This window comes from Ralstonia sp. AU12-08, from assembly GCF_000442475.1.
Lineage (GTDB): Bacteria > Pseudomonadota > Gammaproteobacteria > Burkholderiales > Burkholderiaceae > Ralstonia > Ralstonia insidiosa.
In genome coordinates, this window is record NZ_ASZV01000046.1 from 113,445 (window position 1) to 170,709 (window position 57,265).

The 57,265-nt window shown below is 65.7% G+C and carries 51 protein-coding genes (2 of these 51 only partly in view); 6 read left to right on the forward strand and 45 right to left on the reverse strand.

The genetic code is table 11. The features are described 5' to 3' along the window. From C404_RS50855 to C404_RS50905, 11 genes are all read right to left on the reverse strand, one after another. Positions 1–133, reverse strand: partial view of a queuosine precursor transporter gene (locus C404_RS50855; protein ID WP_021196524.1) — the 5' portion only. 578 nt of this gene lie to the left of the window's left edge; only the first 133 of its 711 coding nucleotides appear in the window; its start codon is at positions 131–133; its stop codon lies beyond the left edge, outside the window. Positions 134–153: 20 nt separating this feature from the next. Continuing rightward, positions 154–1,215 (reverse strand): Holliday junction branch migration DNA helicase RuvB, encoded by a 1,062-nt coding sequence (gene ruvB, locus C404_RS50860; protein WP_021196525.1) that lies wholly within the window; start codon positions 1,213–1,215, stop codon positions 154–156. 51 nt (positions 1,216–1,266) lie between these two features. Beyond that, on the reverse strand, positions 1,267–1,848 hold the full coding sequence (ruvA, locus tag C404_RS50865) for a Holliday junction branch migration protein RuvA (protein ID WP_021196526.1): 582 nt from the start codon (positions 1,846–1,848) through the stop codon (positions 1,267–1,269). Positions 1,849–1,903: 55 nt separating this feature from the next. Next, entirely contained in the window at positions 1,904–3,052 is a 1,149-nt protein-coding gene (locus C404_RS50870) for a glycerophosphodiester phosphodiesterase (protein ID WP_021196527.1), read from the reverse strand. A 79-nt stretch (positions 3,053–3,131) separates the two neighbouring features. Next, positions 3,132–3,677 (reverse strand): crossover junction endodeoxyribonuclease RuvC, encoded by a 546-nt coding sequence (gene ruvC, locus C404_RS50875; protein WP_021196528.1) that lies wholly within the window; start codon positions 3,675–3,677, stop codon positions 3,132–3,134. A 95-nt stretch (positions 3,678–3,772) separates the two neighbouring features. After that, positions 3,773–5,347 (reverse strand): bifunctional phosphoribosylaminoimidazolecarboxamide formyltransferase/IMP cyclohydrolase, encoded by a 1,575-nt coding sequence (gene purH, locus C404_RS50880; protein WP_021196529.1) that lies wholly within the window; start codon positions 5,345–5,347, stop codon positions 3,773–3,775. A gap of 95 nt (positions 5,348–5,442) precedes the next feature. Further along, positions 5,443–5,676, reverse strand: coding sequence for a Fis family transcriptional regulator (locus tag C404_RS50885; protein ID WP_021196530.1), 234 nt, complete (start codon positions 5,674–5,676; stop codon positions 5,443–5,445). After that, positions 5,673–6,743, reverse strand: coding sequence for a tRNA dihydrouridine synthase DusB (gene dusB / locus C404_RS50890; RefSeq protein ID WP_021196531.1), 1,071 nt, complete (start codon positions 6,741–6,743; stop codon positions 5,673–5,675). The genes C404_RS50885 and dusB overlap by 4 nt, the downstream gene beginning before the upstream one ends. Before the next feature lie 197 nt (positions 6,744–6,940). Next, positions 6,941–8,206: an NAD(P)/FAD-dependent oxidoreductase gene (locus C404_RS50895; protein ID WP_021196532.1), complete on the reverse strand. Its 1,266-nt coding sequence runs from the start codon at positions 8,204–8,206 to the stop codon at positions 6,941–6,943. A gap of 3 nt (positions 8,207–8,209) precedes the next feature. Next, positions 8,210–9,448 (reverse strand): UbiH/UbiF/VisC/COQ6 family ubiquinone biosynthesis hydroxylase, encoded by a 1,239-nt coding sequence (locus C404_RS50900; RefSeq protein ID WP_021196533.1) that lies wholly within the window; start codon positions 9,446–9,448, stop codon positions 8,210–8,212. After that, complete coding sequence (locus tag C404_RS50905) at positions 9,445–10,824, reverse strand: aminopeptidase P N-terminal domain-containing protein (protein ID WP_021196534.1); 1,380 nt, start codon at positions 10,822–10,824, stop codon at positions 9,445–9,447. Before C404_RS50905 ends, C404_RS50900 begins: the two co-directional genes overlap by 4 nt. A 230-nt stretch (positions 10,825–11,054) precedes the next feature. On the opposite strand from C404_RS50905, the gene C404_RS50910 reads away from it, so the two are divergent. After that, a complete protein-coding gene (locus C404_RS50910; RefSeq protein ID WP_021196535.1) occupies positions 11,055–13,121 on the forward strand; it encodes a putative bifunctional diguanylate cyclase/phosphodiesterase in 2,067 nt (688 codons plus the stop codon). Here the strand turns inward: C404_RS50910 and murU are convergent, their stop codons facing one another. The 4 genes from murU to C404_RS50930 are packed head-to-tail and all read right to left on the reverse strand — an operon-like array spanning position 13,122 to position 16,002. Further along, complete coding sequence (gene murU, locus C404_RS50915) at positions 13,122–13,829, reverse strand: N-acetylmuramate alpha-1-phosphate uridylyltransferase MurU (RefSeq protein WP_037012341.1); 708 nt, start codon at positions 13,827–13,829, stop codon at positions 13,122–13,124. It lies immediately after the preceding gene. 20 nt (positions 13,830–13,849) lie between these two features. After that, the gene (locus C404_RS50920; RefSeq protein WP_021196537.1) at positions 13,850–14,176 is read right to left on the reverse strand and encodes an AzlD domain-containing protein; all 327 of its coding nucleotides are present in this window, start codon (positions 14,174–14,176) and stop codon (positions 13,850–13,852) included. Then, positions 14,173–14,910, reverse strand: a complete 738-nt coding sequence (locus C404_RS50925; RefSeq protein ID WP_031329857.1) for an AzlC family ABC transporter permease — start codon at positions 14,908–14,910, stop codon at positions 14,173–14,175. The genes C404_RS50920 and C404_RS50925 overlap by 4 nt, the downstream gene beginning before the upstream one ends. Positions 14,911–14,916: 6 nt before the next feature. Then, positions 14,917–16,002, reverse strand: coding sequence for an aminoglycoside phosphotransferase family protein (locus C404_RS50930; RefSeq protein WP_021196539.1), 1,086 nt, complete (start codon positions 16,000–16,002; stop codon positions 14,917–14,919). A gap of 175 nt (positions 16,003–16,177) precedes the next feature. Here C404_RS50930 and C404_RS50935 point away from each other — a divergent pair, with 175 nt between their 5' ends. The 4 genes from C404_RS50935 to rsmA all read left to right on the forward strand — a co-directional run bounded on the left by C404_RS50935 (position 16,178) and on the right by rsmA (position 22,133). Continuing rightward, entirely contained in the window at positions 16,178–18,619 is a 2,442-nt protein-coding gene (locus C404_RS50935; protein ID WP_021196540.1) for an LPS-assembly protein LptD, read from the forward strand. A 7-nt stretch (positions 18,620–18,626) separates the two neighbouring features. Next, on the forward strand, positions 18,627–20,117 hold the full coding sequence (locus tag C404_RS50940) for a peptidylprolyl isomerase (protein ID WP_031329858.1): 1,491 nt from the start codon (positions 18,627–18,629) through the stop codon (positions 20,115–20,117). 97 nt (positions 20,118–20,214) lie between these two features. Continuing rightward, positions 20,215–21,240 (forward strand): 4-hydroxythreonine-4-phosphate dehydrogenase PdxA, encoded by a 1,026-nt coding sequence (gene pdxA, locus C404_RS50945; RefSeq protein ID WP_021196542.1) that lies wholly within the window; start codon positions 20,215–20,217, stop codon positions 21,238–21,240. Between the two features lie 35 nt (positions 21,241–21,275). Then, positions 21,276–22,133: a 16S rRNA (adenine(1518)-N(6)/adenine(1519)-N(6))-dimethyltransferase RsmA gene (gene rsmA, locus C404_RS50950; RefSeq protein WP_021196543.1), complete on the forward strand. Its 858-nt coding sequence runs from the start codon at positions 21,276–21,278 to the stop codon at positions 22,131–22,133. Here rsmA and C404_RS50955 read toward each other — a convergent pair. The 30 genes from C404_RS50955 to C404_RS51095 form a co-directional block, all read right to left on the reverse strand. Then, positions 22,120–23,025 carry a DMT family transporter gene (locus C404_RS50955; protein ID WP_021196544.1) on the reverse strand — a complete coding sequence of 302 codons (906 nt, stop codon included), beginning with the start codon at positions 23,023–23,025 and terminating at the stop codon, positions 22,120–22,122. The genes rsmA and C404_RS50955 overlap by 14 nt on opposite strands. Continuing rightward, positions 23,009–23,416, reverse strand: a complete 408-nt coding sequence (gene gloA / locus C404_RS50960) for a lactoylglutathione lyase (RefSeq protein ID WP_031329860.1) — start codon at positions 23,414–23,416, stop codon at positions 23,009–23,011. The genes C404_RS50955 and gloA overlap by 17 nt, the downstream gene beginning before the upstream one ends. A 114-nt stretch (positions 23,417–23,530) precedes the next feature. After that, complete coding sequence (locus C404_RS50965) at positions 23,531–24,127, reverse strand: dual specificity protein phosphatase family protein (RefSeq protein WP_031329862.1); 597 nt, start codon at positions 24,125–24,127, stop codon at positions 23,531–23,533. Between the two features lie 10 nt (positions 24,128–24,137). Beyond that, complete coding sequence (locus C404_RS50970; RefSeq protein ID WP_021196547.1) at positions 24,138–24,629, reverse strand: hypothetical protein; 492 nt, start codon at positions 24,627–24,629, stop codon at positions 24,138–24,140. Continuing rightward, on the reverse strand, positions 24,626–25,765 hold the full coding sequence (locus C404_RS50975) for an MGDG synthase family glycosyltransferase (protein WP_021196548.1): 1,140 nt from the start codon (positions 25,763–25,765) through the stop codon (positions 24,626–24,628). The genes C404_RS50970 and C404_RS50975 overlap by 4 nt, the downstream gene beginning before the upstream one ends. Positions 25,766–25,870: 105 nt before the next feature. Then, positions 25,871–26,617 (reverse strand): hypothetical protein, encoded by a 747-nt coding sequence (locus tag C404_RS0130305; protein ID WP_152524481.1) that lies wholly within the window; start codon positions 26,615–26,617, stop codon positions 25,871–25,873. A 51-nt stretch (positions 26,618–26,668) separates the two neighbouring features. Further along, positions 26,669–27,556 carry a M48 family metallopeptidase gene (locus tag C404_RS50980; protein WP_021196550.1) on the reverse strand — a complete coding sequence of 296 codons (888 nt, stop codon included), beginning with the start codon at positions 27,554–27,556 and terminating at the stop codon, positions 26,669–26,671. Then, the gene (locus C404_RS50985; protein ID WP_021196551.1) at positions 27,553–28,305 is read right to left on the reverse strand and encodes a lysophospholipid acyltransferase family protein; all 753 of its coding nucleotides are present in this window, start codon (positions 28,303–28,305) and stop codon (positions 27,553–27,555) included. The genes C404_RS50980 and C404_RS50985 overlap by 4 nt, the downstream gene beginning before the upstream one ends. A 10-nt stretch (positions 28,306–28,315) precedes the next feature. Then, positions 28,316–28,894, reverse strand: coding sequence for a D-glycero-beta-D-manno-heptose 1,7-bisphosphate 7-phosphatase (gmhB, locus tag C404_RS50990; protein WP_021196552.1), 579 nt, complete (start codon positions 28,892–28,894; stop codon positions 28,316–28,318). 31 nt (positions 28,895–28,925) lie between these two features. Next, positions 28,926–31,028, reverse strand: coding sequence for a glycine--tRNA ligase subunit beta (gene glyS, locus C404_RS50995; RefSeq protein ID WP_021196553.1), 2,103 nt, complete (start codon positions 31,026–31,028; stop codon positions 28,926–28,928). Between the two features lie 74 nt (positions 31,029–31,102). After that, positions 31,103–31,771 (reverse strand): hypothetical protein, encoded by a 669-nt coding sequence (locus C404_RS51000; RefSeq protein WP_021196554.1) that lies wholly within the window; start codon positions 31,769–31,771, stop codon positions 31,103–31,105. Continuing rightward, positions 31,768–32,748, reverse strand: coding sequence for a glycine--tRNA ligase subunit alpha (glyQ, locus tag C404_RS51005; RefSeq protein WP_031329865.1), 981 nt, complete (start codon positions 32,746–32,748; stop codon positions 31,768–31,770). Before glyQ ends, C404_RS51000 begins: the two co-directional genes overlap by 4 nt. A 195-nt stretch (positions 32,749–32,943) precedes the next feature. Further along, entirely contained in the window at positions 32,944–34,428 is a 1,485-nt protein-coding gene (gene lnt, locus C404_RS51010) for an apolipoprotein N-acyltransferase (protein ID WP_021196556.1), read from the reverse strand. Positions 34,429–34,547: 119 nt separating this feature from the next. Beyond that, the gene (locus tag C404_RS51015) at positions 34,548–35,441 is read right to left on the reverse strand and encodes an HlyC/CorC family transporter (RefSeq protein WP_021196557.1); all 894 of its coding nucleotides are present in this window, start codon (positions 35,439–35,441) and stop codon (positions 34,548–34,550) included. A 195-nt stretch (positions 35,442–35,636) separates the two neighbouring features. Then, positions 35,637–36,917, reverse strand: coding sequence for a hypothetical protein (locus tag C404_RS51020; protein WP_021196558.1), 1,281 nt, complete (start codon positions 36,915–36,917; stop codon positions 35,637–35,639). A gap of 369 nt (positions 36,918–37,286) precedes the next feature. Next, a complete protein-coding gene (ybeY, locus tag C404_RS51025; protein ID WP_021196559.1) occupies positions 37,287–38,117 on the reverse strand; it encodes an rRNA maturation RNase YbeY in 831 nt (276 codons plus the stop codon). A gap of 2 nt (positions 38,118–38,119) precedes the next feature. Then, on the reverse strand, positions 38,120–39,112 hold the full coding sequence (locus C404_RS51030) for a PhoH family protein (protein WP_021196560.1): 993 nt from the start codon (positions 39,110–39,112) through the stop codon (positions 38,120–38,122). A 21-nt stretch (positions 39,113–39,133) separates the two neighbouring features. After that, positions 39,134–40,501 carry a tRNA (N6-isopentenyl adenosine(37)-C2)-methylthiotransferase MiaB gene (miaB, locus tag C404_RS51035; RefSeq protein ID WP_021196561.1) on the reverse strand — a complete coding sequence of 456 codons (1,368 nt, stop codon included), beginning with the start codon at positions 40,499–40,501 and terminating at the stop codon, positions 39,134–39,136. 60 nt (positions 40,502–40,561) lie between these two features. Beyond that, on the reverse strand, positions 40,562–40,969 hold the full coding sequence (locus C404_RS51040) for a hypothetical protein (RefSeq protein ID WP_021196562.1): 408 nt from the start codon (positions 40,967–40,969) through the stop codon (positions 40,562–40,564). Positions 40,970–41,059: 90 nt separating this feature from the next. Continuing rightward, on the reverse strand, positions 41,060–42,058 hold the full coding sequence (locus tag C404_RS51045; protein WP_021196563.1) for an NAD(P)/FAD-dependent oxidoreductase: 999 nt from the start codon (positions 42,056–42,058) through the stop codon (positions 41,060–41,062). Between the two features lie 148 nt (positions 42,059–42,206). Further along, a complete protein-coding gene (locus C404_RS51050; protein ID WP_021196564.1) occupies positions 42,207–43,127 on the reverse strand; it encodes an OmpW/AlkL family protein in 921 nt (306 codons plus the stop codon). A 201-nt stretch (positions 43,128–43,328) separates the two neighbouring features. After that, positions 43,329–44,234, reverse strand: coding sequence for a DUF1571 domain-containing protein (locus tag C404_RS51055; protein ID WP_031329867.1), 906 nt, complete (start codon positions 44,232–44,234; stop codon positions 43,329–43,331). Positions 44,235–44,269: 35 nt separating this feature from the next. Further along, complete coding sequence (locus C404_RS51060) at positions 44,270–46,009, reverse strand: AMP-binding protein (RefSeq protein ID WP_021196566.1); 1,740 nt, start codon at positions 46,007–46,009, stop codon at positions 44,270–44,272. 85 nt (positions 46,010–46,094) lie between these two features. Next, the gene (locus C404_RS51065) at positions 46,095–47,426 is read right to left on the reverse strand and encodes an acetyl-CoA C-acetyltransferase (RefSeq protein ID WP_021196567.1); all 1,332 of its coding nucleotides are present in this window, start codon (positions 47,424–47,426) and stop codon (positions 46,095–46,097) included. Positions 47,427–47,430: 4 nt separating this feature from the next. Beyond that, entirely contained in the window at positions 47,431–48,369 is a 939-nt protein-coding gene (locus C404_RS51070) for a MaoC/PaaZ C-terminal domain-containing protein (RefSeq protein ID WP_021196568.1), read from the reverse strand. 7 nt (positions 48,370–48,376) lie between these two features. Continuing rightward, positions 48,377–49,789 (reverse strand): 3-oxoacyl-ACP reductase, encoded by a 1,413-nt coding sequence (locus C404_RS51075; protein ID WP_021196569.1) that lies wholly within the window; start codon positions 49,787–49,789, stop codon positions 48,377–48,379. A gap of 31 nt (positions 49,790–49,820) precedes the next feature. Further along, positions 49,821–52,328, reverse strand: a complete 2,508-nt coding sequence (locus tag C404_RS51080) for an acyl-CoA dehydrogenase (protein ID WP_021196570.1) — start codon at positions 52,326–52,328, stop codon at positions 49,821–49,823. A gap of 130 nt (positions 52,329–52,458) precedes the next feature. After that, entirely contained in the window at positions 52,459–53,541 is a 1,083-nt protein-coding gene (locus tag C404_RS51085; RefSeq protein WP_021196571.1) for a TetR/AcrR family transcriptional regulator, read from the reverse strand. Between the two features lie 258 nt (positions 53,542–53,799). Beyond that, positions 53,800–54,846 carry a histone deacetylase family protein gene (locus C404_RS51090; protein WP_021196572.1) on the reverse strand — a complete coding sequence of 349 codons (1,047 nt, stop codon included), beginning with the start codon at positions 54,844–54,846 and terminating at the stop codon, positions 53,800–53,802. Positions 54,847–54,871: 25 nt separating this feature from the next. After that, entirely contained in the window at positions 54,872–56,179 is a 1,308-nt protein-coding gene (locus C404_RS51095; protein WP_021196573.1) for an MFS transporter, read from the reverse strand. A 132-nt stretch (positions 56,180–56,311) separates the two neighbouring features. Between C404_RS51095 and C404_RS51100 the strand changes: the two genes are divergently transcribed. Next, a protein-coding gene (locus C404_RS51100; protein ID WP_021196574.1) for a LysR family transcriptional regulator crosses the window boundary here: on the forward strand, positions 56,312–57,265 show its 5' portion. It continues 51 nt past the right edge of the window; the window shows 954 of its 1,005 coding nt (coding positions 1–954); it begins with the start codon at positions 56,312–56,314; the stop codon falls past the right edge of the window.

Here is a 57,265-nt window from a genome sequence, read left to right on the forward strand (position 1 = left end):
GCCCGATGATCGGCAATGTCACCTGCGCCGCCTTGGCCGCGCCGATCAGGTTCGAGCACAGCAGCACCGTGACGAAGGCGGCCATGACGAAGTCGTAGTAGCGGAAGTTGCGCTGAGGACTCGGGGTAGTCATGGCAGGCGTCAGGCAGAGCGTTAGTTGTTGCCGTCCCAGAGGTCGCCCTTGGGGGCACCCAGGCCAAAGTGCTGGTACGCCGAGGCGGTAGCCACACGCCCGCGCGGCGTGCGCTGCAGGTAGCCCTGCTGGATCAGGTACGGCTCGAGCACGTCTTCAATCGTGTCGCGCTCTTCGCCGATGGCAGCGGCCAGGTTATCGATGCCGACCGGCCCGCCGTTGAACTTGTGCAGGATCGCTTCGAGCAGCTTGCGGTCCATCAGGTCGAAGCCGACGCCATCCACATCAAGCATCGCCAGTGCGGCGTCAGCCACTTCACGGGTGATCACGCCGTCGGCCTTGACCTCCGCATAGTCGCGCACGCGGCGCAGCAGGCGGTTGGCGATACGGGGCGTGCCGCGCGAGCGCTTGGCGATTTCCAGTGCGCCTTCGTCGACGATGTGCGCATTCAGCAGGCCCGCCGAACGCTTGACGATCTTTGCCAGCTCGGCGGGCGTATAGAACTCCAGCCGCGCCACGATGCCGAAGCGATCACGCAGCGGGTTGGTCAGCATGCCGGCGCGCGTGGTGGCGCCCACCAGCGTGAACGGCTGCAGATCGAGCTTGACCGAGCGTGCCGCCGGGCCCTCGCCGATCATGATGTCGATCTGGTAGTCCTCCAGCGCCGGGTACAGGATTTCCTCCACCACGGGCGAGAGCCGGTGGATCTCGTCGATGAAGAGGACGTCGTTGGCTTCGAGGTTGGTGAGCAGCGCGGCCAGATCACCCGGGCGCTCCAGCACGGGGCCGGAGGTCTGGCGCAGGTTGACGCCCATCTCGCGCGCGATGATGTGCGCCAGCGTCGTCTTGCCCAGGCCCGGCGGGCCGAACAGCAGCACGTGGTCCAGCGCTTCGCTGCGGTTCTTGGCCGCCGTCATGAAGATGTCGAGCTGGCCACGCACCTTTTCCTGGCCGACGTATTCGTCGAGCAGCTTGGGGCGCAGCGCGCGCTCGAAGGCCTCCTCGTTGGGGGAGGCGGGGGAGGCTGAAATCAGGCGTTCAGCAGAGACAGCCTTGGCGGCGAGCTTGTCGGTTTCGATCATGACGGGCAGACGGATTGGCGGTCATTCTACCGTCTGCACGCCACGCCGGCGTCAGCCCTTGGAGAGCGCCTTGAGCGCCAGCTTGATGCCCTCCGACACGCCCGTGCCGGCCGGCACCTGCTTGATGGCGAGCGCCGCTTCCTTGTCGGAATACCCCAGTGCCAGCAGGGCGTTGAGCACGTCCACCGCGTCGTCCGACACGGCCGGGCCGCCGGGCACTGCACCCAGGTCCGCACCAAGCTTGCCCTTGAGCTCCAGCAGCAGGCGTTCAGCCGTCTTTTTGCCGATACCCGGGATGCGTGTGAGCCGCCCGGCTTCCTGCAGGGTGACGGCCTGTGCGAGCTCGGCCACCGACATGCCCGACAGCACCGCCAGCGCAATCCGCGCGCCGATGCCCGAAATCTTGATGAGCTGACGGAAGGTCTCGCGTTCCGCCGCGGTGCCGAAGCCGTAGAGCAGGTGCGCATCCTCGCGCACGACCTGCTGGATGAGCAGCACGATTGGCGCGCCGGTGGCAGGCAGGTTGTAGAACGTGCTCATCGGCACGTCGATCTCGTAGCCGACGCCGTGGCAATCGACCAGCAGGTGCGGCGGGTTCTTTTCGATCAGCGTCCCGGCGATGCGTCCGATCATGGGTGGGGTTCCTCTCTCCAAAACGGGACGCAGTGTAGCCGATGCGGGGCGCGCCTCAGCGCTTGAAGGTCGACACGGCTTGCCGCCCCACGGCGGGGTCGTCGGTGAAGAAGCCATCCACACCGGCGCGCAGGAACGCCTGGATTTCCGTGATCGAGCCGCTCACGTTGCGCGTGTTGTCCGCGCCGCTGCGCAGCGATGGCGGCAGGAACGTGTTCTCAGGGCGGAAGGTGTACGGGTGGACGATCAGCCCGGCGTTGTGCGCGTTGCGGATCAGGTCGGTCGGGTCGGTCAGCTTGCCGTTGGCATCCAGCCCCATGATGCTGCTCTTGTCCGGGCCGACGCCGTTGGCATAGGCGGCGATGTCGCGCATGCCGCGGCTGGTCATCATGTCGCCGAAGGTGCGGTTGTCCTTGGCGACGACAAAGTCGTAAGGCTGTCGGCTGGACGTCCCCATCAGTTGCACCAGTCGCCAGTTGGGCTGGCTGCCGCCGATCTTGTTGCGGATGGCCTTGAGATTGGCGACTTCGAACGACTGGATATACACCGTGGTCCGGCTGGCCGTGAAGGCATCGCGGCGCAGGCCGTCAATCAGCCTGTCTTCCAGCGGCAGGCCGATCGACTGGAAGTACGTCGGGTGCTTGGTTTCCGGATAGATGGCGATGTTGCGGCCAAGGCGGGTGGATTGGTCCCGCGCCAGCGCAACGATCTCGTCGAGCGTGGGGATGGTGAACTGGTCGTTGTAGACCGTGTTGCTCGGGCGGATGCTGGGAATGCGTTCCCGCGCGCGCAGTGTCTTGAGTTCAACGAGGGTGAAGTCTTCCGTGAACCAGCCGGTCACGCTCTGGCCGTCGATCGTCTTGGTGGTCTTGCGGCCGGCGAAGGCGGACACGTCAGCCACGTTGGTGGTGCCGGAGATTTCGTTTTCATGCCGCGCCACCAGCACACCGTCCTTGGTGGAAACGAGATCCGGTTCGATGACATCGGCGCCATCGTCGATGGCCTTTTGATACGACGCCAGCGTGTGCTCGGGCCGCAATGCCGAGGCGCCCCGATGGCCGATCACCTGGATGGTGGTGATGGGTGTGGCGCCACCACCGCCACCGCCGTTGTTGCCGCCGTGGTTGTATTCCATCCGGCAGGCAGACAGTGCGACAACTGCAGTCAGGGCAAGCGGGCTCAGCAGGGCAAGGCGGCGCGACATCGGGGGCTCCCGGAAACGGACTCACCGCATGGTAGTCGCGGTGCCGTGTGGGAGCTACCTGCAGGCTTTGAGAATCCTGTCAGCCGACCAGACGGCCGCGGCGCACGCGCAGGCCCTTTTGCGCAAGCTGCGGTGCGAGACCAGCCATCGCGGCCAGCGTCTCACCGCCATGTGCGTGGCAGATCGCCACGCCCAGGGCGTCAGACGCATCCGAGCCGGGTTTGCCTTCGAGGTTGAGCAGGCGCACGACCATCTCCTGCACCTGATCCTTGTTGGCGCGGCCGTAACCGACCACGGCCTGCTTCAGTTGCAGCGCGGTGTATTCAAACACCGGCAGGTTGCCGCTCATCAGCCCGCAGATCACCGCACCGCGCGCCTGTCCTAGCAGCAGCGTTGATTGCGGGTTGACGTTGACGAACACCTTTTCGATGGAAGCGCAGTCGGGCCGGTACGTGCTCACCAGTTCAGCAACGCCGTCGTACAGCGTCTTCAGTCGGCTGGGCAGGTCGGCATTGCCGTTGCTCTTGATCGTGCCCGAGGCCACGTAGACGAGCTTGTGACCGTGCCGTTCGAGCACGCCGAAACCCGTGGTGCGGAGGCCGGGGTCGATGCCGAGGATGCGCATGAAAAGGTGAACCGAGGATGAGCTGAGAAAAGAAAAACGGGGCAAGGCGCCAGTTTACGCCTTGCCCCGTTGGTCCGTAGTCCGGACGGTATGGCTTAGTGACGGAAGTGGCGCGTGCCCGTGAAGATCATCGCCACGTTGCGCTCGTCGGCGGCGGCGATCACTTCATCGTCGCGCACCGAGCCGCCCGGCTGGATCACGCACGAGGCGCCGGCGTCGACCACCACGTCCAGGCCGTCGCGGAACGGGAAGAACGCATCCGACGCCACGGCCGAGCCGACCAGCGACAGCCCGGCGTTCTGTGCCTTGATGCTGGCTATGCGGGCGGAGTCCACGCGGCTCATCTGGCCGGCGCCCACGCCCAGCGTCATGCCGCCGCCGCAGAACACGATGGCGTTCGACTTGACGAACTTGGCGACGCGCCAGGCGAACATCAGGTCGTCCATTTCCTTCGGGGTCGGGTGGCGCTTGGTGACCACGCGCAGCTCGCTCGGCTGCACGTTCTTGGCATCCGGGCTTTGCACCAGCAGGCCACCGCCGACACGCTTGAAGTCATAGTTGTTGAGACCCTTGCCGAGCGGAATTTCCAGCAGGCGCACATTTTGGCGGGCGGCGAAGATGGCACGAGCACCTTCCGAGAACGACGGGGCGATCAGCACTTCCACGAACTGCTTAACCACCTCCTGTGCAGCCGCTTCATCCAGCGGCACGTTAAAGGCGATGATGCCACCGAAGGCCGAGGTCGAATCGGTCTTGAAGGCCTTTTCGTACGCTTCCTGCGCGGTGCCGCCGATGGCCACGCCGCACGGGTTGGCGTGCTTGATGATGACGCACGCTGCGCCCTTGGCCGGGTCGAACGACTTCACGCATTCCCACGCAGCGTCGGCGTCGGCGATGTTGTTGTACGACAGCTCCTTGCCCTGCAGTTGCTTGTAGGCAGCCAGCGCGCCGTCCGTGGCCTTGAGGTCGCGGTAGAAGGCGGCGGACTGGTGCGGGTTCTCGCCGTAGCGCATTTCCTGCACCTTGTCGAAGGCCAGGTTCAGCGTTTGCGGGTAGGCGCTGCGCGTGCTGTGCGACTTGTCGGCGCCCAGGCTGGTCAGGTAGTTGGTGATGGCGCCGTCGTACTGCGCGGTGTGCGCGAACACCTTCTTGGCCAGCATGAAGTTCGTCTCATAGCCGACGGTGTTGTTGTTGGCCTGCATCTCGGCCAGCACGGTGGCGTAGTCGGCCGGGTCGACGATGACCGTCACGTCGCGGTGGTTCTTGGCCGCCGAGCGCAGCATCGTCGGGCCGCCGATGTCGATGTTCTCGATGGCGTCGGCCAGCGAGCATTCGTCCTTGGCCACCGTCTGCTGGAACGGGTACAGGTTCACCACCAGCAGGTCGATGGTCGGGATGCTGTGTTCAGCCAGCGCAGCCATGTGCTCGGGCAGGTCGCGGCGGGCCAGGATGCCGCCGTGCACCTTCGGGTGCAGCGTCTTGACGCGGCCGTCGAGCATTTCCGGGAAGCCGGTGTAGTCCGCCACTTCCGTCACGGGCAGGCCCGATTCGGCGAGCAGCTTGGCGGTGCCGCCGGTGGAGAGGAGCTTGACGCCACGCTCGTGCAGGGCACGGGCAAAGTCGACGATGCCGGTCTTGTCGGAAACGGAAAGCAGGGCTTGCTGGATCATGGTGAAAATACCGGTAGGCCGGTGGGCGAAAGTGGCACCTTGCGATGCCGTCAGAAAGGAAATCGGTTCGAAGCCTGAACGCTATCTCAGCCAGGTCACAGCAACCCGTGCTGTTGCAACTTTTTGCGCAGCGTGTTGCGGTTGATGCCGAGGTAATCGGCGGCCTGCGACTGGTTGTTGGAGGCCCATTCCATCACGGTTTCCAACAGCGGCCGTTCAATGGCCTGCAGCACCATGTCGTAGACATTGGACGGGTTTTCGCCATCCAGGTCGCGGTAGTACGTATCCAGGCTGTCGCGGATGCAGCGTTCGATCGGGTTGCGGCTCATGCGGCAAGCAGTTCCTTGTTGTTGTCGTTGTTGCCCGTCGTGGGGCGCTCGCTGTCGGCAGTGCGCTGGTCTTCGTAGACCAAGCGGTCGGACAGTGCGCGCTGTTCGTCGAAGAACGCGTTGACGGCAGCAAGTTGCGCCGCGGTGTCTTCGATCGTGTTCATGCGGTGGCGGAACAGGTTGGCCCCCGCCAACCCGCGCGTGTACCAGGCGATGTGCTTGCGTGCGGTGCGTACGCCCGTGAATTCGCCGTAGAACGCGTAGTGCTCTTCCAGGTGCGCATTCATGATCCCGCGAATCTCCTCCACTTCGGGCGCCGGCAGCAGCGTGCCGGTTTGCAGGAAATGTTCGATTTCGCGGAACAGCCACGGGCGCCCCTGCGCCGCGCGGCCGATCATGATGGCATCAGCACCGGTCACCGCCAGTACATGCTTGGCCTTGGCCGGCGTGGTGATATCGCCGTTGGCGACCACCGGAATCCGCACCGACGCCTTGACCGCGGCGATGGTGTCGTACTCCGCATCGCCGTGGTACAGGTCCGCACGGGTGCGGCCGTGCACGGTCAGCATGCTGATGCCGGCATCCTGCGCGATGCGCGCCACGCGCAATGCATTGCGGTGTTCGCGGTCCCAGCCGGTGCGGATCTTGAGCGTGACCGGCACGCGGTCACCCACGGCACCCACGACTGCCTCAACGATGCGCTGGACCAGCGGCTCGTTCTGCAGCAGGGCGGAGCCGGCGGCCACATTGCACACCTTCTTGGCCGGGCAGCCCATGTTGATGTCGATGATCTGCGCGCCACGATCGACGTTGTAGCGCGCGGCCTCGGCCATCATCATCGGCTCGGCGCCGGCGATCTGCACGGAGATCGGCTCGACTTCGCCTTCGTGATTGGCACGCCGCATGGTCTTCTCGCTCTTCCAGAGCTGCGCGTTGGACGCGACCATCTCCGACACCGCATAGCCCGCGCCCAACCGCTTGCAGAGCTGGCGGAACGGGCGATCCGTCACACCCGCCATGGGGGCGACGAACAGGTTGTTGCGGAGGGTATGCGGTCCGATCTGCACGGTGTGCGATGCGTGGCTAGCGATGGAGAAACGAAAAAACAGCCCCTTCCGCCCGGATCAGTGGACACATTGGGCGGAGCGACGGGGGTGAAAAATGCGAGGACGGGATTTTACCGCCAAACGGCCGAATTGCCTAAATGTTGTGCACAAACGATGCGGCAGTGCGGTCGGCGCGGACGTCGCTGTCGTGGCAATCGTTACCGGAACCGCTGCAGGCTGTAGGGGCCCGCGTCGATGAATGGTGGGCGTCCGGCCACCAGATCAGCGATCAGCCGGGCCGTGCCAGGGGCGCCGGTCATGCCCAGGTGGCCATGGCCAAAGGCGAAGAACACGTTGCGGTAGCGCTCCGAGCGATCAATCACGGGCAGGCTGTCCGGCAGGGACGGCCGATGGCCCATCCAGGCGCTGTCCTCAGCAAACGCCAGGCCGGGGAAGAGCTGCTGGCCCTGCCGCTGCAGGATGCTGGCGCGCCGGTAATCTGGCGGGGCATCCAGCCCGCCGATCTCCACTGTGCCCGCAATCCGCAGGCCGCCCTCCATGGGCGTGGCGATGAATTTGCGTTCGCAATCCATGATCGGCCGCGATGGCTGCACGGTGGGCGCAGACAGCGTGGTGTGGTAACCGCGCTCGGTATCCAGCGGGACGCGGATGCCCGTGAGCCTGGCGCCCAGCCGCATCGACCAGGCCCCCGCACAGAGGACGAGGGTGGAGACGGGCAGCGTGCCGCAATCCGTATGCAGCCGCGTGGGGCCGTGCTCGCCAAACTCGAAATCCAGCACCTTGCGCCGCAGGACTGTGCCGCCCGCCGCCACAAAGTTGGCCGCCAGCGTTTTGACCAGCCGTTCCGGATTGGACGTGAAGCCGTTGTCGGGCAGCAGCAGGCCCGATTGAATGTCGGGCGCGAGCATGGGCTCCAGTTCGCGCGTCTCGCCCGCGCTCAGCGCTTGCGAGCGCACGCCCGTCGTGTCGCGAATCGACTGCGCCAGCCGGTCGCCCGACGAGCGCGCCAGCGTGCGCCACACATACAGATGGCCGGACTGGCGGATCAGCCCGCCATATTGCGCGGCGTCCAGCAGGCTGCGATAGCCGGGAAAGGTCGCGCCAAAGAGGTTCGCCAGTGGCGGTGCTGTCGCGCGGGCCTGGGCCTCGTTGCCGGCGCGCACCCATTGCAATAGCCAGGGCAGCGCACGCGGCAAATAGGGCCAGCGCACCGTCAACGGCCCCATTGGATCGGCCAGCCATTTCGGTACCTGCTTCAGCATGCCCGGTAGCGCCATCGGCACAACCGAGGCCACGCTCAGGCAGCCGGCGTTGCCAAACGAGCAGCCTTCGCCAACACCGGCCTGATCCAGCAGGGTGACCTGATAGCCGTCGCGCTGTAGTTGCAACGCGCATGCAGTACCGACAATGCCGGCGCCCACCACGGTGATGTGTGGGCGATCGCCGGCATCGGGTTGGATCACGCGTTAGCCCCGCTGCCCGAACATCATTTGCCGTGCCAGCCCGTGCTTGAGCGGCGGCAGGCATTCCAGCAGCGTGAGCGCCGCGCCGCGCAGGTGGCCGAACGGCCGGCCCGGCACCGCAAACGCGCGCGGCAGCAGGTCGGTCAGGCCGATGGTGACGGCGCGGTCGAATGCGCGTTCACGCGCAAAGCGGGCGAGGGCGGCTGGTGTTGCACCATCGCGCAGCGTGCGTGCCATTTCGAACGCATCGCGCAGGCCCAGGTTGAAGCCTTGACCGGCGACGGGGTGAATGGTCTGCGCGGCGTTGCCGATGGCAGCGACACGCCGGTCGACCGGGATGCGCTGGGCATGCAGCCCGAGCGCGAAGGTGTGGCGCGGGCCCACCTGCGTGAAGTGCCCCATGCGGTCGCCAAAGGCGGTGCTCAATTCCGCGAGGAAGGTGTCTTCCGGCAAGCCCGCGCGGCGGCGTGCCTCGTCGGGCGAGCAGCACCAGACCAGCGCGTAGCCTGGGCCCTGCGCGTCGTCTTGCGGCAGCAGCGCGAGCGGGCCTTCATTGGTGAAGCGCTCCCACGCCCAGCCTGCCAGCGGCGCCGAGCAGCGGACGTGCGCGACGATGGCGGTCTGGCCGTAGTCACGGCGGCGTGCATGCGAGAGCCCGCCCGCCTGCCTGCGCGCATCGTCAAACAGGCCGCCTTCGGCTTGCACGACGACTTCGGTTTCGATGGCGAGTGGATGGCGTCCCTCATGTGGCCCCCCCTGCAATGCCCGCACACGTGCCGGAGCGACGGTGCCATCGGCGCGCGGCAGTTGCTCGATGCGCTCGACCGGCGTGTGGTCGTAGCGCGTGAGGCGGTTCGGGTAACGCTGCATCTGCGTGGCCAGCGCGGCGTTGAGCGCGGCGCTCAGGTCGCCGTATTGCACGACATGGCCGAGCGCGGGGACGTCGTAGTCTTCGCGGCGGATGTGCGCCTGCCCGAAGTGGCCGCGCTGCGAGACGTGGATGTGCGTGATGGGCGTGGCGCGCGCGGGCCAGCCGCCAATCTCCTGCAGCAGCACGCGTGAGCCGTGCGACAGCGCCAACGCTCGCGGGTCACGTGCGGCGGCTTCAGCGTCGCGGGCGTCGAACAGGGCGATGCGCCAGTCGGTATCGCGCAGCAACCAGTTGGCCAGCGCCAGTCCCACTGGCCCCGCGCCGACGATGGCAACGTCGAAGTCCGGGGCTGTGGCGGTCGTGTCCGTCATTGCTGGCCCCGCATGACCGCTTCGATGTCGGCAACGGCCACGGGCACATCGCGCGTGATGATTTCGCAGCCGTTGGGTGTGACGATGGCATCGTCTTCGATGCGGATGCCGATGTGCCAGTACTGCCCGGGCACGCCCGCTGCGGGGCGCACGTAGATACCGGGCTCGACGGTCAGCACCATGCCGGCTTGCAGTGGGCGCCACGGGCGCTCTCCACCGGCTGGCGCGGCGGCACCCGGTGTGCGGTATTCGCCCACGTCGTGCACGTCCATGCCGAGCCAGTGCCCGGTGCGGTGCATATAGAACTGGCGGTACTGGCCGCCGGCGAGTACATCGTCGAGCGTACCGACCTGGTTGGCGTCGAGCAGGCCCGTATCGAGCATGCCTTGCGCCAGTACGCGCGTGGCGGCGTCGTGCGGCACGTTGTACGGCACGCCGGGGCGCGTTTGCGCAATGGCGGCTTCCTGCGCAGCGACCACGAGTTCATACAGTTCGCGCTGCGGGCCGGTAAAGCGGCCGTTCACGGGGAAGGTGCGGGTGATGTCTGACGCGTAACCGTCCAGCTCGCAACCGGCATCGATCAGGCAGAGATCGCCGTCGCGCAGTTCGGCGTTGCCGGCGCGGTAGTGCAGCACGCACGCGTTCGGGCCGGTGGCGACGATGGAGTTGTAGGCGACGCTCTGCGCGCCGTGACGGCGGAATTCGTACAGCAGCTCCGCTTCGAGGTGGTATTCACGCAGCCCGGCGCGGGAGGCCTGCATGGCGCGCACGTGTGCGCCGGCCGAGATGCGCCCAGCGCGACGCATGATGTCGAGTTCGCCCGCGTCCTTGAACAGGCGCAGTTCATCGAGGATGGCGCGCACGTCCAGCGCTTGGTGCGGCGACGACACGCCCGCGCGGCCTTGCATGCGCACCGCGTCGAGCCAGCGGCGCATGCGGCGGTCGAACGTGCCGCTCTCGGCCAGCGGGTAGGCCACGGCTGCCGCATTGGCGAGCAGCTCAGGCAAGGTCGCGTCGATGTCTTCCACCGAATGTGCCGCGTCCAGGCCGAAGGCTTCCTTCGCGGCCTCGGGGCCGAAGCGGAAGCCGTCCCAGATTTCACGTTCTTCATGCTTGGGGCGGCAGAACAGCACGCTGCGCGCGGGTTCTCCACCGGCCGGCACGACGATGGCGAGCACCGCTTCGGGCTCGGTAAAGCCGGTCAGGTAGTAGAAATAGCTGTCGTGCCGGTAGGGGTAATCGCTGTCGCGGTTGCGCATGGCTTCCGGCGCGGTCGGCACGATGGCCACACCGCCACCTGCCGCGCGCAGCCACTGCGCGACGCGCTCACGGCGCTGGCGATAGGTCTGGAGGAAGGCGAGTTCAGTGGCGGACATGGCGTCGGTTCCAGGCTGCAAATAGATGCGCCGATTGTAACGCCGCCCCATTCGCGACACGTTGCGCGGGGTGGGGGCACACCCAAAAGGAGACTTGTGGCGTGGGCGCCGTCTCTCCTAAAGTCTCGGGCGGACTTGGTCGATACAAACTGGATTGTCACGAATCCTTCGGATGCGACTTTCGCCCGCGTGTGGCATGCCGCATTGGATCGGCCTGTCCTGGAGAACCGATGCTTGTCAGCAGCTACAACCCCCTTCTTGTCCTTCTTTCCCTCTTTGTGGCCATCCTGGCGTCGTATACGGCGCTGGATATGGCCGGCCGGGTCGTCACCGCGCAGGGCCGTGCCGCGTTCTGGTGGCTGATCGGCGGCGCATCCGCCATGGGGCTGGGCATCTGGTCGATGCACTTTGTCGGCATGTTGGCCTTCAGCCTGCCGATTCCACTTGGTTATGACGTATCAATCACGCTGGGCTCGCTCGCCATTGCCATTGCTTCGTCAGCATTTGCGCTGTGGCTGGTAAGCCGGCGCGAGCTGCCATGGCCGCGGCTGGTGGGCGGCGCGCTGCTGATGGGCTCGGGCGTGGCCGGCATGCACTATGCCGGCATGGCTGCACTGCGCATGACACCCGGCATCCATTACGACCCGGCGATCTTCGGATTGTCCGTGGGGGTGGCGGTGCTGGCCTCAGGCGTGGCACTGTGGATTGCCTTCCGCCTGCGGCGACAGTCCCAGCGTGTGCGTGCGCTGCGCGCCGGATCAGCCGTGGTGATGGGCGTGGCGATTGTCGGCATGCACTACACGGGCATGGCGGCTGCCGCGTTTCCGTTCGGCAGCGTGTGCGGCGCGGCGCATACTGGCGCGAGCGCGGAATGGCTGGCGCTGGTCATCATCATCGTCACGCTGGCGGTGCTGGCGATTGCGCTGATCATCTCCGTGCTCGACTTGCGCATGGAGGCGCGCACCGCCGTGCTGGCGCACTCGCTGGCCGAAGCCAACCAGGAGCTGGCTTACCTGGCGCTGCACGACAACCTGACCAAGCTGTCCAATCGCCTGCTGCTGGAAGACCGCCTGAACCAGGCGATCCGCACGGCAGACCGCGAGAAGCGCCACTTCGCGCTGATGTTCATGGACCTGGACGGCTTCAAGGCCATCAATGACGTCTATGGCCACCACGTGGGCGATCTGCTGCTGATTGACGTGGCCCAGCGCATCGTTGCGCGTGTGCGCCAGCAGGACACCGTGGCGCGCGTGGGCGGCGACGAATTTGTCGTACTCGCCTACGTGGATGATCCGCAAGACGCCGGCACGCTGGCCGATGCGCTGTTGGAGGTGGTGCGCGAGCCGTTTTTTGCCGGCGGGCACGAGCTGCGTGTATCGACCAGCATCGGCATCTCCATGTACCCCGGCGACGGCGGCAATCAGCACGACCTGCTCACCAATGCCGACGCGGCCATGTACCACGCCAAGGGTCTGGGCCGGAACGCATACTGCTTCTTCGAGCCGTCGATGAACGCCAACGTGCACAAGCAATTGCAGCTTGTGCAGGACCTGCGCCAGGCGATCGATCGGAATGAACTCGTACTGCACTATCAGCCGAAGTTCCACGCGCCCAATGGCCCAATCCTCGGCGTAGAGGCGCTCGTGCGCTGGCAGCATCCGGTGCGCGGGCTGGTCTCGGCGGACGAGTTCATCCCGCTGGCCGAGAAGACCGGCCTGATCGTGCCGCTCGGTGCCTGGGTGCTGAACGAAGCCTGTCGCCAGATGGCGCAGTGGCGCAGCGAGGGGCACACCACGTGGAGCGTCGCCGTGAATCTCTCCGCGCTGCAGTTTGCCCACGCGGCGCTCATCGAAACGGTACGTGACGTGCTGGCACGCCACGCGCTCGACCCGCATTGCCTGATGCTGGAGATTACCGAGTCGACCGCCATGCGCGATGCCGATGCCAGCCTGCAGATCCTGCAGCAGCTCGATGCCATGGGCGTGCGCATCTCTATCGACGATTTCGGCACGGGCTATTCGAGCCTGCTGTATCTCAAGCGCCTGCCGGCCAGTGAACTGAAGATAGACCGTGGCTTTGTGCGTGACCTGGCGCACGACACGGAGGATGCGGCCATCGTCTCAGCCATCGTGGCGCTGGGTCAGACGCTGAACCTGCGCATCGTTGCCGAGGGGGTGGAGACGGCCGAGCAGCAGGCGTTCCTCACGCGGCTCGGGTGCGATTCTTTGCAGGGCTATCTGCTGGGCCGCCCGATGACGGCCGAATCACTGAGTACCACGACGTTGCCGTTGCCCTAATCAGGCCGGCTGCGACCCCAGCTCGGCGTCCAATGCGGCCAGTTGGGCGGGGGTGCCGACGTTTTCCCAGCGGCCATCGAAACGCTCGCCGGTGGCGCGGCCTTCGGCGATGGCCTGGTGGTACAGCGGCGTCATCGCCAGGCGCGTGCCGGGCGCGATGCCGGCAAACAGGCGTGTGTCGTACAGGCCAATGTTGCCGAACGTGAGCCGTTGCGCGCCATCGGCGTGCAGCACGCCGTCATCAGCCAGGGCAAAGTCGCCACGCGGGTGGTAAGGCGGATTAGGCACCATCACGAGGTGCATGCCCGGTTCGGATTGCACAGCCATGGCGGGCGCGCGGTCACGCAGGGCAGCGTAGTCGTAATCGCAGAACACATCGCCGCTGATGGCGATGAATACGCTGTGGCCGTCACCGGCATGCAACAGCGGCATGGCCTGGGCGACGCCGCCTGCTGTCTCCAGCGCGTCGCCCTCCGGCGAGTAGGCAAGGCGTACGCCCCAAGTGCTGCCGTCGCCGAGCGCGTCCTCAATCTGCGCACCCAGCCAGGCATGGTTGATGACGATGTCGCGCACACCGGCTGCGGCCAGGCGCTCGATCTGCCAGACGATGAGCGGTTTGCCGCCCACGCAGAGCAGGGGTTTGGGCGTGTGGTCGGTCAGCGGGCGCATGCGGTCGCCGCGGCCTGCCGCAAAAATCATGGCCCGCATTGTGGAGTGCAGCGTGGAACTCAAGCCATCACCTTCATGAGAATCAGCAGAGCAGCCATGCCGCCAACGATGGTCCACATTGCGCTCTTCGTGAAACGCGCGATGACGATGGCGACAATGCCGGCGATCAGGCGCGGGTTGTCGGCCGACACCGCCAGGGCGCCATCGCGCATCAGCAGGTCGGGCGCGATGAGCGCGGTCAGCATGGCGGCCGGTACATAGGGCAGGGCGCTGCGGAACCACATCGGCAGGTTCATGCGTCCTTCAAGCGCGATGAACGAGAGGCGGATGAAGTAAGTGGCCGCGCCGGAAATCAGCAGCACGCCGAAGAGGATGAGCGCTTTCATGCTGCGGCCTCCGTCTTCGTCCGGTTCAGCAACCGTTCGACGATCGCCCCAATGGCAATGCCGACGCATGCCGCGCTCATCAGCCCCAGCTTGTGCGGCCAGCCCGTCCACGCCACGGCCAGTGCGGCACCGGTGAGCGCCGCTGCTAGTTGGGCACGCGTGCGCAGCGACGGCACCACGATGGCGATGAACGTGAGCGGCAGGAAGAAATCGAGCGGCCAGGTGGTCGGCACCTGCGCGCCCAGCACCACGCCGACGATGGTCGATGCCTGCCAACTCGTCCACAACGCCACGCCGGCGCCGAGGAAGTACCAGTGGCGGTAGGTCGCCTCTTCCGTTCCAGGGCGCGCATTTACCACGCGGCGGTTCATGGCGGCAAAGGCTTCGTCCGTCAGCAGATAGGCGATCAGCCATTTCCAGCGGCGCGGCAGATGCGCCAGCGCCGGGGCAATGCTGGCCGAATAGAGCGCATGCCGCAGGTTCACCATCGACACCGTCGCCGCAATGACCAGCGCGGGCGCGCCGCCGGCCCACAGCTGCACCAGGATCATCTGCGAGGCGCCGCCAAAGACGATGGCACTCATCGCCACGGCCAGCCACGCAGGCATGCCGGCCGACGTGGCCAGCACGCCGTAGATCAGGCCGAACGGCACCACGCCCAGCAGCATCGGGGCGAGTGCGAGAGCGCCGGCGCGGAACTCAGCAGCGCGTTGGGGGTGTCCAGTTCGGGCCATTGGAGACTAGAACGTGTAGCCGACCTGCTGGGCGCGATCTTCAAGCTGATCGAGCAGGCGGGCCAGCGGCGCCAGCGCGTTGTAGCGGCTGCACACGCGGCGCAGGTAGGCGATGAAGCGCGGGGTGTCTTCCACGTAGCCGGACTTGCCGTCGCGGTAGCACAGGCGCGCGAAGATGCCGGCCACCTTCAGGTGACGCTGTGCGCCCATCCATTCGAGTGCGCGGTAGAACTCGCCGAAGTCTTCATCCACCGGCAGGCCGGCTTTGCGGGCGGCTTCCCAGTAGCGCACGGCCCAGTCGAGCTCCTCTTCTTCTTCCCACGACAGGAAGGCGTCGCGCAGCAGCGAGGCGGCGTCGTAGGTGATCGGGCCGTAGACCGCGTCCTGGAAGTCCAGCACGCCAGGCTGCGACGGGTCGGCCGCGTTGATCATCAGGTTGCGCGGCATGTAATCGCGGTGCACATACACCTTCGGCTGAGCCAGCGCGCTGTCGACCAGCAGCTTGAATACTTTGTCGAGCGATTCGCGCTGGGCGGCGTCGAGCGGGCGCTGCAGGTGGCGGTCGATGTACCAGTCGGGGAACAGCGACAGCTCGCGGCGCAGCAGCGCTTCGTCGTACGGCGGCAGTTCGCCTTCGCGCGAGGCCGATTGCCAGCGCACCAGCGTGTGGATGGCCGGGCGGAACAGCGTGTTGGCGTAGGCGAGGTCGAAATCGTGCTCGCGCAGCGACTGCAGATACGTTTGCGGGCCCAGGTCGGTCAGCAGCAGGAAGCCCTGCGCGATGTCCTGTTCCAGCACCTGCGGCGCGTGCACGCCGGCACCGTTCAGCAGGCCAGCTACATGGACGAACGGGCGGCAGTCTTCCTGCGGCGGGGGGGCATCCATCAGGATGAGGGTGCCGGGTTGACCACCGGATTGGTCACCTGCGGCGCCATCCACGCGGAAGTAACGACGGAAGCTGGCATCGGCAGACGCGGGGCGCAGCGTGTCGATGTGCAGCCCGTGGGAGGCGGGCAAAGTGCTGAGCCAGTCGCGCAGTTGGTCGAGACGCGCGTCGGTTGCGCCGGTGGCGGCGCCAGGGGTCGAAGCCATGCTGAGGGAACGCTGGAATGAGGCGGGAAAGAAGCCCCGTATAATACCCGACCGAGTTTCGCCGCGAGCGAGCGCCGCCCCCATCTGGCCGGCCCGGCGCGGCAAAACACCGACCGATGATGTGCCTACGCGCCCGGTGGCCATTTGCCCGGCGCGAGCCCAGTTTCCGACTTGCATGACCGAACCGAACCGAGCCAGGAAGACCCGGCAGCGCACTGCTGTTGCCAAGCCCGACGAGCGCGGCGCCAACTTGGCCGTCAACCGGCGCAGTGCGCTGGCACTGCGGCCGCTGGTGTTCGCCGTGGCCGGGGTCTGGGCGGCGGCGTCCGCAGCGCAGAGCCAGGGTGCCGCGCAATCGGCGCCTGCGGCAACATCGTCTGAGTCTTCCGTGACGGCGCTGGCCACCTCGGGCCCAGCCACACCTGGCGGCAGCCCGCTTGTGCCCAAGATGGGCGAGCCCGTCCAGCGTCAGGACAACACTGTCCCCACATTTACCGCGGCCGACAAGATGGACGGCCGCACCAATGAAGACGTGCATCTGCGTGGCCACGGCGAATTGCGCCGCAACGGCACGGTGGTGAAGGGCGACACGCTCGACTACAACCAGGATACCGACGTTGCCACCGCCACCGGCAACGTGCGGCTGTTCAAGGGCGGCACGCTGGTCACCGGCCCGGACGCCAAGCTCAAGGTCACTGCCAACGAAGGCACCATGAGCACACCGGCCTACGAGTTCCATTCGACCGGCGGCCGCGGCACGGCAGATCGCATCGACTTCATCGACAAGGACAACACCCGCATCACGCACGGCACGTACACCACGTGCTCGCCGGACAACGTCGACTGGTACTTCAGCGCCAGCCGCATCGATATCGACAGCGATCGTCAGGTCGGCACCGGCCGCAATGGCGTGCTGCACTTCTTCGGTGTGCCCGTGTTTGCGGCGCCCGTGATGGATTTCCCGCTCAATGACGATCGGCGCAGTGGCTTTCTCGCGCCGGTGTTCGGCTACAACAGCCGTAGCGGGGCCGATGTCACGTTGCCGTACTACTTCAACATTGCGCCCAACCGCGATCTGACGCTGTATCCGCGCTTGCTGAGCACGCGTGGCCTGCAACTGGGTGGCGAATACCGCTATCTCGACACGTCGTACAGCGGTGTCCTGCGTGGCGAATTCCTGCCCGATGACCGTGAAGCAGGGCGCAACCGTTGGTCGATTGCACTACAGCACAGCCAACGCCTGGCGCCTGGGCTGAATGCTTACGTCAACTACAACAAGGTCTCTGACAACACCTATCCGGATGACCTTGGCCGCAGCATCGTGACAGCAACACAGCGCCAGTACGTGCAAGAGGGCGGTGTTACGTATGCGATTGGCGACTGGGTGGCCCTGGCGCGTGTGCAGAAGTTCCAGACGTTGTCGACGGCCACGACCCCGCTGTCGCCCCCGTACGAGCGTGTGCCGCAGTTGAACCTGTCGTATACGCGGTATGACCTTGGCGGTTTTGATATCAACTTCCAGACCGATTACACGCGGTTCACGATTCCGACGCCGGACACCGTGCAGGGCGAACGTCTGTTCATGCAGCCGACGATCAGCTATCCGATCGTCCGCCCAGGTTGGTATGTCACGCCCAAGTTCATCCTGAATGCCACGTCGTACCGCCTGGATCGTCCCGCAGGCGATACGCAGCAGTCGCAGATCAACCGCACGCTGCCGACCTTCTCGCTCGATTCCGGCATGACCTTCGAGCGCGACGCGGCGCTGGTCTCCAAGCTGTTCGGCGTGAGCTATATCCAGACGCTGGAACCGCGCCTGTTCTACGTCTACACGCCATATCGTGATCAGTCGCAGATCCCGTTGTTCGACACGGGGCAGTCGGATTACAACCTCGGCCAGATCTTTACCGAGAACCCGTACACCGGCTACGACCGCATCGCCGATAACAACAAGGTGACGGCGGGCGTGACCACGCGCTTTATCGAGGCGGAATCGGGCATCGAGCGTTTGCGCGCCACGATCGCGCAGCGGATCGATCTCGATGGCCAACGCGTGACGCTGGCTGGCGCCGCGCCGACGGCGGTACGCCGCTATTCGGACCTGCTGGGCGCGACCACGATCCAGATGTTCCGCGGCATCTTTTTCGATACGAACCTTCAGTACAATCAGGACATCGATCGCATCATGCGTTCGACCGTGGCGTTCAGCTGGAAGCCGGAAACCAACAAGGTGATCAACCTCGGCTACCGCTACTACCGCGCCGATACCAACACCGGTCAATTGCCGCTGGAGCAAGCCGATATCTCGGCGCAGTGGCCGATCACGCGGCGTCTGTATGGCCTGGGCCGCATCGGTTACGACATGAATGCGCGCAAGCCATCGGATATGCTGCTTGGTCTCGAATACGCTGCCGATTGCTGGGTTGGCCGCCTGGCCGTGCAGCGTTATAGCAACGCGATCTCGGGCTATACGACACACATCTTTGCCCAGATCGAGTTCAAGGGCCTGTCGAAGGTGGGGAACAATCCGATCGACGTGATTCGTCTGAACGTGCCCGGCTATCAGCCGGTGACCGCGCAGCCGATTACGCCGTCCGTGCTGGATCAATATGAATAACGACATGATGGCTTTCCAATCGAACGCTGACCGCCTTGCCACGCGTGTGGCACCTGCCCGTCGCCTGGGCGCAATGACGAAGGCGCTGGTTGCGCTGGCCTTGGGTGCTGTGCTGGTGCCTGCTGTCCACGCGCAGCAGCCGCAGAAAAAAAGCGCACCGCTGAAGGGCATCTTCTCCAAGCCGGATTCGTCGCCCAGCCAGCCATTGCTGCAGGGCACGCTGCCCGGGCCGACTGCTGCCGGCACGCCGCGTAGCCAGCTCGTCGACGAGGTGGTGGCCGTGGTCAACACCGATGTCATCACCCGCCGCGAATTGCTCAATCGTGCTGATCTGGTTGAGCGCACGTTCCGCGCGCAAAACCGTCCGCTGCCTCCGCGTGCCGATCTGCTCGGCGAGGTGCTTGAGCAACTGATTCTGGAACGCGTGCAGGCGCAGACCGCCAAGGAAAGCGGTATCCGTGTGTCTGATGCCGATGTGGACCGTGCCGTGGAAAGCGTGGCCCAGCGCAACAACCTGTCGGTGCCGCAGCTCAAGAGCAAGCTGACGGAGTCGGGCATGGCGTACGACAAGTACCGCGATGACCTCCGCCAGGAGATCCTGCTGGCCCGCCTGCGTGAGCGCGACGTGGACTCCAAGGTGCAGGTGTACGACGGTGAGATTGACAACTATCTGGCGCAGCAGGGCGGCGGTGCCGCCGCGGCAGGCGAGCAGGAATACAACGTCGCGCAGATTCTCGTGCCGGTGGCCGAAGACGCCACGGCTGACCAGAAGGCTGCCGCGCGCAGCAAGGCGGAAAGCCTGCTCAAGCAAGCCCAGAGCGGTACTGATTTCGCCAAGCTGGCGCGTGAGAATTCGGGTGCGCAGGATGCGGCCCAGGGCGGCGAACTGGGCCTGCGCCCGATCGGTCGTCTGCCGGCGGTGTTCGCCAACGCAGTAGTCGACATGAAGGCTGGCCAGGTGGCGGGCCAGGTGATCGAGAGCCCGGCGGGTTACCACGTGATCAAGCTGCTCGAGAAGCGTGCGCCGACCACCGCCATTGCCACCAAGGTGCAGCAGACGCAAGTGCGTCATATCCTGATCAAGACCGGTGCAACCATGTCGGCCGACGACGCACGTCGCCAACTGGCTGGCCTGCGTGACCGTATCGTCCACGGCTATGACTTTGCCGACGCGGCGCGCCGGTTCTCGCAGGACGGCTCGGCCAGCGCCGGCGGTGAGCTGGGCTGGGTGTCGCCGGGTCAGCTTGTGCCGGAATTCGAACAGGCGATGAACCTGCTCAAGCCAGGTGAGGTCTCGCAGCCGGTGCAGAGCCAGTTTGGCGTGCACCTGATCCAGGTGGAAGGCCGCCGTGAAGCCGAGGTGCCGGTGGACCGCCAGCGCGACTATGCGCGTTCGGTGATCCGCGAACAGAAGGTCCAGGCGGCGTATGAGGATTGGCTGCGCGAGTTGCGCGATGGCGCACACGTGGAATACCGCGTGAATCGCCAACAGCAATAAGCCTGCTACGCTGCGGGTATCCGCATCGCACACGGCCGCCTGTGGGCGGCCGTGGCATTTCTAGACTGACGTCCACACTGCTTCTGACAAGCGCCGCATGCTGAACATTGCAATCACGACTGGCGAGCCCGCCGGCATCGGTCCCGACATTACCGTGGCAGCGCTGCTGCATCTGGCACGGCAGACATCGTCGCGCTATGCCGATGTGCTGTGGCATGTGATCGGTGATGCCGCCCTGCTGCAAGAGCGTGCCGATGCCATTGGCCAGGGGGATTTCTGGCGCGTGGCGTCCACGGCGCTGACCATCGTGGAGCGCCCACTCGGCGCACCGGTGCGTGCGGGCGTGCTCGACGCGGCCAATGGGCGCTACGTGCTCGATCTGCTTGACGCCGCCATCGACGGTTGCCTGCGCGATGCGGCAGACGCCGCACGTTACGACGCGATGGTCACGGCGCCGGTGCAGAAGAGCACCATCAACGATGCCGGAGTGCCCTTCACTGGCCATACCGAATACCTGGCCGAACGCAGCCACACACCGCGCGTGGTGATGATGCTGGCCGGCCCGCAGCCTGCGCACAATAACGCCATGCTGCGCGTGGCCCTGGCGACCACACATCTGCCGTTGCGCGAGGTGCCGGATGCCATCACGCCTGCCGTGCTCGACGAGACACTGGACATCGTGCAGCGTGACCTGCGCGCCCGCTTCGGACTGAGTGCACCGCGCATTCTCGTGACCGGGCTGAACCCGCATGCCGGTGAGTCTGGTCACCTCGGCCGAGAGGAGATCGAGGTGATCGAGCCCGCCATTGCCCGCGCGCTGGAGCGGGGCATCAATGCCCGTGGCCCGTATCCGGCCGACACGCTGTTCCAGCCGCGCCTGCTGGCCGATGCCGATTGCGTGCTCGCGATGTATCACGATCAGGGGTTGGCGCCGCTCAAGTACGGCACCTTCGGCCACGGTGTGAACATCACGCTGGGTTTGCCGTTCGTGCGCACGTCGGTTGACCATGGCACCGCGTTGACACTCGCCGGCACCGGCCGCGCCGAGTTCGGCAGCCTGCTCGAGGCGATCGACACTGCCATCGCCATGGCGCGACACGCTTCTCGGGCAGCGCGTTCCTGATTTCCGCTTTCACCTTTTCGATTTCGAGTTACACGATGGCACGATCCACGACCGGCGTTCACCAGGGGCATCAGGCCCGCAAGCGCTTCGGCCAGAACTTCCTGGTCGATGACGGCGTGATCCACGCCATCGTTGCTGCCATTGATCCGAAGCCAGACGACGTGCTCGTCGAAATCGGCCCCGGCCTGGGCGCGCTCACCGTGCCGCTCATGGAGCGTGTGCGCACACTGCAAGTGGTTGAGCTGGACCGCGACCTCGTCGCGCGCCTGCAGAAGCGTTTCGGCGATAGGCTGATCGTGCATGCGGGCGATGCGCTGGCCTTCGACTTTGGCTCGCTGCACGAGGCAGACCGGCCGCTGCGCATTGTTGGCAACCTGCCGTACAACATCTCGAGCCCGCTGCTGTTTCACCTGGCCACGTTTGCTGATCGTGTGCGTGATCAGCACTTCATGCTGCAGAAGGAAGTGGTCGACCGCATGGTGGCCGAGCCCGGCAGCAAGGCGTTCAGCCGGCTGTCGGTGATGCTGCAGGTGCGGTACTACATGGAACAGGTGCTGGAGGTGCCGCCGGGTTCGTTCAACCCGCCGCCGAAGGTGGATTCCGCCGTGGTGCGGATGATTCCGTGGCCGGCGGACAAGTCGCCCTACGCGCCGGTGGACATGCGTGCGCTCGGCACGGTGGTGACGATGGCGTTTTCGCAGCGGCGCAAGGTGCTGCGCAACACGCTGGGGGCACTGCGTGACGTAATCGATTTCGACGCGCTGGGTTTCGACCTGGGCCGTCGCGCGGAAGAGGTGGCGGTGGCCGACTTCGTGGCGGTGGCGAACGCGCTGCCGGCGGGTCGTGTCACCACGGGCATTGCCGGCGGCATGTCAGACCTTAGCGAAGATTGACGAGCAGGATGCCCGAGAGCACCAGCGCGGCGGCCAGTGCAAAGCGCAGGCCGACCGGCTCGTGCAGCAGCAGTACACCAAAGGCCACGCCGAACAGCGGCGTCAGGAACGAGAACACCGACAGCCGCGACGCCAGATAGCGTCGCAGCAGCCAGAACCACGTCAGGTAGCTGGCAAAGGCAATCAGCACGGACTGGTACGCGAGGCTCGCCAGCGCGGTCGGCGTCAGGTTTGCGGTGAAGACTTGACCTGTGCCCAGCGCCATCACCATCAGTAGCACGGCCGAGACGGCCAACTGATACAGCAGCGTCTTCGCCGCCGGCGCGTTCGACAGCTTGCTCGCACGCACCACGATGGTGGTTGCGCCCCACAGCACACCGGCCACCACGCCCAGCGCATCGCCCAACGACGTCGACGGGCCGGCAGCCGGGTGCAGCATGCCGTCGGCGAACGCCAGCACGATCCCCGCAAATGCAATGCCGATGCCGATCCACTGGCGCGGCCGCAGGTGCTCGCCCGCCACGAAGAAGTGCAGCCCGAGCGCGGTGAAGATTGGCGCGGTGTACAGAAACACCGCCATGCGCGAGGCCGTGGTGTAGCCCAGGCCGATGAAGATGCACAGGAACTCGACGCCAAACAGGATGCCCGCCATCAGCCCGCCGGGCAGCGTGCCGTCGCGCACCGACAGGCACGTGCCGCGCCACATGGCAAACGCCAGCACGAGCACTGATGCAATCGCCGAACGCACACCGGCCTGCATGATGAGGCCGACGTCGTGCGCGGCCACCTTGATGGCCACCTGCTGAAAGCCCCAGCACATGCACAGCACCACCATCAGGCCGATGGCGGTGCCGTCCAGCGGGCGCCGGACCGCGTCAGTGGCGGTTGCCATCGGGCATCGAGCGTGCCTGGATCAGCTCGATCTTGTAGCCGTCCGGATCCTCCACAAACGCGATGACGGTCGTGCCGCCCTTGACCGGGCCGGCCTCACGGGTGACCTTGCCGCCCGCATTGCGGATCTGGTCGCAGGCCTGCGCAGCGTTGTCGACTTCGATGGCGAGGTGGCCGAAGGCGGAACCGAGGTCGTACTCGCTCACGCCGTAGTTGTAGGTCAGTTCGATGACGGTGTTGCCGGCTTCCGGGCCGTAGCCGACGAAGGCCAGCGAGTACTTGTACTCGGGGTTGTCGCTGGTGCGCAGCAGTTGCATGCCGAGCACCTTGGTGTAGAAGTCGATCGAGCGCTGCATGTCGCCGACGCGCAGCATGGTGTGGAGCATTCGCATGGGGGTTCCTACCTGGAGAACTGCAAAGAGGCACTATTTTAGGGCGCCCTGGGCAAACGCGCTGGCGGCGGCCACGCGCGTGCCGAGCGTGGCTTGATTGATGCGGTGGGAGGCTTAGCCCTGTGCCTCCACCTGCTGGCGCAACCGCTGGATGTCGACGCGCTGCAGATAGCGCGAGATGTTCTGCCAGATCGAGTGGAAGCCGTATCCGCCGTGCTGCAGCTCATCCAGCGCCTGCTCCTTGGTCCAGCCCTGGTACACCACGCGATACAGCGCCGATACCAGCCCCGTGCGATCCGCACCATGCTGGCAGTGGATCAGCACCGGGCCATCGCGCTCAACTTCGTGCAGGGCCTTGAGCGCGGTCACCATGTCTTCGTCGCGGATGTTCCACGTGTTGATCGGAATGCGCTGCATGGTGATGCCGCTGCCCGCCAGGATCTCGCTGTCCGAATGGAAGGCGCGGAAGCTGATGACCTTCTTGATACCGAGTTTCTGCAACTGGGGGAGGTCGCTCTTCGAAAGCTGCGCGCTGCGATAGAGCGACGGCGTAATGCGGTGCAGGTTGTTGACCGGCGCGTCCGTTACGTTTTGCGCCCACTGAAGCGGGCGGTTGGCTGACGATGGGGTGGGTGGCGCCGTGTCTGCGCAGGCCGATTGGAGTTGGCCGATCAACAGCAGTGTGGCGGCGGCAAGGGCGAGAATTCGCATGATGGGCAAGTCAGCGCACAACGGTGCGCGCGCGGGAGAGGAAGAACAGCACGACCGCCGCGGCGCTCATGGTCCAGTAGTCGGTCGGGGCAAAGGCCGTCCAGTGGATGTGCCAGGGCACATTGGCAGGCGTGAACTTCGCGATGCCGTAGGCGGGGTTCAGCACGAACCAGAGGAAGTCCTCCACCAGCCAGAAGACCATAATGCAGGCGATGATGCGCGCCTCGATGCGCCACGACCACTGGCCGTTGAAGACCACCGGCAGGTGGAAGAACAGCGCCACGAACGGAAACACCCATGCGTGGTAGCCCGTCATCGGGCGGCCGCCCCAGAAGAGGTCGAGCAGCCAGTGCTTTTCGATGCGCCAGGTGGGCAGGTTGGCTGCCCAGCCGGCGCTGCCCTCGATCTGGATTTCGACGTTGGCAAAGAAGAAACCGAGCAGTACCACCCAGGCCACCAGCGCCAGCGTGCGGCGTCGTGGAATGAAATCGGTGGCGTTCATGCGGCGCGGGCTTGTGCGGTGAGACCCAGCACGCGGTCGAGCACGAACTGCGCCGCGTTCGGGCGGCCCAGGGGCGCAATCTTGTGCCGCATCGCCGTCAGTCGATCCGGCTCCTTGAGCAGCGCATGGATACGGAATTCGAGCGCGGCATCGTCGATGGCCTTGAGTGCGACGCCTTGCTCCAGCAGGAAGTCGGCATTGCGCTCTTCTTGGCCGGGGATGGGCGAGTTGACGATCATCGGCAACTGCATGGCCAGGCATTCGGAGGTGGTCAGGCCGCCCGGCTTGGTGATGACCAGATCGGCGCAGGCCATCAGGCGCTCCACTTGGTGCGTGAAGCCCTGCGGGAAGAGGCGCCCGGGATGGCGTTGCGCAACGCGCTGCAGCGCTTCCAGCATCGTCTGGTTCTTGCCCGCCAGCGCAATGAGCTGGAAGTCGCCGTCCATTGCCAGCAGCCGTTCGGCCAAGGTGTCGAGGCCACCCAGGCCAGCACCACCGGACATCATCAGGAAGGTCTTGCGCTTCGGGTCGATACCGAACTCCGCTGCACACGCAGCGCGGTCGAGTGGCTTGCCGAACGCCGGCATCACGGGAATGCCGCTCACGTGCACGGCATCGGCTGCCAGCCCGCGCTCGCGCATGCGCCACGCAATCTCTTCATTGGCCGCGAAGTAACCACGCATGTTCGGCACGATCCACATGCTGTGCAGGTCGAAATCGGTCACCTGCACCCAGACCGGTACGTCCAGGCGTTCTTTGCGCAGCTCGCGCGAGAGCAGCTCTGCCGGCAGGAAGTGCGTGCAGATGATGGCGTCGGGGCGCTGCCGCTTGATCTCGGCCAGCAGCGGGCGGCTGTTCAGCCGTTCGACCGCGCGGCGGATCTTCTGGGAGAACGCGCTGGGCGCTGTCTCATCGGTCTTCTGGTACAGGTAGCCCCACAGCGCCGGCTGGTTGCTGACCAGCTTGATGTAGAAGTCGGTGTAGAGCTTGCGAAAGCCGGCCGAAACAAAGTCCATCACATCGAGGTGCGTGGCGTCGATGCCCGCGGGGTGCACATCGGCGAAGGCGCGAATGGCTTCAGCGGCGCGCATGTGGCCGGCGCCGGCACTGACACTCAGGAGCAGAATCTTCTTCATGGTTGGCGTAGGAGTTCCGGCGTCATCGGGTTGCCGGGTGGCGTATTCTCCACCAACCGTGCCGCCTGTGGAATGCACCATCCGGTCAGGCAGCGGGCACGCGCGTCAGCGCGGCGCGATGGGCGGCAGGTCGATCGAGGTGCCGTCTGTGCAGCCCAGGAATTGCCACTGGCTCGGTTTGAACCGTGCGTCGGGTCTGTCCGGTTCCGGCTTGGCGAATTCGGCATTGATGTCGTACTCGATCGAGGGCGCATTGAAGTGGGCCACCTGCCCGCGCTTGCAGGTAACAGACTCGGGTTGGCCCTCGTGGGTCAGCTTGCCTTTCGTGTCGTAGTCGAACCGCGGGCCGATGGCCTGGTCCTTGGCCAGCACGAGCGCCATGTCCAGCGTCGACACGTCCATCGATTCGACATCGACCCCAGCCACCCGGACCGGATGGGGAAAGCGAACGGCGCGCAGGCCGCGCAGCGACAGGGGCATGTCTTTCTTGCCGTTGTCGAACACGTCGTAGCGGTGGATCCGGCTGCCGGCAGGGATCACCAGCTCGCCGTACTGGAAGTCTCGATCGAGGGTGAAGTCTTCCCGCGCAGCCTTGTTGACTTGTTCTTCGTTGATCTCGCGATCAATGCGGGCGGATACGTAGAACAGGTACCCGCTCCACAGATCCGCCACGGCAAGGAAGATCGCTAGCGCCCACATCCATCTTCGCGCTTTCCGAGAAAGCGGAGGCCGCTTCTTGTACGCCCTTGCCATGACGATGCCGACCATCGGGATTGTCCCCAATACACCTACGAGCGGCACGATGAAGAGCACCACGAAGCCCAGCAGGGAGAGGACGGGCGCAAAGATCATGGAGGGCGGCGCAGCGTGCCCGCGCCGTGCGTGGAGGGCAAGAGGGCGCCCTTAGAACGCCGGCAGATATTCCGGCGGATGCGAACGCAGTTGTTCGCGTGCTTCGCGGAATTCGGGGAAGATCGATTCCACCGTGTCCCAGAAGCGCGGGCTGTGGTTCATTTCCTTGAGGTGCGCCAGCTCATGCGCGACCACGTAGTCGATCAGGCTCATCGGGAAATGCACGAGGCGCCAGTTCAAACGGATCTTGCCGTCGGCCGTGCAACTGCCCCAGCGCGTGGCCGCCGATGACAGCGCATACGCGCTATGCCGCACGCCCAGGCGCTCGGCATACACATCGAGCCGCTCACCAAACAGCCGGCGCGCCTGCGTTTGCAGCCAGCCTTGCACGCGATCCTTGATCTGCTGCTCGGTGGCCGCGGGCGGCAAGCCAAGATGCAGCATGCACGCATCGGCATCGAACATCAGCGCGCCGATGGGCGATTCCAGCTTGAGCGTGATCGACTTGCCAAGGAAGGGCAGCGACGCGCCATCCTGCCACTCCATCGGCGGCAGCACGCGGCGCGCGGCGCTGGTGCGCCATTCCGCCAGCTTGGCGAAGATCCACTTCTGCTTTTCGGAGATGGCGTGTTCGATCTCCCCCAGCGTGACCCAGCGCGGCGCCGTGATCGACAACCCCCGGTCATCGATGACAAAGCCAATGGTGCGCCGCGACGAGCGCTTGAGGTTGTACACCAGTGCACGCTCGCCCAGTGTCAGGCGGCGCTGATTGGGGCCAAGCGGTACGGTGGTGGGATCGACTGCCGGTGGGGCGAGGAGGGTGGCGTCCGGTTGCGAGTGCGAGTGCGGGGGCGACGGGGCTTCAGGCGCGAGCAGTGGCAGCTCAAGCTGCACGCTGTCGGCGGTGGTGGGCGAAGTCGGTGGTCGCAGCAGTTTCATGCACGCTCGCGGTAGCTGTCGGCGTCGATTCTACGCATTTCTGTTTCGATCCACGCTTCGACTTCGCGGTTGAGTTCGTCGCTGGTCTTGCCGGCGGTCGAGATGGCCGGACCGACCGACAGCGTGATCAGACCCGGATGCTTCAAGAACGAATTGCGCGGCCACACGCGCCCGGAGTTGTGGGCGATGGGGATGACCCATGCGCCGGTATCGACGGCAAAGCGCGCACCGCCGCTCTTGTAACGCGGCTTCGGATCGCCCGAGCGGGTGCGCGTGCCTTCCGGGAACATGATGACCCACGCGCCGTCGGCCAGGCGTTCCTTGCCCTGGCGCGCCACCGAGGCGAACGCGTTGGCACCGTCCTTGCGGTTGATGTGCACCATCTTCAGCAAGCCCAGCGTCCAGCCGAAGAACGGCACGAACAACAGCTCGCGCTTGAACACGAAGCACAACGGGCGCGGCATGGTCGCAACATACGCCATGGTCTCCCAGGCCGACTGATGCTTGGAGAGCAGGACCACCTGCTTGTTGGTGGCGACCGCCTCTTCAATATGTTCCCAGCCCTCGTACTTCCAGCGGATGCCGACCAGGAAGCGCGCCGCCCAGATCACGGACTTGGTCCAGCCCGTCACCATCCAGAAACGGCGATGTGGGTTCAGGATCGGAAACACGATGAAGCAGGCCACCGCATAAATCGGGGTCCAGACGACCAGGAAAATCAGGAGCAGCAGCGAACGGATGAAGGTCATGGATGGCAATTCAAGGGGCACGCGAGGGCGTGCCCTGGGGGGCAGGCGACAGCAATGCACGCGCAAACGCGCGCAGGTCTGTGTGGATTTGGGTGCCAGGAGGCAGGTTGCCGGCGTCGCGTGTCTTGATGCCCTTGCCGGTCAGCACGAGGTGCGGCACGGCGCCAACTTCCACGCCAGCCTGCAGGTCGCGCAGCGAATCGCCGACCACCGGCACGCCCGTCAGATCCCGGTCAAAGCGGCGTGCGATCTCGCGGAACATGCCGGCTTTGGGCTTGCGGCATTCGCAGGCGTCCGCGGCGGTGTGCGGGCAGAAGAAGACGGCATCGACGCGGCCGCCAAATGCGGACAACGCCTTGTACATCTTCTCGTGCATGGCGTTGAGCGCGGCCGCTTCAAACAGTCCGCGGCCAATGCCTGACTGGTTGGTCGCGACCACCACTTCGTAGCCTGCCTGGTTCAGCTCGGCAATCGCCTCCAGGCTGCCGGCGATGGGGATCCACTCGTCGGGCGACTTGATGAACTGGTCGCTGTCGAGGTTGATCACGCCATCACGATCGAGGATCACCAGCTTGGGGATGTGGGGCATGTCAGGCTCCGGGCTTTGCGCGGGCGGTCAATCAGGCAGCCAGCTTGGAGATGTCCGCCACGCGGTTCATCAGGCCATGCAGCTCGCCCAAGAGCGCCAAGCGGTTGTCGCGCAGCGCGGTGTCGTCGGCCATCACCATCACGCCATCGAAGAAGGTGTCGACCGCTTCGCGCAGGCCGGCCAGCGTCTTCAGGGCGGTGGTGAAGTCGCCGCGCGCGAAGGCATCGTGCACCTGCGGCTCGGACGCGGCCACGGCCTGGTGCAGCGCGCGCTCGGCATCTTCCTTGAGCAGTTGCGGCTGCACCGCGCCGATGGCCACATCCGTTTTCTTCAGGATGTTGGTGATGCGCTTGTTGGCGGCGGCCAGCGCTTCGGCTTGCGGCAGGGCGGCAAACGCACGTACGGCTTCGAGGCGCGCGACGATGTCGTCCAGACGCTGCGGGCGCTGGCTGACCACGGCTTCCACCTCGTTGGTGCTGTAGCCCTTGTCCTTCAGGTAGCCGCGCAGGCGGTCGTACAGGAAATCGGTGATGGCGGCCAGGTCCGGTTTGACGGCAGCGATGCCGTCGAAACTGGCGGCGGCAATCTTCAGCGCATCGTCGATCGTGAGCACGAGCGGCTTCTCGATCAGCATGCGCAGGATGCCCAGCGCGTGGCGGCGCAGCGCGAACGGGTCTTTCTCGCCCGTGGGCTGCAGGCCGATGCCCCAGATGCCGACCAGCGTTTCCAGCTTGTCGGCCAGCGCCACCACGGTGCCGGTGGCGGTGCTGGGCAGCGCGTCGCCGGCAAAGCGCGGCTGGTAGTGCTCGGAGCAGGCCAGCGCCACATCATCGGGTTCACCATCGTGGCGGGCGTAGTACGTGCCCATCGTGCCTTGCAGCTCGGGGAACTCGCCCACCATGTCGGTCAGCAAGTCGGCCTTGGCGAGCAGCGCGCCGCGCGAGGCGTGTGCGACATCCGCGCCGAGCTTCTCGGCCAGTTGGCCAGCAATGGCCTGCAGGCGCGATACGCGCTCCAGCTGCGTGCCGATCTTGTTGTGATAGACCACGCGCGAGAGCAGCGGCACGCGATCGGCCAGCGGCTTCTTCTTGTCTTGCTCGAAGAAGAAGCGGGCGTCCGCCAGGCGCGGGCGCACCACGCGCTCGTTGCCTTGAATGATGGCTTCCGGCGTGCCGGTGGCAATGTTCGAGACGATCAGGAAGCGGTTGCGCAGATGGCCCTGTGCATCGGTCAGCGCAAAGTACTTCTGGTTGGTCTGCATGGTCAGGATCAGGCACTCCTGCGGCACGGCGAGGAACGCTTCCTCGAAGTGGCAGGGGTAGACCACGGGCCATTCGACCAGCGCGTTCACTTCATCCAGCAGCGCTTCGGGCATGACGACTGTATCGGCGCCGGCCGTCTTGAGCAGTTCAGCGCGGATGGCTTCCTTGCGCTTGGCGTAGCTAGCGATGACCTTGCCTTGGGCTTCCAGCGTGCTGGCGTACGACGTGGCATCGGTGATGACGATTTCGCCCGCCGACAGGAAGCGGTGGCCCAGCGTCACATTGCCCGATTGCAGGCCCAGTGCGCTGACGGGGATGACTTCGCTATCGAGCAGCGCGATCAGCTTGTGCGCTGGGCGCACGAACTGCACGCTCTCCATATCCTGACCGTTCGGGCGCTGGTACGTCATCACCTTCGGGATCGGCAGGTTGGCGATGGTCTGCGACAGTGCGGTCTGCAGGCCCTCGGCCAACACGGCACCGCGGGCGGTGTAGCGGTAGAAGAGCGATTCCGCCTTGCCGTCCGGTGCGCGTTCGAGCGACTCGGGCGCGATGGTTTCCACGCCCACCGTCTTGGCCAGTGCAGCCAGCTTCTTGACCAGAGGTGCGGCCGGTTTGCCTTCAGCGTCAAAGGCGACGGTCACGGGCAGCACCTTCTCGCGCAACTCACGATCGGGCGCGGCACGGCGCACGCCGGTGATCGATGCAGCCAGGCGGCGCGGCGTGGCAAAGCCTTCCACGGTAGCGCCTTCTTCGAGCAGGCCTTGCGCCGACAGACCGTCAAACAGGCCGCGCGCAAACGCCTCGCCCAGGCGGGCCAGCGCCTTGGGCGGCAGTTCTTCGGTCAGCAGTTCGATCAGGAGGGTGGACATAGCAGTTGAATCGGTGACGTCGTTGTTCTGCGCCGCTCGGATCTGAGTGCCGGAGCGGCGGTTACGTATTGCGGTTAGCAAGGCGATCCTGGCACGGGCTCCACGCCCGAGAGCAGCCACACGCCGTTCTGCTGCTGGAACTGCAACTGCGTGCCGGCGCATTGGCCCGGAGGCGGCGGCGGTGCGATCGGTGCGGGGTTCGTGCCGGGCGGGGCGGCATCACGGCGCAGGAAGCGCGCGGACAGCGTGCCGCGGCGCTCGTCATAGCGCACCTCTTGCAGCGTGCCGGACACGTTGAATTCCAACCGGCTCGGCAGTTGCGCCGACGAGCGGAACACGCGCGCACGGCGCTGTGCCTTGGCCCCGGAGCCTTGCCACTCGACCCAGGTGAGCGGGAAGCGCAGGGCGGTGGCGTACGTGCGCAGCGGCACGCGGTGCCAGCCGAGGTCACGCGCGCCGGACAGGTCACAGGCCATCGTGCGTACCAGGCTCGTCCATTGGTCGAGCGCGGGCGGCGCCGGTGTCCATGCCGCGCCCAGCGCTTGCTGCAGCGGCTTGGAGTCGGCCACGCAGATCTGCGTCAGGTTGTTCGGCACAACGAAGATCTTTTCCGTCGATGCGGGCTTGGACGTGCGATGCCGCGCCGCTTGCGCAACGCTTGCCGGCAGCGCCAGTGCGGCAATCGACGCCGCTGTCAGCAAGACCAGCCCACGTCGCGCGGTTTGGACCCGCGTGGCCGTCATGCAGCCTCCGTGGCCGCAGCAGCGGTGCCGCACATCGGGAAGCCCAGGCGCTCGCGCGAGTCGTAGTAGGCCTGCGCGACCAGGCGCGACAGGTTGCGGATGCGGCCGATGTAGGCCGCGCGCTCCGTCACCGAAATGGCGCCGCGCGCGTCGAGCAGGTTGAAGGTGTGGCCGGCCTTGAGCACTTGCTCGTAGGCGGGCAGCGCCAGTTGCACGACCGGCGCGCCTTCGTCTGCTGCGCCGGCATCACCCTCCGCGCGTACGCCCATCAGGCGCTTGGCTTCGGCTTCGTGCTCGGCAAAGCGGCGGAACAGCACCGTGGTGTCGGCCTGCTCGAAGTTGTAGGTCGATTGCTCGACTTCGTTCTGGTGGTAGACGTCACCGTAGGTCAGGCGGCGCTTCACGGGGCCATTCGGGCCCGGCTCTTCCCACTCGGTCCAGACCAGGTCGTAGATGTTCTCGACCTTCTGGATGTACATCGCCAGGCGTTCGATACCGTAGGTGATTTCACCGGTCACCGGCTTGCAGTCCAGGCCGCCGACTTGCTGGAAGTACGTGAACTGCGTGACCTCCATGCCGTTGAGCCACACCTCCCAGCCCAGGCCCCAGGCGCCGAGCGTGGGGTTTTCCCAGTCGTCTTCCACAAAGCGGACGTCGTTCTGCTTGAGGTCCAGGCCCAGCGCTTCCAGCGAACCGAGGTACAGGTCGAGGATGTTCTCCGGCGCCGGCTTGAGCACCACCTGATATTGGTAGTAGTGCTGCAGGCGGTTGGGGTTCTCGCCGTAGCGGCCGTCCTTGGGGCGGCGCGACGGTTGCACATAGGCGGCGCGCCACGGCTCGGGGCCGATCGCGCGCAGGAAGGTGTGCACGTGCGAGGTGCCTGCACCGACTTCAAGGTCGATCGGTTGCAGCAGGGCGCAGCCCTGGGCGTCCCAGTACGACTGCAGCTTCAGGATGAGTTGCTGGAAGGTAAGCATGGTGGTACCTGGTGGTCCGCCGCGGCCAGAACGTTCGGGGCGCAGCGTGACGGTGGAATGCTGCGGCGCTCGTGCACACACACGCAAGCGCATGGCTGCGTGATTACGTGCATGAGCGCCGTAAAACGTTGAATTTTAGCGTTTTTTGTCAGCCGCCCCGGAAAGTGGCTCGAAAGCCCTCCGGATGGCGACCGATCAGTTCGTTACGGTGCGACGACGGCGTACCAGCGCGGCCAGCAGTACCAGTACGCCCACGCCCAGCGCAGGTGCGTTGCCGGCCCGCACAAACGGTGTCAGGCCTTGTGTGCCCTGCACCTCGGCTTGCAGCGTGCCGAGCGTGAAAACGGGCAGGCGCGCCTGCACGCTGCCGTCCGGGCGCACCACGGCGGTGGCGCCGGTATTGGTGGCACGCAGCATCGGCCGTCCGGTTTCCAGTGCGCGCATGCGCGAGATCTGCAGGTGCTGGTCCAGCGCAATCGTGTCGCCAAACCACGCCAGGTTGGTCACGTTGGCCAGCATGGTGGCGGGCTGGTTCGCGTGCCGCAGCGAGGCAGCGATCTCCTCGCCGAACAAATCCTCGTAACAGATATTGGGCGCGACGCGCTGGTCGGCCACCGTCATGGCGGGCTGCACCGGCAGGCCGCGCCGGAAATCGCCCAGCGGCATGTTCATCATGTTGACGAACCAGTGGAAACCGAAGGGGATGAACTCGCCGAAGGGCACCAGGTGGTGCTTGTTGTAGCGGTACACGCCCTGGATTTGCGGGCCCACGCCGAACACGCTGTTGGTGTAATCCACCGCCGAATCCTGGCTGGCCGCACCAAACAGCACGCTGGAGCCGGTGGTATCCACGTACGTGCGGATGGCCAGCGCGATCTCCTGCGGCATCTCCTGGATCATGATCGGGAAGGCCGTCTCAGGCGTGATCACCAGCTGCGCGGGCTGCTCGGTGACCATCTTGGTGTACAGCTCCAGCGAGCGCTCAATGCCGGTCTGCTGGAACTTCACGTCCTGCGGCACGTTGCCCTGCAGCAGGCGCACCGAGATCGGCTTGCCGACGGGCTGTGTCCAAGCGACGTTGTGTAGCGGCCAGCCGGCCACCAGCACAGCAGCGCCCGCGATGGCCGTCAGCCAATGCAGGCGGCGCTCGGCGGCCACGCATAGCAGGCCGGCCAGCGTGGCAGCGATCAGCACGATGCCGTACACGCCCACCAGGGGCGCGTAGCCGGCCAGCGGACCATCGGTGTGCGCATAGCCGCCGTTGATCCAGGGGAAGCCCGTCCACACCGTGCCGCGCAGCCATTCCACGACCGCCCACGCCGCGCCGAACACGAGGGCCGATGCTGTGCCCGACCAGCGCCCGCGTCGCGTCAGCCATTGCCACGCCCATACCGCCAGCGCCGGATGCAGTGCCAGGTAGCCGGCGAACAGCAGCACCGCCAGCCCGGCCATCCACGCCGGCATGTCGCCGTACACGTGCATGCTGATGTAGAGCCACCAGACGCCCGAGAGGAACCAGCCAAGCCCGAAGGCATAGCCGACCCAGGCGACGCACGCCAAGCGCGTTGCGCGTTGCACCAGGGCCGCGAGCCCCGTCAGTGACAGGATCTGCAGCCACCACCAGTGGTTGGGCGCGAACGACAGCGTATGCATGACGCCCAGCAGCACCGCCAGCGGCATGGCCGCCTTACGTTGTGAGATCGGCAGCCGCGCGAGCGGCCCGGCAGGTGGCACAAGCGGGGCGTCCTGCCGATGGGGGGGCGCCCCGGCAGGGGAGGAGAACTGAGCGGGCACGGGGGTCAGACGGGGTTGGAACCAGTTGCGTTGACCGAGGCATCACCGCCGGTCGGGGTGGTGAGGCGGCGCACCAGCAGCACTTGCACCTGCCGCGCATCGGCGCGCAGCACGTCGAACTGCAGCGTGCCCAGGACAATCTTCTCGCCCCGGTGCGGCACGCGGCCGAGGTGGTTGGACAGCAGCCCGCCGATGGTGTCGACGTCCTCATCCGAGAAGTGCGTGCCGAAGGCTTCGTTGAACTGCTCGATTTCGGTCAGGCCGCGCACGCGCATGTGGCCATCGGCGGTGGCGAGGATGTTGTCCTCTTCCTCTTCGATGTCGTATTCGTCTTCGATGTCGCCGACGATCTGCTCGAGCACGTCTTCAATGGTGATGAGGCCGGCCACGCCACCGTACTCGTCCACGACGATGGCAATGTGGTTGCGGTTGACGCGAAAGTCGCGCAGCAGCACGTTCAGGCGCTTGGATTCCGGAATGAACACGGCCGGGCGCAGCATGTCACGCACGTCGAAGTCTTCATCGGTATAGAAGCGCAGCAAATCCTTGGCCAGCAGGATGCCGATGATGTTGTCACGGCTGCCCTCGTAGACCGGGAAGCGCGAATGCGCCGCTTCCTGCACGTAAGGGATGAACTCAGACGGCGCGTCGGCGATGTTGATCGCGTCCATCTGGGCACGCGGGATCATGATGTCGCGCGCGCACAGGTCCGAGACCTGGAAGACACCTTCGATCATCGACAAAGAGTCGGCGTCGATCAGGTTGCGCGCATGCGCGTCTTGGAGGATTTCTAGAAGCTCGGCCCGCGATTCGGGCTCGGGCGAGATGAGGTCGGTCAGACGTTCCAGCAGCGATCGGGGTTTGTCGGCTGGCTTCGGACTGGGATACGGATCATTCATGGCGCGGTCGCGCGTCGTTAAACATCGGGCCAGCATACACCAAAAGGCTCGCCGTCCCGATGACGCAGGGGGCGGCTTGGTGGACACCTTCCAACACAGCGCGGGGTGGGCGACGAGCCTCCTGATGTGCGTTGAATTGCACTTCAGGAGGTCGGCCCGGGTGGCGCGGCATGGCGCCTGCCGAGGGGGGAACGGTCAGTCGCCGTTGGCCTTGCCGCCTTGCTGGTGACCGTCGCCACCGGTGTGCCCGCTATCCTCATCACTGCCTGTGCCCTGGTGGCCGTCGCCACCATGATCGTTGTTACCCTGGCCGCTATCGTCCTGGCTTTGGTGAGTGCCCTTGTCCTTGTGATTGCCGGTGTTGTGGCCGGAACGGGTGTGGTCGTCACCATTGCCATCGTGATGGCCATGGCTGTCGGGGTCGCCTTGGTGCACGTGATGGCTGCCGGAATCGCCGCCGTGGTCGTGGTTTCCGCCGCGATCGTCGCCACCGCCATGGTCATGGTTCCGGCCGTGGTTACCGTCGCCCCCGTGGTCGTGATCCCTGCCGTGGTTGCCATTGCCCCCGTGGTTGTGATCCCCGCCGTGGTTGCTATCGCCACCGTGGTCATGTTCGCCGCCGTGCGGGCCGTGGTGATTGCCATGGTCGTCGCCTCCGCCATGGTCGTGGTCACCATCGCCGCCGCGGTCGTGATCGCCGCCATGGTTGCCACCATGGTGGCCGTCATGGTCGTGATCATGATCGTGGTGATGCCCACCATGGTCACCGCCATGGCAGCTTCCGCAGGGGGATGGGACCGGGGCGGGGCTTGGGGTCGGTGCTGGCGTCGGAGTCGGTGTCGGAGTCGGTGTCGGTGTCGGTGTCGGTGTCGGACTCGGGCTCGGGCTCGGGCTCGGGCTAGGGCTCGGGCTAGGCGACTTGCCTGGTGCCGGAGCCGGGGCTGGCGCGTTGTTGTTCGTGGACGGCGGCGCAGTCACGTTGCTGGACACTGGCGCGGGGGCGGGTGTCGTGACAGGGTCCGGCGTGTTGCCGTGATACCGGCCGAGCGTGGTGGCGCCGGCGTAGGCCGTCCAGCGTCCGGCGATTTCCATATCGGCGCCGGCCAGCCAGTGGTCGCCGGTGGCGCCAACGCCCACCAGGGCCTTGCTGCTCTCGAAGTCGTAGCCGCCGCCGATGAGCGCTTGCACGCTGGTGCTGCCGACCACCGCCTGCACGCGCGGCCGGATGGTGCCCTGCGCGATCATGAAGTTCACTTCCGCGCCGACGACGTTGTTGCTGCCCGAGACATTGACGGTGCGGCAACCAATCTGCGCACCCGGATGCCATGCACCGTCGAACACGATGACGATGCCTGCGTAGCAGGATTGCTTGTGGTCTGCGTGTGCGATGCGTGGTGTGACCACGAGCGCAGTGCCGACACCCACGCTGACCAGCAGCGTGGCCCATGGAATGCTGTCCATGAAACGTTGACGCATGATGACCTCCCCGGGGGGCCGAGCCCGTCTGTGCGCGGGTTGGCCCATGACGCCTTGCGTGGCGACGTGTATCGAGCGCGCTTGGGTGGCGGCTTATGTGTCGAGGATAGGGATTGCCATGGCAAAGCCCATGCACCGTACGGAGAGCAGTGCCTGTACCAGATGGCCGACGGCTGAAGGGGAGCGTATGAGCGATTCGGCGGGCGCGCGCCTGCATCGAATGGCGGAGGGGATGCCGCAAACCCTTGTCAGGACTGGATCTGCGGAAAACCCACTTGATTCAGTGTTGAAACGCGATGTTGCGTTTCTGTAGCAGGAAACAAAAACGCCGGCATGTGGCCGGCGTCTGATAACGATGCGGGAGGTGCGTCAGCGGCTTGCGTACGGATCCGCAAAACCCAGATCGCCGAGGATCTCGGTTTCGATGCCTTCCATCTCTTTGGCATCGGCCGGGTCTTCGTGGTCGTAACCCTGCGCGTGCAGTGCGCCGTGCACGATCAGGTGCGCGTAGTGCGCAACCAGCGGTTTGCCTTGTTCCTTGGCTTCCTTCTCCACCACCGGGCAGCACAGCACGATGTCGGCGGCCACCGGGTCTTCGTCGCTTTCTGCGTACGAGAACGTCAGCACGTTGGTGGCGTAGTCCTTCTCGCGGTACGTACGGTTGAGCGTGCGGCCTTCTTCTTCGCCCACAAAGCGCACGGTGAGCTGTGCATCGGCAAACAGCGCGGGGGCGATCCACGCTTCGATGTCCTTCTCTTTCGGCAGCGCCTTGCGGGCAGCGGCCTTCAGCTCATCGCCGTGCTGCACGGTGAGGTCGAGCGTGAGCATTTCTGCGTCGTCGAAGGCTTCGCCGCCGTGGTTCCAGAACGTGTCGTCGAGGTCTTCAGTGCGCTCGGTCTGTACCGGCTCAGCCTCGATGCGCAGCGTGACGCTGTCGTGGTGCTCCGGGCGCAGCGACAGCATGGCATTCGTGTTGGTGTCCGAATGCTCGGCAACCAGGGTGATGGCGCCATCGGCGGTATCGGGCACGCTGATGATCAGGCTGCGGCCATCCGCAAAGGCGATGCGCAGGGCGCTGGCATCCACCGTCTTCGGCTTGCCCTTGGCATCGAATACATCGACGCGCGGGCCGAACGACTCAGCGGCCGCAGGTTGGGTCTTCTTGGTTTTTGTTTTGGTGTCGGTCTTTGCTTTAGCCACGTTCAGGCGTCCTTATGCTGGGCATGGAATTCGTCGTAAGCCTCGACGATGCGGGCCACCAGTGGGTGCCGCACCACGTCGATGCTGGAAAAGCGCGTCATCGACACGCCGCGCACGTCACGCAGCACGTGCTGCGCTTCGATCAGGCCGCTCTTCTGGCCGCGCGGCAGGTCGATCTGCGTCGTGTCGCCGGTAATCACCGCCTTGGAGCCGAAACCGATCCGCGTGAGGAACATCTTCATCTGTTCCGGCGTGGTGTTCTGGGCTTCGTCCAGGATGATGAAGGCGTGGTTGAGCGTGCGCCCGCGCATGTACGCCAGCGGCGCAATCTCGATCATCTGGCGCTCGAACATCTTCTGCGTCTTGTCGAAGCCGAGCAGGTCGTACAGCGCGTCGTACAGCGGACGCAGGTACGGGTCCACCTTCTGTGCGAGATCACCGGGCAGGAAGCCCAGGCGCTCGCCGGCTTCCACGGCCGGGCGCGTCAGCACGATGCGCTTGACGGCATCGCGCTCGAGCGCATCCACCGCGCAGGCCACCGCCAGATACGTCTTGCCCGTACCGGCCGGGCCGATGCCGAACGACAGGTCGTGCGAGAGGATGCTGCGCAAGTACTCGCGCTGCATCGGCGTGCGACCATGCAGATCGGTGCGCCGCGTGTGGAGCACCGGCGACAGGTCGTTGCCATCGGGCACGTCGGTACTCGATTCCGGCAGGTAGGCGCCGTGTGCGGCCACCTGGCGGGTCTCCACCAGGCCGAGCTGGATGTCGTCCACCGACAGCGGTTCGCGCGCGGCGTTGTAGAACGATTCCAGCGCATTGGCCGCGCCGCGCGCATTGGCGCCACGCACGGTGAACTTGGCGCCGCGCCGGCTGATGGTCACGTCCAGCGCCTGCTCGATCTGGCGCAGGTTTTCATCCAGCGGCCCGCACAGATTCTGCAGGCGTGCGTTGTCGTTCTTGGGCGCGGTAAATTCAGCGGTGGTCGGTTTCATCCAATCCGTCTGTGTTGATGATCAGTGGGTCACGCGGTTGTCATCGGCGACAACCTCACCGCGCAGCGAATGCGGGAAGGCGTGCACGATGCGCACGTCGAGCATCTGGCCGATCAGCTGGTCGCGGCGCGCCTGCGGTAGATCGGGCAGGGCGAAGTTGACGACGCGGTTGTTCTCGGTGCGGCCGTGCAGCTCGGTCGGGTCTTTGCGCGACGGGCCTTCCACGAGGATGCGCTGCGTGCTGCCGACCATGCTTTGGCTGATGCGCGCGACGTTCTCTTCGATGGTCGCCTGCAAATGTTTCAGGCGTTCGAGCTTGACGGCCTGCGGCGTATCGTCGGGCAGGTTGGCCGCCGGCGTGCCGGGGCGCGGGCTGTAGATGAAGCTGAAGGACGTGTCGTAGCCGATCTCGTGAATCAGGTCCATCGTCTTGGCGAAGTCGGCATCGGTCTCGCCGGGGAAGCCGACGATGAAGTCGGTGGCGATCGAGATGTTCGGCCGGATCGCGCGCAGCTTGCGGATGCTGCTCTTGTATTCGAGCACCGTGTAGCCGCGCTTCATCGCCATCAGGATGCGGTCGGAGCCGTGCTGCACGGGCAGGTGCAGGTGATCGACGAGCTTCGGGTTGGTGGCGTACGCCTCGATCAGGCGCGAGGTGAATTCCTTCGGGTGGCTGGTCGTGTAGCGGATGCGCTCGATGCCCGGGATTTCGGCCACGTATTCCAGCAGCAGGGCGAAGTCCGCACGCTCGCTGGTGTCGCCCATCTTGCCGATGTACGCGTTGACGTTCTGGCCCAGCAGCGTGACTTCGCGCACGCCTTGCTCAGCCAGGCCGGCCACTTCGGCCAGCACGTCATCGAACGGGCGCGAGACTTCCTCGCCGCGCGTGTACGGCACCACGCAGTAGCTGCAGTACTTCGAGCAGCCTTCCATGATTGACACGAAGGCGGTCGAGCCTTCCACGCGCGCGGGCGGCAGGTGGTCGAACTTCTCGATCTCGGGGAAGGACACGTCGACCTGCGAGCGGCCGGTGCGGCGGCGTGCGGCGATCAGCTCCGGCAGTCGGTGCAGCGTCTGCGGGCCGAAGACGACATCCACGTACGGCGCGCGCGCCACGATGGAAGCACCTTCCTGGCTCGCTACGCAGCCGCCCACGCCAACGACGAGGTCCGGCTTGAGCGCCTTGAGCGCCTTCACGCGGCCAAGCTCGGAAAACACCTTCTCCTGCGCCTTCTCGCGCACGGAGCACGTGTTGAAGAGGATCACGTCCGCATCTTCGGGCGTGTCGGTGGGGACGAGGCCTTCAGCCGCGTTGAGCACGTCGGACATCTTGTCCGAGTCGTACTCGTTCATCTGGCAGCCGTAGGTTTTGATGAAGACTTTTTTCATGTGCCGTTCACAGTGGTTGACCTGGGGGCACGTGCTTCGTGGGGCGTTCTGGCGGTTCGGCTATTGAGACTGCGCTTGCGCCTGTGCGGCGACTGCGGCCTTGTAGTCGTCATCGCTGACAACCCAGGCCGTCAGCAACTGCTGATACAGGTCGAGCTGATAGCGCACCTTGAACGTCTGGCCGACCACCGAGGCGGTTGGCAGCAGGCGACCGTCCAGCGACAGGATCCGCACGCCCGGGGCGAAGCGGATATCGGCCTTGGTGGTGCCGAAACCGAGCAGCAGGATGTTCACCAAGCCCGTGCTGCCGGTGGTCAGCGTGCCGGTATTGACCGAATTGACGGTCAACTGGGCAGCCGGAGCCACCGCCGGAATGTTGCGCAGGACTTGCGCATGGGCGGACAGCAGCGGCGCTGATGCCGCAACTGCGGCAAAGGCTAGGGCGAGGACTTGGCGTCGGGTGCGCATGGCGTCGTCAGGGGAAAGCCACCGCCGGGTGAGCGACCCGGCACACGAAACACGAGACAACCCGACATTGTAACGCTGGCCGGTGGGTTCCTATAGCGCTTCGGCAATCTTTGCGGCCAGTGCAACACCGCTCAGGAACGCGGCTTCCACGCGCGGGCCTTCGCACCAGTCGCCGCAGGCGCCCAGGCGGACGGCGGCGTCCCAATGGCAGGGCATGCCAGCGGATTGTTCGACCAGCGCATGCGGCCACAGATGGGCCGCCATGACGTCGGGCTCGGGCGTGCCGGGAAAGGCTTCGGCAAAGCGGGCGTGCAGGGCGTGCAGCGCCTGCTCGGGGGTGTCTGTGGCGTGTGCGGCCGACCAGCCCGGCGACGCATGCACCACCCAGGATTCATCGACCATCACCCGGCCCGGCTTCGTGTTGTCGCGGGCGGCCCAGGCGAGCATGTCATCGTCAATGCGGATGCCGTCATATGGCAGGTCCAGCGATTGCGTAAAGCCCATCATCAACGCCCAGCAGGGGGCGTAGCGTACCGGCGCAATGGATGCCTGTAGCGAGGCGGGTGCCGCGTTGCCAAACAGTGCTGGCAGCTCGGGCGCGGGCAGGGCCAGGGCGATGATGTCGGCGTGGGTGGTGTCGGCGCCGTCGCGCTCGATGGTCCAGCGGCGTCCTTCGTGCGCCACGCGCGTGACAGCGTGGCCGAAGCGGACATCCAGCGGCGTGGCCAGGCTGCGCACCAGCGCGCCCATGCCGGGCAGGCCGACATAGCGGGCCTCGTCGCGTGAATCTGCCTGCAGGGCGTCTGCCGTGCGGTGGCCCCAGCGCGCGGGCCACGGCATCACCGAGCCCTGCCGGCGGGCGGCATCCACCGCACGGCGGAAGGCTTCGCTGCGCACGTTGAATGACTGCGCACCGTGGTCAAAGGCGTAGGCCGGGGCGCCCTCGGGCAGCACCGTGGTGGCCAGCCGGCCGCCCACGCCGCCCGCGCGTTCATAGACGGTGGCAGCAATGCCTTCTGCGGCAAGCGTGTTGGCACAGGCAACACCGGCAATGCCGGCTCCGACGATGGCGATGGAAGGCTGGGTCATGGATGGCGTGGCGGGCTGGGCGGAACAGGAGATTGGTTCTGAAACCCCGCCATCATATCGGGTCATGTCGTTGTGAAAAACGGCAATGAAAAACGCCACCCGAAGGTGGCGTTTGCCGCAGCTCAACCGATTGGGGCAACTCGGCAGCTTAGAACTTGTAGCCAATCGCCAGCCCAAACACGAGCGGGTCGACCTTGATGTCGGTCTTGTTGACCGCCAGCACCTGGCCCTGCGCGCTGCGGATCGTGATGGTGGATGTGGTCTTCAGCGGCAGGTACGACACCGTGCCGATGGCGGTCCAGTTCTTGGCGAACTCATACGACACGCCCACGTTGCCCACCGGCGTCCAGGAGCTCGACGTTTCTGCCGTCACCTTGGCTGTGCCGCTCGGCACCTGGCCCATGCCCAGCTGCAGCACCTGGCCGAGGTTTTGCAGCGCGTTCACGAAGTTCGGGTTCAGCTTCAGGTTGGTGAAGAAGTTGTAGCTGACACCGGCGCCGACGAACGGACGGAACTTGCTTTCCTTCGTGCCGAAGTAGTACTGGGCGACGATGGCCGGGCTCCACTCACGCACGGTGGCGACCGGGTTGTTCTGCGGCAGCCCCAGGTTGATGAGTGTCAGCGGCCCGATGACCGGCACCGGTGCGATCACATTGCCGCTGCCGTACAGGTTGAACTTGGGTGGCACACCGCCCACGAACGTACCGGCGATGTTGTCATTAAAGAAGTGCGTGAACGTGAGCGACAGCGTGTTGGCGTTACTGACTCGCACGTCAGTTCCGGGCGACTGATACGTGCCCAGGCCCAGCGCGCCGGTGGTGGTGGTCAGTGGCGTGGCCGAATCCATCGGACGAATGTAGAACCACCCCAACGCCATGACGTTGCGGCCCCAGACGTAGTCGTCCATGAATTGTCCGAATCCGCCACCACTGGAGTTGCCCGCGCCGGTGCTGGCACTTGCAGCGACGTTGGCTTCTGCGGTGGATTGCGCGTGAGCAGCGGAGGCTGCAAAGGTGCTGACAGCAGCGCAGGCAAGGGCTGCAGCAAAGCGGCGGGCGGTGCGGTTCATGTGGTTGTCTCTCTGGATGGGATTGTTATTTCGCCTAAGTGTGGCGATTTGTGTTTCCGCAGCATAACGCAGCGATTTCTCTGTGTTCGTTGAAGCTTTCCTCTAGCTGGTACGCACGCCACAGGGGTTTCCCCTAGGCGTGTTTGATACCGGTCGCCCGAGCGGCGGAGCCTTGGTGCGCAACGTTCTACGGGTGGGGCTTCAAAACTTGTATTCCGGGTTCTTGGGGTTGAAGGTTTGGTCGTTCCAGGTCTTGCGCGTCACGCTCTCGATGACGATCTTTTCGAGCTGGTTGCCCGACTCATCCCAGGATTCTTCGACACGAACCCAGGGGTTCTTGAGGTCAAAAAACAGGCGCACGCGCTTGGCGTAGAACGCGGGCGGGCCGGCGGGGGCATCCCAGGTCAGGCGCAGCATGCGCTCGCCGCCTTCGGTCACCATCTTGGCCTCGTTGAACTTGCCGGTGCCACCGGCAGCCACGTGGGCGCGCCCATCGCGTTCCACCGTGTCGACGATGAACTGCAGCCCCAGTTCACGCGCCGTGTGGTTCGACTGCGATTTGGCCAGCGCCCCGTCCAGCGCGCTCCAGATGGCGGCAAAGCCAAGCAGGCCGCCGAGGTGGCCGTACATCTCGTCGCGGCGCACGGTCTCGTCGTAGATGATTTCCTGGCCGGCATGCGAGCCGCCCTTGAGCCAGCGGGCGTACACCTGGCGCGGCGCATTGCGGTAGCGGATCAGCATGAGGGATGGCTGGCTTTGCCACTGGTCTTTCACGCGCTCCTGCCGGCGCATGCGGTATTCGTACTCAGGCAGCTTGGCCACCTCGGCGCGCAGCCAGCGCAGCAGTGTTTCGGGCTTCATCGCCTGCGCCATGGCGAGGATGTCGTCGTCAGACCAGTCGGCAAAGGCGTTGGCCTGGACCTGGCCGGCAAGCCAGGTCGTCTGCCGGGCGATATCCATGGCGCCAAAGCTGCTGATGGCGGTGGACTGGGATGCAGCGGCTGCCGTGGCGGTAGGTACGGTGGGCGCGGAAGCCTCGGGCGTTTGAGCCCACGCGGCGCTCGTGCAGACCAGTGCCGTCGCCAGGGCAAGCGTGCGCAGTTGCATGCGGGTCTTCTCCATCGTTGCGATCGTCATGGGGGTCATTGCTGGGCCTCGGCGCGGGCGCGCTTGATGTCGGGGTCGGCGTCGCGCAGTTCGCGGCGCAGGATCTTGCCGACGGTCGACTTGGGCAGCTCCTCATCGCGGAACTCGACAATGCGCGGCATCTTGTAGCCGGTCAGGTGGGCGCGGCAGTGTTCGAGCAGTGCCGGCTCCGTCAGCGCACCAGTGCGCCGCACCACGATGACCTTCACGCGCTCGCCCGCCACCGGGTCGGGCACGCCGATAGCGGCCACCTCCAGTACTTCGGGGTGCAGCGCGATGGCGTCTTCGATCTCATTCGGGTACACGTTGAAGCCCGAGACCAGGATCATGTCCTTCTTGCGGTCGATCAGGCGGATGTAGCCGTTGGCGTCCATCACGCCGATGTCGCCGGTGGAGAACCAGCCGTCCGCGTCGATGGCTTTGGCGGTTTCATCGGGGCGTTGCCAGTAGCCGCGCATCACCTGCGGGCCGCGCACCTGCAATTCACCGGGTTCGCCCAGCGGCGCGATGCTGCCGTCGTCGGCCTTGAAGCGCACCTCGGTGGACGGCGCCGGCAGGCCGATGGTGCCGCTGAACTCGGTCACCTGCGGCGGGTTCATCGACACCACGGGCGAGCATTCCGTCAGCCCGTAGCCTTCAACGATGGTGTGACCCGTGACCTGCTTCCAGCGCTGCGCGATGGCGCGCTGCACCGCCATGCCGCCGCCGATGGTGATCTTCATGGCCGAGAAATCGCGCTTGGCAAATTCCGGGTCTTCCAGCAGCGAGTTGAACAGCGTGTTGACGCCGGCAATGCCCGAGAAGCACTCGTTGCGCAGGATGAACAGCACGCGCTTGGTGTCGCGTGGATTGGCAATCAGGATGTTGCGCCCGCCCATGGTCATGAACATCAGCAGGTTCACCGTGAGCGAGAAGATGTGATACAGCGGCAGCAGTGTGACGTTGGTCTCCGCATCGTCCGAGAGCATGCCCTTGGACCACACCTCCGCCTGCAGCAGGTTGGCGATGATGTTGCGGTGAGTGAGCATCGCGCCCTTGGCCACGCCCGTGGTGCCGCCGGTGTACTGCAGGAAGGCGATATCTTCCGGCGCCAGTGACACGGCTTGCGGCGCACGCGCACGCCCTGTGGCCAGCGCATCGCGCAACCAGATGGGGGACGGCAGCTTGTATGCCGGCACCTGTTTCTGCACGTTGCGCATCACGAAGTTCAGCGCGCGGCCCTTGAGGTTGAGTGCGCCGCCCATCAGGTCGCCAATGCCGGTGAGGACGATGTTGCGCACCTGGGTGCCGGGCAGCGCCTGTTCGAGCGTGCGTGCGAAGTTCTCCAGCACGACGATGGTTTGCGCGCCGGAATCGCGCAGCTGGTGTGCCAGCTCGGGCACCGTGTACAGCGGGTTCACGTTGACGACGATGGCGCCGGCCAGCAGCGTGCCGAACAGGCACACCGGGTACTGCAGGCTGTTGGGCAGCATGATGGCGACGCGGTCGCCCTTCTTCACGCCGCGCGACTGCAGCCACGCCGCAAAGTGCTTGGCCTGACGTTCGCATTGGTCGTACGTCATCTCGGTACCCACGCTCACGTAAGCGACGCGGGTGCGGTACTTCTCCACCGATTCGCGAAACACCTCGGCCAGCGAGTGGTAGCGATCGGGGTTGATCTCCGCAGGCACGCCTTCGGGGTACGACTTTAGCCAGATGCGGTCGGTCAGATTGTTGTGGTCAGCAACGGTGTTCATGGTGTCTCCGTCCATGAAACGCGGCATGGTTTTGTTATGTGCCGCGCGGGTTCTTGAGGTGGGCCGTTCCCGTTGGCCCATTGGTTCAGTGCGACATCGTTTCAGGGCGCTCCAGAATGGCGACCACGCCTTGTCCGCCGGCCGCGCAGATCGACACCAGCCCGCGCCCGCTGCCGCGCTGCGCCAGCATCTTGGCGAGCGTGGCGACGATGCGCCCGCCGGTGGCGGCAAACGGATGGCCCGTGCCCAGCGAGCTGCCGTTCACGTTGAGCTTGCTGCGGTCGATGCTGCCGAGTGGCGCGCTGCGGCCGAGCTTTTCGCGGCAGTACTCGGGCGACTCCCACGCGGCCAGCGTGCAGAGCACCTGGGCGGCAAATGCTTCGTGGATCTCGTAGTAGTCAAAGTCCTGCAGCGTGAGGCCCGCACGTTGCAGCATGCGCGAGACGGCATAGGCCGGCGCCATCAGCAGCCCTTCGTTCTGCTCGGGTGTGCCGCTGAAGAAATCGACCGCAGCGGTGTCAGCGCATGTCATGTAGGCGAGCACGGGCAGGTTGTGCGCGCGCGCCCAGTCCTCGCTGGCCAGCAGCACGCACGAGGCGCCATCGGTGAGGGGCGTGGAGTTGCCGGCGGTCATGGTGCCGCTGGCGCTGCGGTCGAACACCGGTTGCAGCTTGGCGAGCTGCTCGGCGGTGAGGTTGCTGCGCAGGTTGTTGTCGCGGTCCAGCCCGAGGTGGGCGGTCATCAGGTCGGTGAAGAAGCCGCGCTCGTAGGCGGCCGTCAGGTTGTGGTGGCTGCGCAGGGCCAGTGCATCCTGGTCTTCGCGGCGGATGCCCCAGCGCTTGGCCATCAGCTCGCAGTGCTCACCCATCGACAGGCCGGTGCGCGGCTCACTGTTGCGCGGCAGTAGCGGGCGCACGAACATCGACGGCCGCAGCCCCGCCAGTGCCTTGAGGCGTGCGCCGGTGGATTTGGCGCGATTGGCTTCCAGCAGGATCTTGCGCATCTTCTCGTTCAGGCCAACGGGCGCGTCGGACGTCGTATCCGTGCCGCCCGCAATCCCTACGTCGATTTGCCCCAGCGCGATCTTGTTGGCGACCAGGATGGCGGCTTCGAGCCCCGTGCCGCATGCCTGCTGCACGTCATACGCAGGCGTTTGCTTAGCGAGCGTGGTGGAGAGCACCGATTCGCGCGTCAGGTTGAAATCCCGCGAGAGCTTGATGACGGCGCCGGCCACCACTTCGTCCAGGCGCTGGCCGTGCAGGTTGAATCGGTCGACCAGGCCCTGCAGCGCGGCGGTCAGCATCTGCTGGTTCGATGCGGTGGCGTAGGCCGTGTTCGAGCGGGCGAACGGGATGCGGTTGCCCCCGAGGATGGCGACGCGACGTACCTGTGTGCTTGTACCTGCATTAGCGAGCATGGATTCAGTTTCCCGTGTTGTCTTGTTGTGCCTGCGGCAGCGTCAGCACGCCGCGCAGATAGGGTCTGTCGCCGGCAGTGTTGCGTACCTCGAAGGCGCCACCCGGCGCGGCATCTTCGGCTTGCCAGAGCGTGGCGGCGCCCGGCAGTTGCAGCGGCGTCTTGAATTCGGCCACCACTTCGCCCCGCGCAAGTGGCGCGGCCGGCAGCAACGCTGCCAGCGCGCGCGCCTTGGTCCACATGCCGTGGGCGATGGGGTGGGCGAAGCCAAACAATTTCGCGCCAAGGTTCGATACGTGGATCGGATTCCAGTCGCCTGAGACACGGGCGTAGCGGAGACCGGTGTCGGCGGGCGCATCCCAGTGGCCATCGGGCGACAGGTCCTGCGTGGCCGGCAAGGCGATCAGCGGCGCGCCCTGTGGAGACGGCACGCCCACGCGCAGGTAGGTCGAGAGCGATTCCCACACCACTGCACCGGCCCGAATGATGGCTGTCTCGATAGCGAACGCCTGTCCGCGCGCATGCTGGAACAGGCGGCGCGGGCGGACTTCCACACGCACGCGTTCACCGGCGGCGAGCGGCTGATGCTGGCGGATCGTGTTGCACAGGTGCACCAACCCGATCACGGGATACGGAAACGTCGATTCCGTCATCAGCATGAGTTGCAGCGGAAAGCCCAGCAGGTGCGGATACGTTATCGGCACGCCGTGTGCGGGCGAGAAGCCACAGACGGCGGCGTAGTGCGCGATGTGCTCCGCATCCAGCGGCACCTCCTGCCGCACCAGTGTGTGGCGCGGCAGCGGCCCGCCGCGCTTGCCCTTGCGTTGCGATAACAGCGCCCGCCACGCCAGCGCCCTGGCCGATGGCGGTGTGGTCACCAGCGTCTGCGTGGCAGCGAATGGCGTGACGATCGCGAGGGCGCGTGCGGCAACGGTGGGCGGCATGATCGTTCTACGCTCCGAGCAGGCTCTGGCCGCACACGCGCACCACGTTGCCCGTCACACCGTTGGATGCTGGGCAGGCAAACCACGCGATCGCCTCGGCCACGTCGACGGGTTGGCCGCCCTGGCTCATCGCATTCATGCGGCGGCCCGCCTCGCGAATGGCGAAGGGCACGGCCGCCGTCATCTGTGTTTCGATAAAGCCCGGTGCGACGGCATTGATGGTGATGCCGCGCTCGGCCAGCGGCGGCGCACTGGCTTGCACCAGCCCGATCACACCCGCCTTGGACGTCGCATAGTTGGTCTGCCCCAGGTTGCCCGCAATACCGCTGATGGACGACACGCACACGATGGCCCCGCCCGCATGCAGCGCGTTGGCAGCAAGCAGCGCATCGTTGATGCGCAACTGCGCGGTGAGGTTGATGTCGATCACGCTGCGCCACGCCGGTTCGGTCATGCGGGCGATGGTCTTGTCGCGCGTGATGCCGGCGTTGTGCACGAGGATGTCGATGCCGCCCAGCGCCGCCAACTGCTGTGCAAGCACGGCGGGTGTTTCCGGCGCGGCAATGTCATAGGCCAGCGCTTCACCGCCGATTTCCCGCGCCACGGCGTTCAACCCTTCCTGTGCGGCCGGCACATCCAGACACAGCACACGCGCACCGTCACGTGCCAGCACATGCGCAATTGCCGCGCCGATGCCACGCGAGGCCCCTGTCACCAGTGCGGTACGCCCGGCCAGCGGCTTCTGCCAATCCACGGAAACCGGCGCTGCGGCCCGCACGCGCACCACCTGCCCCGATACATATGCTGAGCGAGCCGACAGCAGAAACCGCAGCGTTGAAGCTGCCACGTTCTCGGCGCCCTCGGCCACGTAGACGAGCTGCGCCGTGCAGCCACGCCGGATCTCCTTGCCAAGCGAGCGCGTCATCCCCTCTAGCGCGCGCTGGGCGATGGCAGCCTGCGGCGTCTTGCAATCTTCAGGCGGGCGGCCAATGACCACCACGCGCCCGCAGCGGCCGACAGCACGCACGCCGTCGTGGAACACGTGATACAGCGCATCGAGGTCTTCCGTTGTCTGCATGCCGGTGGCATCGAAGACGATGCCGCCGACGCGGTCAAACGCATCGCCTTCCTTGCCGGTGGGTGCAACAAAGCGCCCGGTGATCTGCCCGTGCCGGTTAGCAGCGCCAAGCCATTCGGGGTCGCTTTCATGAAAGCGCGTGGGCACGCCGATTTCGGCAAACAGCGCGGCCAGCGTTTCGCGCATTGCACCGCCGGGTGCGGCACCCACGAGAAACGGGCCGATGAACTCCGGTTTCCCTTCCTGATACCGGCGCAGCGGCACCGGCTGCGGCAGGCCAAGGTTGGCCGACAGCCATTTTCCAAAACCGGAACCGACGAAATCGAGGTACTTGTCTTGCATCGTTGTTGTTGTCTTGTTCTATGTCACGCCGTCAGGCTGCGCGGCGTTCGGCAGTTTGCAAGGCGTCGAGCGCATCCTTGCGGCGCTGCAGATCGGCCAGCAGGTTGAAGTCGGGCGGGAAGTCGTCCACGGCGACGGCGTGTTCGCCGTAGCGCGCGTAGTCGCACAGTTGCTTGCGTTCGGCCTCGTCGATGAGGCCTTGTGCCACGGCCTGCGCGGTCCAGGCTTCGAAGTCGGGCAGGCTTTGCGGCACGGGCGGCAGCTTGCCTTCCCGGATGACGGGTTTCAAGCGCTGCTCGATGGCGTCCACCGCCGGTTGCAGGCGGAAGGCCCATTCACCGTAAGCGATCGGGTCGATGTCGGGCGTGGGGCAGTACGAATCGGCCAGCAGGCGGTCACGCGCAGCGCCCGGCGTTTGCATCAGTTCGGCCACTTGTGCGGCCAGTGCGTCAGACGGTTTTCGATACGGCGCACCGAACGGGAAGATCAATGCGCGCAGCAGTCCCGCCACGCCGCGGTTCGGGAAGTTCGCCAGCACGCCGTCGAGCGCGTCTTGCGCACGCACTAACGCGTCCTGTACAGACCAGTGCACCAGCGGCGCGTCTTCCGCCGGGCGGCCCTCGTCCTCAAAGCGCTTGAGCGCAGACGAAATTAGATACATCTGCGAGAGGATGTCGCCCAGGCGCCCGGTGATGCTTTCGCGGCGCTTGAGCGTGCCACCCAGCGTGAACATCGACACGTCGGAGAGCAGCGCCAGCGCGGTCGAGAAGCGGTTGACGGCCTGGTAGTAACGCTGCATCTCGGGCGCGGCATGGCTTGGCGCTGGTGCCACGCGACCGCCCGAGAGCGCATGCAGGAACGCACGCACGAAGTTGCCCGCAATGAACGCACCGTGCCCAAACAGCGCCGCATCGAATGCGCGCAGCGTCTCCGGTGAATCTGCGCCTTGTGCTGCCGTCATCTCGCGCAGCACATACGGATGGCAGCGGATCACGCCCTGCCCGAAGATGATCAGGCAGCGCGTCATGATGTTCGCGCCTTCCACCGTGATGGCGATGGGCACCTGCTGATACGCACGCGCCAGGAAGTTGTTCGGCCCCATGCAGATGCCCTTGCCGCCCACGATGTCCATCGCATCGTTGACCACATCGCGCGCACGTTCGGTGACGTGGTACTTGGCGATGGCGGAGATGACCGAGGGCTTCTCGCCCAGGTCTACCGCCAGCGCAGACAGGCGCCGCGCCGCATCCATCATGTACAGGTTGCCGCCCATGCGGCCGAGCGCTTCCTGAATGCCCTCGAACTTGCCGATGGGCGTGCGGAACTGGCGGCGCACGGCGGCATACGCGCCGGTACTGCGCACGGCAATCTTCGATAGCCCCACGTTGGACGACGGCAGCGAAATCGCGCGGCCTGCCGCCAGGCATTCCATCAGCATGCGCCAGCCACGGCCCACCTGTGCCTGCCCGCCGATCACCCAGTCGATCGGGATGAACACATCCTTGCCGGAGTTCGGGCCGTTCTGGAACACCGCGTTCAGCGGCCAGTGGCGGCGGCCGATGTTCACACCCGGATGCTTCGTCGGGATCAGCGCGCAGGTAATGCCGGGTTCTTTGTCGCTTCCCAGCAGCCCGTCCGGATCGATCGCGCGGAAGGCCAACCCCAGCACTGTCGCAATCGGCCCGAGCGTGATGTAGCGCTTGCTCCAGGTCACGCGAAAGCCCAGCATTTCGCGGCCCTCGTGCATGCCACGGCAGACCACGCCCACGTCGGGAATGGCCGCGGCATCGGAACCTGCATACGCGTTGGTCAGTGCAAAGCAGGGGATTTCTTCACCGCGTGCGAGGCGCGGCAGGTAGTGGTTCTTCTGCGCGTCGGTGCCGTAGTGCAGCAGCAGTTCCGCCGGGCCCAGCGAGTTGGGCACCATGACCGACACGGCCGCCGCGGAGCACCGCGTCGACAGCTTCATGATGACCTGCGAGTGCGCATAGGCCGAGAAGCCTTTGCCGCCGTATTCCTTCGGGATGATCATGCCCAGGAAGCCCGCCCGCTTGGCATACGCCCACGCTTCGGGCGACATGTCCTGCCAGATCTGCGTGGTCTCCCAGTCGTTGGCGAGGTCGCAGAGCTTCTCGGTTTCCACGTCGAGGAACGCTTGTTCTTCCGGCGACAGACGCGGTGGCGGTGACGAGAGCAGGCGCTTCCAGTCTGGGCGGCCGGAGAAAAGTTCGGCATCCCACCAGACGGTGCCGGCCTCGATGGCGTCGCGCTCGGTTGGCGACATCTCCGGCATGATTTTCCGGAACACCGCCAGCACACGGCGCGTGATCAGCGTGCGGCGCAGCGGCTTGAGTGCGAGCACCAGCGCAGGCAGTACGAAGACGATGGCAAGTAACGCGGTCATCACCGGGCCGACCAGGCCGAGCCATGCGCCCGCCGCCAGCCACACACCGGTTCCGACCAGCCAAGCGAGTGCCGATGCTTCCACCGTGGCGAGCCCGAGCGCGCCGATGCAAAGCAGGACGATCCAGATCGTCATAAGGGTCTCCGTTCGATGCGTTCATGCGCTGGGTATCCGGTGCGTCCGAATGCCCAGCCGAGTGTCCGGCGATTCCCGCGCCTGCGCGCGGGGCCTGTCTGTCGCGTTGGGTGTTGCGCTTGCGCGTGGGTCAGGCGCTGGGGCTGCGCCAGGGGCGCATCGGGTTGGCCGGGAAGATTGCGCGCGCGGCGTTGCTGCGGCGGATGGCCAGCGCACGGGTACGTGCCGTGGGTGAGGCGCTAGCATCCTCGTGCTCGTCACGGTCGTCACGGTCATCTAGGGCGCTGTCGTGCTCGTCCTCGTGCGCGTCGGCATCTTCGGCCGCACTGGCGCGTGCGCCGGGCGTGCGGCCGAACAGGTCACCGGCAAAAGGGGATGCGGTGGCGGGTGCCGTGGTGCGCTCGGGGGCGCGGCCATTGCCGTTGCCGCTCCCGTTGCCATGGCGGCTTGAGCCGCCATGACCATTGCCGCTGTCGCCGCCGTTGGGCGCATCGTCGGCCTGACCCACGGGTGTGGGGACCTGGGCTTCGGCCAGTTCGACCACCTGGTCGAGTGCGCCGGCCTCGCCGGGCAGCGGAGCGTTGAGCGTGGCCACCACCAGCGCTGTCAGGCGCGCCAGCAGCGACGCGTCGTTCATCGGCTTGCCCTGCGTGAACATCGGCAGCAGGTTGTTGAGGTCATCCCCGGCCAGCACGCCGGCGAGTGCTTTGAGCGAGAAGTGCAGGCGCCAGCCGAGCTCAGCGCGCGGCACATGCGGCAGCGCGCTCGAAAACGCTTCGAAGAAGCGACCGAACACCGGCGCGTAATGCCCGAGCAGATAGTTCTGCACGAACGGCGAGGTGTCGGAATACACGCGACCCATCAGACGCAGGAAGGCGGGGCCGCCAGTGTCGGGGTTGCGCGCCATCTGCAGCGCCGGCACGAACAGCGCGCCGAGCACGTGGTCGCAGGTGAGCTGCTCCTTGGTCCAGCGTTCTTCGCACGCGGTCAGCAGCGCCAGGCGGCGCGTGTTGAGTGGGTCCAGCCGGCGCCCAAGCACCGATTGCATCAACGCTTCCTTGCTGCCGAAGTGATAGTTGACCGCAGCCAGGTTGACCTTCGCGCGCGCAGTGATCTGCCGCAACGACATCGCCTCGTAGCCGAACTCGATGAACAGCAGTTCGGTGGCTTCCAGAATGCGGCCCTTGGTGTCTCCTGCTCCAGGACGTCCCATGTCTCCTACCTCGTTTTTTTAGGTCTGATATCGGCTCGATTGCTGCACTGCAGCGCTCTAACGCTCGATTCAAACATGTGTATGGGGTTGCCTGGGCATGTTAGGAACAGACGTTTGAAAACGCAAAGTTCCCAATTCGAGCGGGCACTCTAGACGAGGGGAGGTGGCCTGGAGAACGTATGAAACGCTTAGGCTGCAAGGTGAGTAGGCGCAAACATCCAAATTGCTAAAGGGATGTCTGCGCCGGGGTGGCTGGAGTCAGCCGGCTGGTTGATGGGGCGACTGCAGGCCGCTGAAGAATGCGGCAGCGTTTTGTGCAAGGGTGGCGAGGTGGTAGCCGCCTTCCTGGACGACCAGCGTTGGCAAGCCGAGCGCACCAACGGTTGCACCGAGGCGGCCAAAGCCCTCCGTCGACACATCCACCTGCGATTGCGGATCTTCGCGATAGATGTCGAAGCCGAGCGACAGCACCAGCGCATCCGGCTGGAAGCGTTCGACTGCGGCAAGCGCCTCGCCCAGCTTGTCGAAGAACACCGATTCCGGCGAGCGATGCGGCATCGGCAGGTTCACATTCAGGCCAACGCCGGCGCCTGCGCCGCGCTCGTCGTCAAAGCCGGCGACCACGGGGTAGAAGTTGGTCGGATCGCCGTGGATGGAGACGTACAGCACGTCGGCGCGGTCGTAGAAGATCTCCTGGATGCCCTGGCCGTGGTGCATGTCGGTATCGAGGATGGCGACACGCTTGTACTTGGCGCCGAATTGGCCAAGTAAGGCCTGTGCGGCCACGGCAGCGTTGTTGAGGTAGCAGAAGCCGCCGGCGGCTTCGCGGCGCGCGTGGTGGCCGGGCGGGCGGCACAGCGCGTAGGCCAGCCGCTCGCCGTTGAGGATGGCTTGCGCGCCGGCCGCAGCGCTCTGTGCCGACCAATAGGCCGATCGCCATGTGTTTGCGCCGACGGGGCAACTGCCGTCCGCCAGGTAACGCGCTGCCCGGGCCAGCACGCCGCGCAGCGCATTGGGCTCGCGCACGAAGATGTTGGACATGACCTCATCGCCCCAGTCTTCGGGCAGTCGGCGCCAGTCGGTGTGCGCGTCTTGCAGGAAGCGCAGATAGGGTTCGCCGTGCACAGCCGTGAGCGGGGCGAGGCCGTGGTCTTCGGGCTGCGCGATAGTGAAGCCCAGATCGCGCGCAGCATGCAGCAGGTTGCGCGCTCGCTCGGGCACCTCTTGCGGCGTGCGCATCTTGCCGCGCGAGTAGTAGCTCTGCGGATGGTGCAGCAGCTGTTCGGGATGGAAGAACGTCAGCATGGTGAAGCGGGTTGGGGGGAGATCGTTATGCGTTCACGGCATCGCCGGCGGGCGCGCGGCCACGCTGGCGCGCGTCAATGGCGGCGATGCAGACGAGCGACACGCCGGCGAGCAGCGTGTAGAACACCGCCAGCGGCCACCATTCACCATGGAAGCGCTGCGCGAGGATGGTGCCGACCAGCGGTGTGAGCCCGCCCGCCACTGCACCGCACACTTGGTACGACAGCGAGATCGCCGAGTACCGCACACGCGTCTCAAACACGCCCGACACGAAGCCCGCGATGACCGAGTAGAAGCTCGCCATGCACACCACGGCGATGGCGATCCCGAGAATCATCAGCGGCGCCTGACGCGTCTGCACGAGCAGGAACATCGGATACGGCGAGGCCATCGCCAGCAGCGCCATCAGCTTGAGGAAGCGCGCGCCGCCCAGCTTCTCGGCCAGCCACGCCGCCAGCGGCTGCGCCAGAAACTGGATAAACGCCACCGCAAACAGGCAATCGAGAATCAACGTCTTCGACAGCGACAGGTACTGCGTCGTGTACGCAATCATGAACGTGTTGGTGAAGTACACGCCCGCAATGCCGATCGTGTTGGCACCGATACAAAGCAATACCGGCACGCGCGCCGTCCGCCACACTTCGGCGATCGGCAGCTTGGCCGTCTTGCGCTGCGCCTGCACCTGCGCAAACTCCGGCGATTCATTGACACCCGAGCGAATCGCCGCGCCCACGACCAGCAGCACCGCACTTGCCAGGAAGGGCAGACGCCAGCCCCAGTCCATGAACACGTCTTTCTCCATCGACGTGACCAGGCGGAAGGCCAGCAGCGAGAGGATCAACCCCGCCGGGCTGCCGAGCTGCGCGAACGATGCGAAGAACGTGCGGCGGCCCCTGGGCGCGTGTTCGCCCGCCATCAACACCGCGCCGCCCCATTCCCCGCCGACCGCGATGCCCTGCACCACGCGCAGCAGCACCAGCAGCACGGGCGCGAGCGCACCGGCGGTGGCGTACGTCGGCAGCAGGCCGATGCCGATGGTCGCCAGGCCCATCATCGTGAGCGTGATCATCAGCGCCTTCTTGCGGCCGATGCGGTCACCCCAGTGGCCGAACACGATGCCGCCCAGCGGCCGCGCAAAGAAGCCCACGGCAAACGTACCGAACGATGCGAGCGTGCTGAGGAAGGGATCACCGCCCGGAAAGAACAACGGCCCGAAGACGAGCGCGGCAGCGGTGGCGTAGATGTAGAAGTCGTACCACTCGATCATGGTGCCGACAAAGGCGGCGGTGGCCGCGCGCGCAGGCTGACGCCCGCTCGAATGAGACGGTTGCATTGTGTAGCTCCTCACGAATATTTTTTCGCCCACTGCATCGAGGCAGCGGATGCGTGTTTATTGCCGGTTGACGGGTATTAGTCAAATTCTGAATACTTATTGTTTGTATAAATTGGACTCATATTCGCCGCCATGGACCCGTCTGCTCTCGATCCCGCCCTGGTCAGCGACCGGCTCGACTGGAACCTGCTGCGCACCTTCCTCACCATCGTCCACGAGCGCAGCATCAGCCGTGCGGCGGTGCGGTTGCACATCACGCAGCCGGCAGTGAGTTTGGCGCTGCGGCGCCTGGAAGATCAGCTCGGCCACACGCTTATCGAGCGGCGTGGCTCGCACTTCCGCCTCACGCGTGTCGGCGAGGACGTGCTGCGCATCGCCACCGATGTCTACGGCAACGTCGCGCGGCTGGGCTCAGAGCTTGGTGAGCCGCAGGACGATGTGAGCGGCGTGCTGCACTTGCTGACGGTCAGCCGCATCCAGTCGGGTGTGTATGACGAATGCCTGGCGGCGTTTCATCGGCATCACCCGCGCGTCGATCTGCAGGTGGAGGTGATGCGCAGCGCAGACATTCTCGATGCATTGGCGCAGAAGCGCGCCGGCATTGGCTTGAGCTTGTGTCGCACGCCGATCGACAAGCTGGAGCGGCAGTTGTTTTTGCGCCAGCGCTACGCGGTGTTTTGCGGACGGCACCACCGGTTGTTCGGGCGCACTGGTTTGTCGATCAGCGATCTGCTCGGCGAGAACTTTGTCTCGTTCATGAGCGACCAGTTGGGCGATGCGTTGTCGCCGCTGGCGGTGTTTCGGGATCAGCAGGGATTCACCGGACGTATCGTCGCCACGTCGCCGAGCCTGGATGAGATCAAGCGCTTGGTGTTTGCGGGATATGGGGTGGGGTGTCTGCCGGAGCACATCGTGGCGGATGATTTGGCGCAGCAGCGGCTGTGGCGCTTGCCGCCGGAGGAGGGCGTCGCCGATATTGATCTGTACCTGATGTGGCACAAGGAGCGGCGCCTGGCACCCGCCGAAGAGGCGTTCTTGGCACATTTCAGGCGGTATATGGCGCGGTATTCGCTGGCTGAGCGGCTG

Excerpts from the sequence above, each read along its gene's own strand:
- ruvC (WP_021196528.1), bottom strand. The coding sequence starts at position 3,677 with ATGCGCATCCTCGGCATCGACCCCGGCCTCCGCACCACGGGTTTCGGC.
- C404_RS50970 (WP_021196547.1), bottom strand. The coding sequence starts at position 24,629 with ATGAACGCCACCGATTTCATTCCACGACGCCGCACGCTGGCGCTGGTG.
- miaB (WP_021196561.1), bottom strand. The coding sequence starts at position 40,501 with ATGAAAAAAGTCTTCATCAAAACCTACGGCTGCCAGATGAACGAGTAC.
- C404_RS51015 (WP_021196557.1), bottom strand. The coding sequence starts at position 35,441 with ATGAATGATCCGTATCCCAGTCCGAAGCCAGCCGACAAACCCCGATCG.
- C404_RS51080 (WP_021196570.1), bottom strand. The coding sequence starts at position 52,328 with ATGACGATCTGGATCGTCCTGCTTTGCATCGGCGCGCTCGGGCTCGCC.
- C404_RS51060 (WP_021196566.1), bottom strand. The coding sequence starts at position 46,009 with ATGAACACCGTTGCTGACCACAACAATCTGACCGACCGCATCTGGCTA.
- gloA (WP_031329860.1), bottom strand. The coding sequence starts at position 23,416 with ATGCGAATGCTCCACACCATGCTGCGCGTCGGCGACATGCAGCGCTCG.
- ruvB (WP_021196525.1), bottom strand. The coding sequence starts at position 1,215 with ATGATCGAAACCGACAAGCTCGCCGCCAAGGCTGTCTCTGCTGAACGC.
- C404_RS51085 (WP_021196571.1), bottom strand. The coding sequence starts at position 53,541 with ATGGGACGTCCTGGAGCAGGAGACACCAAGGGCCGCATTCTGGAAGCC.
- C404_RS50885 (WP_021196530.1), bottom strand. The coding sequence starts at position 5,676 with ATGAGCCGCAACCCGATCGAACGCTGCATCCGCGACAGCCTGGATACG.
- C404_RS51040 (WP_021196562.1), bottom strand. The coding sequence starts at position 40,969 with ATGCGCACCCGACGCCAAGTCCTCGCCCTAGCCTTTGCCGCAGTTGCG.
- C404_RS50955 (WP_021196544.1), bottom strand. The coding sequence starts at position 23,025 with ATGGCAACCGCCACTGACGCGGTCCGGCGCCCGCTGGACGGCACCGCC.
- C404_RS50975 (WP_021196548.1), bottom strand. The coding sequence starts at position 25,765 with ATGAAGAAGATTCTGCTCCTGAGTGTCAGTGCCGGCGCCGGCCACATG.
- C404_RS51070 (WP_021196568.1), bottom strand. The coding sequence starts at position 48,369 with ATGCCGCCCACCGTTGCCGCACGCGCCCTCGCGATCGTCACGCCATTC.
- lnt (WP_021196556.1), bottom strand. The coding sequence starts at position 34,428 with ATGCCGCTGGCGGTGCTGCTGGGCGTCATGCATACGCTGTCGTTCGCG.
- C404_RS50940 (WP_031329858.1), top strand. The coding sequence starts at position 18,627 with ATGGCTTTCCAATCGAACGCTGACCGCCTTGCCACGCGTGTGGCACCT.
- C404_RS51050 (WP_021196564.1), bottom strand. The coding sequence starts at position 43,127 with ATGAACCGCACCGCCCGCCGCTTTGCTGCAGCCCTTGCCTGCGCTGCT.
- ruvA (WP_021196526.1), bottom strand. The coding sequence starts at position 1,848 with ATGATCGGACGCATCGCCGGGACGCTGATCGAAAAGAACCCGCCGCAC.
- C404_RS50935 (WP_021196540.1), top strand. The coding sequence starts at position 16,178 with ATGACCGAACCGAACCGAGCCAGGAAGACCCGGCAGCGCACTGCTGTT.
- C404_RS50925 (WP_031329857.1), bottom strand. The coding sequence starts at position 14,910 with ATGGCCCGAACTGGACACCCCCAACGCGCTGCTGAGTTCCGCGCCGGC.
- C404_RS51075 (WP_021196569.1), bottom strand. The coding sequence starts at position 49,789 with ATGCAAGACAAGTACCTCGATTTCGTCGGTTCCGGTTTTGGAAAATGG.
- pdxA (WP_021196542.1), top strand. The coding sequence starts at position 20,215 with ATGCTGAACATTGCAATCACGACTGGCGAGCCCGCCGGCATCGGTCCC.
- C404_RS51090 (WP_021196572.1), bottom strand. The coding sequence starts at position 54,846 with ATGCTGACGTTCTTCCATCCCGAACAGCTGCTGCACCATCCGCAGAGC.
- C404_RS50965 (WP_031329862.1), bottom strand. The coding sequence starts at position 24,127 with ATGCGAATTCTCGCCCTTGCCGCCGCCACACTGCTGTTGATCGGCCAA.
- C404_RS51065 (WP_021196567.1), bottom strand. The coding sequence starts at position 47,426 with ATGCTCGCTAATGCAGGTACAAGCACACAGGTACGTCGCGTCGCCATC.
- C404_RS50900 (WP_021196533.1), bottom strand. The coding sequence starts at position 9,448 with ATGACGGACACGACCGCCACAGCCCCGGACTTCGACGTTGCCATCGTC.
- glyQ (WP_031329865.1), bottom strand. The coding sequence starts at position 32,748 with ATGCTTACCTTCCAGCAACTCATCCTGAAGCTGCAGTCGTACTGGGAC.
- C404_RS0130305 (WP_152524481.1), bottom strand. The coding sequence starts at position 26,617 with ATGATCTTTGCGCCCGTCCTCTCCCTGCTGGGCTTCGTGGTGCTCTTC.
- C404_RS50905 (WP_021196534.1), bottom strand. The coding sequence starts at position 10,824 with ATGTCCGCCACTGAACTCGCCTTCCTCCAGACCTATCGCCAGCGCCGT.
- C404_RS51095 (WP_021196573.1), bottom strand. The coding sequence starts at position 56,179 with ATGCAACCGTCTCATTCGAGCGGGCGTCAGCCTGCGCGCGCGGCCACC.
- C404_RS51045 (WP_021196563.1), bottom strand. The coding sequence starts at position 42,058 with ATGACCCAGCCTTCCATCGCCATCGTCGGAGCCGGCATTGCCGGTGTT.
- gmhB (WP_021196552.1), bottom strand. The coding sequence starts at position 28,894 with ATGCCCCACATCCCCAAGCTGGTGATCCTCGATCGTGATGGCGTGATC.
- C404_RS50985 (WP_021196551.1), bottom strand. The coding sequence starts at position 28,305 with ATGACCTTCATCCGTTCGCTGCTGCTCCTGATTTTCCTGGTCGTCTGG.
- C404_RS50920 (WP_021196537.1), bottom strand. The coding sequence starts at position 14,176 with ATGAAAGCGCTCATCCTCTTCGGCGTGCTGCTGATTTCCGGCGCGGCC.
- C404_RS51020 (WP_021196558.1), bottom strand. The coding sequence starts at position 36,917 with ATGCGTCAACGTTTCATGGACAGCATTCCATGGGCCACGCTGCTGGTC.
- murU (WP_037012341.1), bottom strand. The coding sequence starts at position 13,829 with ATGCGGGCCATGATTTTTGCGGCAGGCCGCGGCGACCGCATGCGCCCG.
- C404_RS51030 (WP_021196560.1), bottom strand. The coding sequence starts at position 39,112 with ATGAAACCGACCACCGCTGAATTTACCGCGCCCAAGAACGACAACGCA.
- glyS (WP_021196553.1), bottom strand. The coding sequence starts at position 31,028 with ATGTCCACCCTCCTGATCGAACTGCTGACCGAAGAACTGCCGCCCAAG.
- rsmA (WP_021196543.1), top strand. The coding sequence starts at position 21,276 with ATGGCACGATCCACGACCGGCGTTCACCAGGGGCATCAGGCCCGCAAG.
- C404_RS50980 (WP_021196550.1), bottom strand. The coding sequence starts at position 27,556 with ATGAAACTGCTGCGACCACCGACTTCGCCCACCACCGCCGACAGCGTG.
- C404_RS50870 (WP_021196527.1), bottom strand. The coding sequence starts at position 3,052 with ATGTCGCGCCGCCTTGCCCTGCTGAGCCCGCTTGCCCTGACTGCAGTT.
- C404_RS51000 (WP_021196554.1), bottom strand. The coding sequence starts at position 31,771 with ATGACGGCCACGCGGGTCCAAACCGCGCGACGTGGGCTGGTCTTGCTG.
- C404_RS51055 (WP_031329867.1), bottom strand. The coding sequence starts at position 44,234 with ATGCAACTGCGCACGCTTGCCCTGGCGACGGCACTGGTCTGCACGAGC.
- C404_RS50930 (WP_021196539.1), bottom strand. The coding sequence starts at position 16,002 with ATGGCTTCGACCCCTGGCGCCGCCACCGGCGCAACCGACGCGCGTCTC.
- purH (WP_021196529.1), bottom strand. The coding sequence starts at position 5,347 with ATGATCCAGCAAGCCCTGCTTTCCGTTTCCGACAAGACCGGCATCGTC.
- C404_RS50910 (WP_021196535.1), top strand. The coding sequence starts at position 11,055 with ATGCTTGTCAGCAGCTACAACCCCCTTCTTGTCCTTCTTTCCCTCTTT.